General features: G+C 68.6%; 55 protein-coding genes (2 of these 55 cut by a window edge). 27 read left to right on the forward strand and 28 right to left on the reverse strand.

Going from position 1 to position 56233, the window contains the following annotated elements; translation table 11 throughout:
- Window positions 1-155 carry the 3' portion of an aminodeoxychorismate synthase component I gene (gene pabB / locus R4I43_RS20255; protein WP_324267231.1) on the forward strand. 1012 nt of this gene lie to the left of the window's left edge, so 155 of the gene's 1167 nt are visible here — the last part of the coding sequence; the start codon falls outside the window, past its left edge; its stop codon occupies window positions 153-155.
- A gap of 233 nt (window positions 156-388) precedes the next feature.
- Here pabB and R4I43_RS20260 read toward each other — a convergent pair whose 3' ends face one another.
- From R4I43_RS20260 to R4I43_RS20270, 3 genes are all read right to left on the reverse strand, one after another.
- Complete coding sequence (locus tag R4I43_RS20260; protein WP_324267232.1) at window positions 389-1777, reverse strand: MFS transporter; 1389 nt, start codon at window positions 1775-1777, stop codon at window positions 389-391.
- A 594-nt stretch (window positions 1778-2371) separates the two neighbouring features.
- Window positions 2372-3853 (reverse strand): GGDEF domain-containing protein, encoded by a 1482-nt coding sequence (locus R4I43_RS20265; protein ID WP_324267233.1) that lies wholly within the window; start codon window positions 3851-3853, stop codon window positions 2372-2374.
- 271 nt (window positions 3854-4124) lie between these two features.
- Window positions 4125-4964: a helix-turn-helix domain-containing GNAT family N-acetyltransferase gene (locus R4I43_RS20270; protein WP_324267234.1), complete on the reverse strand. Its 840-nt coding sequence runs from the start codon at window positions 4962-4964 to the stop codon at window positions 4125-4127.
- Between the two features lie 99 nt (window positions 4965-5063).
- Between R4I43_RS20270 and R4I43_RS20275 the strand changes: the two genes are divergently transcribed.
- Window positions 5064-6398 (forward strand): FAD-dependent oxidoreductase, encoded by a 1335-nt coding sequence (locus tag R4I43_RS20275; protein WP_324267235.1) that lies wholly within the window; start codon window positions 5064-5066, stop codon window positions 6396-6398.
- 4 nt (window positions 6399-6402) lie between these two features.
- The gene (locus R4I43_RS20280; protein WP_324267236.1) at window positions 6403-7623 is read left to right on the forward strand and encodes an MFS transporter; all 1221 of its coding nucleotides are present in this window, start codon (window positions 6403-6405) and stop codon (window positions 7621-7623) included.
- On the opposite strand, the gene R4I43_RS20285 is transcribed toward R4I43_RS20280, so the two are convergent.
- Window positions 7620-8699 (reverse strand): ArsO family NAD(P)H-dependent flavin-containing monooxygenase, encoded by a 1080-nt coding sequence (locus tag R4I43_RS20285; protein WP_324267237.1) that lies wholly within the window; start codon window positions 8697-8699, stop codon window positions 7620-7622. The two genes, R4I43_RS20280 and R4I43_RS20285, sit on opposite strands and share 4 nt — an antisense overlap.
- Window positions 8700-8812: 113 nt before the next feature.
- Here R4I43_RS20285 and R4I43_RS20290 point away from each other — a divergent pair, with 113 nt between their 5' ends.
- The 3 genes from R4I43_RS20290 to R4I43_RS20300 are packed head-to-tail and all read left to right on the forward strand — an operon-like array spanning window position 8813 to window position 10942.
- Entirely contained in the window at window positions 8813-9190 is a 378-nt protein-coding gene (locus R4I43_RS20290; protein WP_324267238.1) for an ArsR/SmtB family transcription factor, read from the forward strand.
- Window positions 9187-10284, forward strand: coding sequence for an ACR3 family arsenite efflux transporter (gene arsB / locus R4I43_RS20295; RefSeq protein ID WP_324267239.1), 1098 nt, complete (start codon window positions 9187-9189; stop codon window positions 10282-10284). Before R4I43_RS20290 ends, arsB begins: the two co-directional genes overlap by 4 nt.
- Complete coding sequence (locus R4I43_RS20300) at window positions 10265-10942, forward strand: arsenate reductase ArsC (RefSeq protein ID WP_324267240.1); 678 nt, start codon at window positions 10265-10267, stop codon at window positions 10940-10942. Before arsB ends, R4I43_RS20300 begins: the two co-directional genes overlap by 20 nt.
- 218 nt (window positions 10943-11160) lie before the next feature.
- On the opposite strand, the gene R4I43_RS20305 is transcribed toward R4I43_RS20300, so the two are convergent.
- The 3 genes from R4I43_RS20305 to R4I43_RS20315 are packed head-to-tail and all read right to left on the reverse strand — an operon-like array spanning window position 11161 to window position 13020.
- On the reverse strand, window positions 11161-11529 hold the full coding sequence (locus R4I43_RS20305; protein ID WP_324267241.1) for a hypothetical protein: 369 nt from the start codon (window positions 11527-11529) through the stop codon (window positions 11161-11163).
- A complete protein-coding gene (locus R4I43_RS20310) occupies window positions 11526-12305 on the reverse strand; it encodes an alpha/beta fold hydrolase (protein ID WP_324267242.1) in 780 nt (259 codons plus the stop codon). The genes R4I43_RS20305 and R4I43_RS20310 overlap by 4 nt, the downstream gene beginning before the upstream one ends.
- Window positions 12298-13020 (reverse strand): DUF998 domain-containing protein, encoded by a 723-nt coding sequence (locus tag R4I43_RS20315; RefSeq protein WP_324267243.1) that lies wholly within the window; start codon window positions 13018-13020, stop codon window positions 12298-12300. The genes R4I43_RS20310 and R4I43_RS20315 overlap by 8 nt, the downstream gene beginning before the upstream one ends.
- 25 nt (window positions 13021-13045) lie before the next feature.
- On the opposite strand from R4I43_RS20315, the gene lysX reads away from it, so the two are divergent.
- A complete protein-coding gene (gene lysX, locus R4I43_RS20320) occupies window positions 13046-16408 on the forward strand; it encodes a bifunctional lysylphosphatidylglycerol synthetase/lysine--tRNA ligase LysX (RefSeq protein WP_324267244.1) in 3363 nt (1120 codons plus the stop codon).
- Window positions 16409-16556: 148 nt separating this feature from the next.
- Here lysX and R4I43_RS20325 read toward each other — a convergent pair whose 3' ends face one another.
- Complete coding sequence (locus tag R4I43_RS20325; protein WP_324267245.1) at window positions 16557-17747, reverse strand: Cmx/CmrA family chloramphenicol efflux MFS transporter; 1191 nt, start codon at window positions 17745-17747, stop codon at window positions 16557-16559.
- A gap of 203 nt (window positions 17748-17950) precedes the next feature.
- On the opposite strand from R4I43_RS20325, the gene R4I43_RS20330 reads away from it, so the two are divergent.
- A complete protein-coding gene (locus R4I43_RS20330) occupies window positions 17951-18538 on the forward strand; it encodes a TetR/AcrR family transcriptional regulator (RefSeq protein WP_324267246.1) in 588 nt (195 codons plus the stop codon).
- Window positions 18539-18855: 317 nt separating this feature from the next.
- On the opposite strand, the gene R4I43_RS20335 is transcribed toward R4I43_RS20330, so the two are convergent.
- The 5 genes from R4I43_RS20335 to R4I43_RS20355 form a co-directional block, all read right to left on the reverse strand.
- Window positions 18856-20085, reverse strand: a complete 1230-nt coding sequence (locus R4I43_RS20335; RefSeq protein WP_324267247.1) for an MFS transporter — start codon at window positions 20083-20085, stop codon at window positions 18856-18858.
- A gap of 548 nt (window positions 20086-20633) precedes the next feature.
- On the reverse strand, window positions 20634-21380 hold the full coding sequence (locus R4I43_RS20340) for an NADPH-dependent F420 reductase (RefSeq protein ID WP_324267248.1): 747 nt from the start codon (window positions 21378-21380) through the stop codon (window positions 20634-20636).
- 559 nt (window positions 21381-21939) lie between these two features.
- On the reverse strand, window positions 21940-22524 hold the full coding sequence (locus tag R4I43_RS20345) for a TetR/AcrR family transcriptional regulator (protein WP_324267249.1): 585 nt from the start codon (window positions 22522-22524) through the stop codon (window positions 21940-21942).
- 342 nt (window positions 22525-22866) lie between these two features.
- On the reverse strand, window positions 22867-23697 hold the full coding sequence (locus tag R4I43_RS20350) for an aldo/keto reductase (RefSeq protein ID WP_324267250.1): 831 nt from the start codon (window positions 23695-23697) through the stop codon (window positions 22867-22869).
- A gap of 200 nt (window positions 23698-23897) precedes the next feature.
- A complete protein-coding gene (locus R4I43_RS20355; RefSeq protein ID WP_324267251.1) occupies window positions 23898-24260 on the reverse strand; it encodes a hypothetical protein in 363 nt (120 codons plus the stop codon).
- A gap of 971 nt (window positions 24261-25231) precedes the next feature.
- On the opposite strand from R4I43_RS20355, the gene R4I43_RS20360 reads away from it, so the two are divergent.
- Entirely contained in the window at window positions 25232-26590 is a 1359-nt protein-coding gene (locus R4I43_RS20360; protein ID WP_324267304.1) for an ATP-binding protein, read from the forward strand.
- A gap of 457 nt (window positions 26591-27047) precedes the next feature.
- On the opposite strand, the gene R4I43_RS20365 is transcribed toward R4I43_RS20360, so the two are convergent.
- Window positions 27048-27578: a P-loop NTPase family protein gene (locus R4I43_RS20365; RefSeq protein WP_324267252.1), complete on the reverse strand. Its 531-nt coding sequence runs from the start codon at window positions 27576-27578 to the stop codon at window positions 27048-27050.
- A 363-nt stretch (window positions 27579-27941) separates the two neighbouring features.
- Here R4I43_RS20365 and R4I43_RS20370 point away from each other — a divergent pair, with 363 nt between their 5' ends.
- Genes R4I43_RS20370 through R4I43_RS34350 form a run of 6 tightly spaced genes read left to right on the forward strand, consistent with a single transcriptional unit; the run spans window position 27942 to window position 32933 of the window.
- Window positions 27942-29357: a GntP family permease gene (locus R4I43_RS20370; RefSeq protein WP_324267253.1), complete on the forward strand. Its 1416-nt coding sequence runs from the start codon at window positions 27942-27944 to the stop codon at window positions 29355-29357.
- 17 nt (window positions 29358-29374) lie between these two features.
- A complete protein-coding gene (locus R4I43_RS20375; protein WP_324267254.1) occupies window positions 29375-30625 on the forward strand; it encodes a CaiB/BaiF CoA transferase family protein in 1251 nt (416 codons plus the stop codon).
- Complete coding sequence (locus tag R4I43_RS20380) at window positions 30618-31568, forward strand: beta/alpha barrel domain-containing protein (protein WP_324267255.1); 951 nt, start codon at window positions 30618-30620, stop codon at window positions 31566-31568. The genes R4I43_RS20375 and R4I43_RS20380 overlap by 8 nt, the downstream gene beginning before the upstream one ends.
- Window positions 31565-32542 (forward strand): 2-hydroxyacid dehydrogenase, encoded by a 978-nt coding sequence (locus tag R4I43_RS20385; RefSeq protein ID WP_324267256.1) that lies wholly within the window; start codon window positions 31565-31567, stop codon window positions 32540-32542. Before R4I43_RS20380 ends, R4I43_RS20385 begins: the two co-directional genes overlap by 4 nt.
- Before the next feature lie 30 nt (window positions 32543-32572).
- Window positions 32573-32800 carry a glycerate kinase gene (locus R4I43_RS34345; RefSeq protein WP_407691277.1) on the forward strand — a complete coding sequence of 76 codons (228 nt, stop codon included), beginning with the start codon at window positions 32573-32575 and terminating at the stop codon, window positions 32798-32800.
- Window positions 32691-32933: a glycerate kinase gene (locus tag R4I43_RS34350; protein WP_407691278.1), complete on the forward strand. Its 243-nt coding sequence runs from the start codon at window positions 32691-32693 to the stop codon at window positions 32931-32933. The genes R4I43_RS34345 and R4I43_RS34350 overlap by 110 nt, the downstream gene beginning before the upstream one ends.
- Here the strand turns inward: R4I43_RS34350 and R4I43_RS20395 are convergent.
- Window positions 32921-33799 carry an IclR family transcriptional regulator gene (locus R4I43_RS20395; RefSeq protein ID WP_324267258.1) on the reverse strand — a complete coding sequence of 293 codons (879 nt, stop codon included), beginning with the start codon at window positions 33797-33799 and terminating at the stop codon, window positions 32921-32923. The two genes, R4I43_RS34350 and R4I43_RS20395, sit on opposite strands and share 13 nt — an antisense overlap.
- Before the next feature lie 402 nt (window positions 33800-34201).
- Window positions 34202-34993, reverse strand: a complete 792-nt coding sequence (locus tag R4I43_RS20400; RefSeq protein ID WP_324267259.1) for an amidohydrolase family protein — start codon at window positions 34991-34993, stop codon at window positions 34202-34204.
- 69 nt (window positions 34994-35062) lie between these two features.
- Here R4I43_RS20400 and R4I43_RS20405 point away from each other — a divergent pair, with 69 nt between their 5' ends.
- From R4I43_RS20405 to R4I43_RS20420, 4 genes are all read left to right on the forward strand, one after another.
- Window positions 35063-35815: a GntR family transcriptional regulator gene (locus R4I43_RS20405; RefSeq protein ID WP_324267260.1), complete on the forward strand. Its 753-nt coding sequence runs from the start codon at window positions 35063-35065 to the stop codon at window positions 35813-35815.
- 36 nt (window positions 35816-35851) lie between these two features.
- Entirely contained in the window at window positions 35852-37144 is a 1293-nt protein-coding gene (locus R4I43_RS20410) for an SLC13 family permease (protein WP_324267261.1), read from the forward strand.
- A 592-nt stretch (window positions 37145-37736) separates the two neighbouring features.
- On the forward strand, window positions 37737-38312 hold the full coding sequence (locus R4I43_RS20415; RefSeq protein WP_324267262.1) for a hemerythrin domain-containing protein: 576 nt from the start codon (window positions 37737-37739) through the stop codon (window positions 38310-38312).
- 180 nt (window positions 38313-38492) lie between these two features.
- A complete protein-coding gene (locus tag R4I43_RS20420) occupies window positions 38493-38951 on the forward strand; it encodes a DUF2243 domain-containing protein (RefSeq protein ID WP_324267263.1) in 459 nt (152 codons plus the stop codon).
- 545 nt (window positions 38952-39496) lie between these two features.
- On the opposite strand, the gene R4I43_RS20425 is transcribed toward R4I43_RS20420, so the two are convergent.
- Window positions 39497-40318: an MBL fold metallo-hydrolase gene (locus R4I43_RS20425; RefSeq protein WP_324267264.1), complete on the reverse strand. Its 822-nt coding sequence runs from the start codon at window positions 40316-40318 to the stop codon at window positions 39497-39499.
- Window positions 40319-40328: 10 nt separating this feature from the next.
- A complete protein-coding gene (locus tag R4I43_RS20430; protein ID WP_324267265.1) occupies window positions 40329-40562 on the reverse strand; it encodes a hypothetical protein in 234 nt (77 codons plus the stop codon).
- Between the two features lie 181 nt (window positions 40563-40743).
- Between R4I43_RS20430 and R4I43_RS20435 the strand changes: the two genes are divergently transcribed.
- The 3 genes from R4I43_RS20435 to R4I43_RS20445 all read left to right on the forward strand — a co-directional run bounded on the left by R4I43_RS20435 (window position 40744) and on the right by R4I43_RS20445 (window position 43719).
- Window positions 40744-42237, forward strand: a complete 1494-nt coding sequence (locus tag R4I43_RS20435; RefSeq protein WP_324267266.1) for an ArnT family glycosyltransferase — start codon at window positions 40744-40746, stop codon at window positions 42235-42237.
- 11 nt (window positions 42238-42248) lie between these two features.
- Window positions 42249-43349 carry a glycoside hydrolase family 172 protein gene (locus R4I43_RS20440; protein ID WP_324267267.1) on the forward strand — a complete coding sequence of 367 codons (1101 nt, stop codon included), beginning with the start codon at window positions 42249-42251 and terminating at the stop codon, window positions 43347-43349.
- A 229-nt stretch (window positions 43350-43578) separates the two neighbouring features.
- Window positions 43579-43719 carry a hypothetical protein gene (locus tag R4I43_RS20445; RefSeq protein WP_324267268.1) on the forward strand — a complete coding sequence of 47 codons (141 nt, stop codon included), beginning with the start codon at window positions 43579-43581 and terminating at the stop codon, window positions 43717-43719.
- A 122-nt stretch (window positions 43720-43841) separates the two neighbouring features.
- Here R4I43_RS20445 and R4I43_RS20450 read toward each other — a convergent pair whose 3' ends face one another.
- Together R4I43_RS20450 and R4I43_RS20455 are read right to left on the reverse strand one after the other, a co-directional pair.
- Window positions 43842-44063 (reverse strand): hypothetical protein, encoded by a 222-nt coding sequence (locus tag R4I43_RS20450; protein ID WP_324267269.1) that lies wholly within the window; start codon window positions 44061-44063, stop codon window positions 43842-43844.
- A 184-nt stretch (window positions 44064-44247) separates the two neighbouring features.
- Window positions 44248-44460 (reverse strand): DUF2188 domain-containing protein, encoded by a 213-nt coding sequence (locus R4I43_RS20455; RefSeq protein WP_324267270.1) that lies wholly within the window; start codon window positions 44458-44460, stop codon window positions 44248-44250.
- A 174-nt stretch (window positions 44461-44634) separates the two neighbouring features.
- On the opposite strand from R4I43_RS20455, the gene R4I43_RS20460 reads away from it, so the two are divergent.
- A complete protein-coding gene (locus R4I43_RS20460; protein WP_324267271.1) occupies window positions 44635-45024 on the forward strand; it encodes an ectoine synthase in 390 nt (129 codons plus the stop codon).
- A gap of 17 nt (window positions 45025-45041) precedes the next feature.
- On the opposite strand, the gene R4I43_RS20465 is transcribed toward R4I43_RS20460, so the two are convergent.
- Entirely contained in the window at window positions 45042-45692 is a 651-nt protein-coding gene (locus R4I43_RS20465; protein ID WP_324267272.1) for a UdgX family uracil-DNA binding protein, read from the reverse strand.
- Between the two features lie 64 nt (window positions 45693-45756).
- Window positions 45757-45981 carry a hypothetical protein gene (locus R4I43_RS20470; protein ID WP_324267273.1) on the reverse strand — a complete coding sequence of 75 codons (225 nt, stop codon included), beginning with the start codon at window positions 45979-45981 and terminating at the stop codon, window positions 45757-45759.
- Between the two features lie 181 nt (window positions 45982-46162).
- Between R4I43_RS20470 and R4I43_RS20475 the strand changes: the two genes are divergently transcribed.
- Window positions 46163-47185, forward strand: a complete 1023-nt coding sequence (locus R4I43_RS20475) for an SDR family oxidoreductase (RefSeq protein ID WP_324267274.1) — start codon at window positions 46163-46165, stop codon at window positions 47183-47185.
- A gap of 126 nt (window positions 47186-47311) precedes the next feature.
- Here the strand turns inward: R4I43_RS20475 and R4I43_RS20480 are convergent, their stop codons facing one another.
- The 3 genes from R4I43_RS20480 to R4I43_RS20490 form a co-directional block, all read right to left on the reverse strand.
- Window positions 47312-47842: a hypothetical protein gene (locus R4I43_RS20480; RefSeq protein WP_324267275.1), complete on the reverse strand. Its 531-nt coding sequence runs from the start codon at window positions 47840-47842 to the stop codon at window positions 47312-47314.
- A 96-nt stretch (window positions 47843-47938) separates the two neighbouring features.
- Window positions 47939-48736, reverse strand: coding sequence for an SDR family NAD(P)-dependent oxidoreductase (locus R4I43_RS20485; protein ID WP_324267276.1), 798 nt, complete (start codon window positions 48734-48736; stop codon window positions 47939-47941).
- Between the two features lie 449 nt (window positions 48737-49185).
- Window positions 49186-50739 carry an AMP-binding protein gene (locus tag R4I43_RS20490; protein ID WP_324267277.1) on the reverse strand — a complete coding sequence of 518 codons (1554 nt, stop codon included), beginning with the start codon at window positions 50737-50739 and terminating at the stop codon, window positions 49186-49188.
- Window positions 50740-51302: 563 nt separating this feature from the next.
- Here R4I43_RS20490 and R4I43_RS20495 point away from each other — a divergent pair.
- Complete coding sequence (locus tag R4I43_RS20495; RefSeq protein ID WP_324267278.1) at window positions 51303-51944, forward strand: hypothetical protein; 642 nt, start codon at window positions 51303-51305, stop codon at window positions 51942-51944.
- Window positions 51945-52196: 252 nt separating this feature from the next.
- On the opposite strand, the gene R4I43_RS20500 is transcribed toward R4I43_RS20495, so the two are convergent.
- Together R4I43_RS20500 and R4I43_RS20505 are read right to left on the reverse strand one after the other, a co-directional pair.
- A complete protein-coding gene (locus R4I43_RS20500) occupies window positions 52197-52799 on the reverse strand; it encodes a GNAT family N-acetyltransferase (RefSeq protein ID WP_324267279.1) in 603 nt (200 codons plus the stop codon).
- A 535-nt stretch (window positions 52800-53334) separates the two neighbouring features.
- Window positions 53335-54039 (reverse strand): alpha/beta fold hydrolase, encoded by a 705-nt coding sequence (locus tag R4I43_RS20505; protein WP_324267280.1) that lies wholly within the window; start codon window positions 54037-54039, stop codon window positions 53335-53337.
- A 273-nt stretch (window positions 54040-54312) separates the two neighbouring features.
- On the opposite strand from R4I43_RS20505, the gene R4I43_RS20510 reads away from it, so the two are divergent.
- The gene (locus R4I43_RS20510) at window positions 54313-54927 is read left to right on the forward strand and encodes a dihydrofolate reductase family protein (protein WP_324267281.1); all 615 of its coding nucleotides are present in this window, start codon (window positions 54313-54315) and stop codon (window positions 54925-54927) included.
- Between the two features lie 284 nt (window positions 54928-55211).
- Window positions 55212-56144 carry a GNAT family N-acetyltransferase gene (locus tag R4I43_RS20515; protein WP_324267282.1) on the forward strand — a complete coding sequence of 311 codons (933 nt, stop codon included), beginning with the start codon at window positions 55212-55214 and terminating at the stop codon, window positions 56142-56144.
- Here R4I43_RS20515 and R4I43_RS20520 read toward each other — a convergent pair.
- Window positions 56120-56233, reverse strand: the 3' end of a protein-coding gene (locus R4I43_RS20520) for an SDR family NAD(P)-dependent oxidoreductase (protein WP_324267283.1). Its footprint extends 294 nt past the window's final position; 114 of the gene's 408 nt are visible here — the last part of the coding sequence; its start codon lies beyond the right edge, outside the window; it ends in the stop codon at window positions 56120-56122. The two genes, R4I43_RS20515 and R4I43_RS20520, sit on opposite strands and share 25 nt — an antisense overlap.

The following is a 56233-nucleotide window of genomic DNA, read 5'->3' on the forward strand; positions in this document are numbered from 1 at the left end:
TCAACGTCGCCATTCGCACGGCAGTTGTCGACCGGGAAACCGGCCGGGCCCAGTACGGCACCGGCGGTGGGATCACCTGGAGCTCGGATGCGGCTGCAGAGCACCGCGAGTTGCTCGTCAAAGCTGAGATCCTCCGCCGTTCCGCGGTGAAGTAGGGCATCGACCTCGTTGCACGTGAGAAGAGCTGACGATCGCGCAGCCTCCTTCTCCTGAGATCGTCGCGCGCGTGCCCTCTTTCGTGATCCCACTCCCGAAAGGTGCGCTGCGCGTGGCATGAGCGCCAGTCCGGCACCGCCGGACGTCGCCGTGTGCTGAAGCGCAGCAACCGACGAGGTGCCTCGTGCGGTACGAGGCACCTCGTCTGCGGCGGCGAAGGGGACGGGATCCGCTAGTACCTCCCAGATTCCTCAGCCGGCTCTTCGACCGCGGCGGGGGATCCGGGAAGTGGTTGGTTGGCGGACTCCTTGGTGAACCACATCGAGATCGCGCCGATGGCACCGGCTCCCATGAGGTACCAGGCGGGCCACATGACGTCGCCGGTGGTGGCGATCAGCGCGGTCATGACCGAGGCGACGGTGCCGCCGAACAGGGACACGGAGGTGTTGAAGGAAATGGACAGCGCTCCTTGACGGACACCGGTCGGGAACAGGGCCGGCAGGATCGACGGCATGGTCGCGCTGAAGACCACGAGCATGAGACCCATGATCAGCAGGCCGGTGAAGACGGTGCCGGTGGTGTTCTGCTGGATGAGCAGCACGGACGGAACCGAGAGCACCGCCAGGGCGATGCATCCGCCGAGGACCACGGGCTTGCGGCCGACGCGGTCCGAGAACCGCCCGATGAACGCGATGACGATCAGCATGATGCCCATGACGGCGATCTGCAGCAGGTAGGACTCGGTCTCGCCGATGCTCGGTGGCAGCACGTCGGAGAGGTAGGTGGGCATGTAGGAGGTCAGCATGTAGTTGGTGACGTTGAAGACCAGCACCAGCCCACCGCACTGCAGCATCGCCGGCCAGTGCTGCGCGAAGATCGTCCGGACCGCCTTCTTGGCGTGCTGCTCCTTCTGGTCGGCTTCTTCGACGAGTTTCGCGAATGCCGGGGTCTCCTCCAACTTCATGCGCAGGTACAGGCCCACGATTCCCAGCGGTCCGGAGATCAGGAACGGGATTCGCCATCCCCACGACAGCAGATCTGCTTCGGACAGCGTCGCGTTGAGGACCATGACGACGACCGCGCCCAGGATGTAGCCGACCAGAGTGCCGAACTCGAGCCAACTGCCCAGGAAACCGCGGCGTTTGTCCGGTGCGTATTCGGCGATGAACGTCATCGCTCCGCCGTACTCGCCACCGGTGGAGAAGCCCTGGACCAGCCGGGCGATCAGCAGCAGCATCGGCGCGGCGACGCCGATCGTGCTGTAGCTGGGGATGATCCCGATGCAGAAGGTGCCGACCGCCATCAGGATCATCGTCGTGGAGAGCACGCGGGTGCGTCCGATCCGATCACCCAGCAGCCCGAAGAACACGCCGCCCAGCGGTCGTACGAGGAAGGCCGCCGCGAAGGTGCCGAAGGTCGCCAGCAGCTGCGCGGTCGGGCTGGAGTCGGGGTAGAAGACCTTGCCGATGGTGGTCGCCATGTAGGCGAAGACCCCGAAGTCGAACCACTCGGTGACGTTGCCGACCGCTGCTGCGGTGACCGCGCGCTTGACCAGTGGGGGAGCGACGACTGTGGAAGAGGTGTGTGCTGTGCGTTTTTCCGTGGGAACTTCCGCTGACATGGTGTTCGGCACCTGGCGCGGTGCCGCCTCCTTTCAACGTCGGGTTCCTGAAAGGCCATGGGGGCCGGTCAGGCGGAACTGGCGTTGGTGACGGGAGAAGAGCTGCTCGAAGGGCTGATCTCGCGCGTTGCGCGCTCGGCTCGTATCCGGCCGCGGACCCTCCGCCTCGTCAGCACTGGCTGTGCTGCCGTGGCTCACGCCGAGATTTCCGTTTGTTGCGCAATGGGGAACATGGCTCGTTGAATGCAACAGCCTTGCCTCGCTCGGTGGCCTTGTCAAGGGTGCCAGCGGCCCGAAGCGCACTGTGATCACCGAAGATCAGCGTTCTGACCTGCGCAAATGGAGATCAATTGGGATCGCAGATTAATATATCAATCGTCGATCAGTCGTCCGGAAAGGGTGTTGCGGGCTTGACGTCGGCTCTGCGAATACCGGACGATGCGTGGCGACGGAGGCCGCGCTCGGGCTTCGGCGCAGGGACGAGCTTCCCCGGTGACTGGCCGCGCCGCGCAGAACGGTTGCCGCACCGGCGAGGTCACGCCGGGGGATCATGTCTGGCTGTCGTCAGAGCACGCGTGACTCATCAGCCCGCGCTCAAGGATCGATCCTCATCCCATCGCGTCCAGCGGCCTTCGCCTGGTACATGGCCTCATCGGCACGAGCGAGGGCCTCGTCAGGACTGTCATCCTCGCGCAAACCGACATAGCCCAGGCTCGCGCTGACCGCGCAGGAGGAGCCGTTCAGGTGGACGGGTTCGTCGAAGGCCTCCTGAACTCGCCTGCAGAACACGTGAGGATCCTCGGGTGCGGGGTCGAGGAGGATCACGAATTCATCGCCGCCCATTCGCGCGAGCGTGTCCGTCCGCCGAATGCAGTCGTGAACGCGAGCTACGGCCGTGCGCAACACGGTATCCCCCGCCTCGTGCCCCAGCGCGTCGTTGACTTCTTTGAAGTGGTCCAAGTCGGCGTACAGGAGGCCGAGGTGTCGAGGCTGCTGACCCTGCGAAAGAGCCCTGTCGAGGCGGAGCAGCAGAACGGTCCGCGTTGACGCCCCGGTGAGAGGGTCATGGTTGGCCTGGTAGCTCAGTTGCCGCCGGGCCACGTGCAGCTGGCGAAGAGTGATGAGCTGTCGCACGACCACCAGCGCTACAACGCCGAGGAGCGCGTACACCTCGCCGACGTGCGGATCACCGGTGGAGATCGTCGTGAAGAGCGTCCACCCGAACACGACGGCGAACGGTGCGTACGGAACGAACAAGAGGGGCGTCTGCGGAACTGCTCGTGGAAGTCGCCGATCGCGCGCCGGCGCAGCCAGCAGGAGCAGTGACGGCCCTACCATGTAGCCGACATCCGCCACGATCGGAGGCGTCGAGTACTTGGCGATGGCGTAGAGGTACGTCGCATCCGACGCGTCGATCGCGACAAGGCCGGCCACCAACCACACCAGGGGGAAGCGCAGGGTTCCGTACAGCGCGATCGCGAACAGAACTGCGATGGTGATCAGGACCAAATCGGCCAGGGTGTAGGAAGACACCACGAGAAGTCTGATCGCACGGACGGTGTCCGCTTGCCGAACCACGCTGAAAGCGATCTTCCAGCTCAGTGCCAGCACGCTCACCGCGATGATCAACCCGTCGAGCAGGACGACCACGCGCGACGGGGCTTGCTCTGCAACCGCCCCGTGATCCTCCTTCGTCAGGACGAACAGGGCCAAGAGCGAGAACAGCGGGAGTCCGAGATAGACCGCGTTCGCAGCATTCGGGAACGTCATCGGATCGATGCTGCGGTACCAGGTCCACAGCGCGTGCGCGGTGGCGAAGCAGGCGAGTGCCAAGACCATCAGCCATCGCCAGCGCCGCTCGTCACCTGACCGGCGCCACCCGATCCAGGCGAACGTCGCGGCTGCGGCGACGGCGGCGATCACACCGGTCAGGTCTGCGACGAGCTCGCTGACCGCAGTCCCCAGCACACCCGAGAGCACCAGCGCAACGGCAGCGACGTTGGCGACGGCGAGCGCAGCGAGGTGGACGCCGGTCGTGCTGACCGCCGCCAGGCACCTGGGGTGTCGTTCGGGCATGCTCGCACCGGACCTGGTGTTCCGGACGTGACGTCGTCGCGCCGGAACAGACGACTGGGCGAGCCATTCGGCCCCCAACCCTCACGATAGCGCCCCACCTGCGATCGGTCGCGGGCTCCGAGCACGTCGGCATCCCGTGCTCGCGGCTGGACCACCCAGGAGCTGCGCTTCGTACCAGGCTGCTCCTCCGCGCGAGGGTCAGCACGCTCGTCGAGATCGAAAACCCCGATGGTGCGGCAGGTGCAGGAGGTGAGGGATTCGTCAGGTCGGGTCAGTCGTCCTCGCAGGTGCGTCGGCGTTCGAGGAAGACGGTGTCGCGCCAGGCACCGTGGTGCTGGGCGATGCGTTCGCGCAGTCCGACGGTGCGGAAGCCCGCGGAGGAGTGCAGGGCGATGCTGGCCCGGTTCTCCGGGAAGATGGAGGTTTGCAGCGTCCACAGGCCGTCGGCGTCGGCGGCGGTGACTTGCTTGTGCAACAAGGATTTTCCGACGCCGCGACCTCGGAAGTCCTCGCCGACGTAGACCGACGTCTCAGCCACGCCCGAGTAGCAGTCCCGGTTGGACACCGGAGTCGCGGCGGCCCACCCGGCGACCTGCCCGTCGACCTCGGCGACCCACCGGTGGTCCGGCAGCCACTTGGCCTCCAGCGACTTGCGGGGCGGGACGTCGGTTTCGAAGGTGGCGTTCCCGGTGGCGATTCCTTCGGCGTAGATGCGACGCACGTCCGTCCAGTCGTCGGGTCGCAGCTGCCGGACGGTGACGTCCTCGGGGGGGTCGTCCGGGCAGCAGGGGCGGGCGACGACACCCATGACGGCGTCGGCGGCGTGCGGCAAGCCGGTGCAGCAGGCGGTGTTGACCGAGACGAAGGTGGTGGTGCGTTCCCTGTGCAGCAGCACGAACCCGACGTCGGCGAGCTTGCGCACGTGGTGCGAGCAGGTCGACTGGCTGATGCCCAGCTGTTCGGTCAAGGTGCCCACGCTGATCGTGCCGGCCGCCGCCACCGCGTGCAGCAGGCGGACGCGGGTGGGTTCGGCCAGGCACGCGAACCACTCGGCGTAGGTGGCCGCGTTCTCGGCCGGCAGCAGTCCGGTCTCAGGAGCCGTCGTCGTCATGCCCCGAGTATCGACCCGGATCGATGGTTGCGTCAATCGATGCGCGTCGATACAGTCGAGGTAACTTCATCGAAGCTGATCGATGCAAAGGGGTGCGCCGTGGACGAGTTTCCGGTTGTGGTGGTGGGCGCGGGCCCGGTGGGCCTGGCGGCGGCTGCGGAGGTTCTGGAGCGGGGTCTGCAGCCGTTGGTGCTGGAGGCGGGGCCGGAAGCCGGGTCTGCGGTGCGGGAGTGGTCGCACGTGCGGTTGTTCTCGCCGTGGTCGGAGTTGATCGACCCGGCCGCGGCGCGGTTGCTGGAGCGTCAGGGCTGGCAGGCGCCGGACCCGGCGGCGTACCCGTCGGGTGCGGAGTGGGTCGAGCGCTCTCTGCGGCCGCTCGCGGCGGCGTTGGGGGAGCGGGTGCGCTTCGGCGCCCGGGTGGTGGGCGTGGCTCGCCGTGGCAGGGACCGCGTCGTGGATGCCGGACGGGAGTCCGAGCCGCTGACGGTGCACGTCGAGACGGCGGGCGGCGAGGAGCGGATCACCGCGTGGGCGGTCATCGATGCCTCCGGGACGTGGCGCAGCCCGAACCCGCTGGGCGGTGACGGGCTCCCGGCGGTCGGAGAGCGCGCCGCGCGGGACCGGATCAGCTACCAGGTGCCCGACGTCTCCGATGCGCAGGTCCGGGCTCGGTTCGCCGGCAAGCGCATCGCCGTGGCCGGTAGCGGGCATTCGGCCCTGACCGCGTTGGTGGCCTTCGCCGGGCTGGCGGAGGAGGTGCCGGGCACGGAGATCGTGTGGGTGCTGCGCCGGGGCCGCTCGGGGGATGTGTTCGGTGGCGGCGAGGCCGACCAGTTGCCCGAGCGCGGGGCGCTGGGGCTGCGTGCCAAGCAGGCGGTCGAAGCCGGGCACGTTCGCGCGGTGCCGGGTTTTCGCACGGCAGCGGTCGAGGCCGATGGGGATGGCCGCGTGGTGCTGACCTCGTTCGAGGGGAACAAGAGCGAGCCCGTCGATGAGGTCGTGGTGCTGACCGGGTTCCGGCCGGAGCTGTCCTGGCTCTCGGAGATCAGGTTGGGTCTGGACCCGGTGCTGCAGGCGCCGACCGCGCTGGCGCCGTTGATCGATCCGAACGTGCACTCCTGCGGCACCGTGTACCCGCACGGGGCCAAGGAGCTGGCACATCCGGAGCCGGGCGTGTTCGTGGTCGGGATGAAGAGCTACGGCCGGGCGCCGACCTTCTTGGCGATGACCGGTTACGAGCAGGTCCGCAGCGTGGCCGCCGCGATCGCCGGCGACACCGAGTCCGCCGAGCGGGTGGAGCTCGTCCTGCCGGAGACGGGGGTGTGCGGTGGGGCCGGACTGTTCGACGAGCCCGAGGCCGAGCAGGGCGGCGGCTGCTGCGCCGCGCCTCAGCAGACCGTCGAGCTGGCGGCGCCCGGAGCCGCTGAGCGCTGACCGGATGCGCTCCGAGGAACGGACGACCGCCGCCGCACCGCCCGTCGAGGCCGTGCGGCGGCGTCGCGCGCTCATCGCCCTGTGCATCACCGAGATCACCAGCTGGGGCGTGCTGTACTACGCGTTCCCGGTGCTGGCCCCGGCGATCACGCGGGACACCGGCTGGTCGCTGCCCGCCGTGACGTGGGCGTTCTCGGCCAGCCAGATCGTGTCCGCCGTGACCGGGATCGCGGTCGGGCGGTGGCTGGATCGCCGTGGCCCGCGTGCGGTGATGACCGCGGGCTCGGTGCTGGCCGTGCCCGCCGTGCTCGGGATCGCGCACGCCCCGAGCTACGGGTGGTTCCTGCTGGCGTGGTCGGTCGCGGGGATGGCGATGGCGGCGACGTTCTACCCGCCCGCCTTCGCGGCGCTGACCCGCTGGTACGGGCCTGACCGCGTGCCTGCGCTGACCGCGTTGACGCTGGTGGCGGGCCTGGCCAGCACGGTGTTCGCGCCGCTGACCGCAGCGTTGAACGACCACCTCGACTGGCGCGGCACGTACGTGGTGCTGGCCGTCGTGGTCGGCGTCGTCACGATCCCGCTGCACGCCGGGTTGCGGTTGCCGTGGCCCCATCGCGCCCACGACGACTCCACGGCCACCGGGAAGGCGGCTGAGATCGCGCGCAGCCGCCCGTTCTCGGCGCTGCTGGCGACGATGGCCCTCGGCGGGTTCGGGGTGTACGCGGTGGTGATCAACCAGGTTCCGCTGCTGACCGAACGCGGCTTCGACTCCCACCTGGCGGCCTGGGCGCTCGGGCTCGGCGGCGTCGGGCAGGTCCTGGGCCGTCTCGGCTACGCGCCGCTGCAGCGACGCACCGGAGCTCGTGGCCGCACCGTCGTCATCCTGCTGGCCTGCGCGGCGACCACGCTGGTGTTGGCGGTGGTTCCGGGACCTGCCGGGCTGTTGATCCTCGCGGCGATGCTCGTGGGCATGGCCCGGGGCGTGTTCACCCTGCTGCAGGCCACCGCCGTCAGCGACCGGTGGGGCACCGCCGCCTACGGGAGGTTGAGCGGCCTGCTGTCGGCGCCGCTGATGATCGCCATCGCGCTCGCACCGTGGGGCGGCTCGGCGATCGCAGCCACCCTGGGCGGGTTCCCGGCCCTGTTCCTGGTGCTGGCCGCCATCACCGGGGTGAGCGCGCTGCTGGCGTTGGCCACCCGTCCCTCCGCTGGGATGAGCGGTTAGCCAGCGGCCTGTGCGAGGCGTTGCGCGATGTCGGCGACCGCTGGTTTCGCGGTCCGCGCGGCGCCCACCAGGGTGGCCGAGGCCCACCCGGTCCAGTCGCCGTAGCCCAGCAGGTGCAGCCGTGGTTCCTGGACGCTGCGCGTTGCTTCGGTCGGGACGATCCCGTTCTCGGTGCGCAGGCCCAGCGGCGCGAGGTGTCGCAGGGCGGGGCGGAAGCCGGTGCACCAGATGATCGCGTCGCAGTCGAGTGCCCGGCCGTCGTCCCAGGCGATGCCGCGCTCGGTGAGCCGGTCGAACATCGGCTCGGCGCGCAGCGCTCCACGCTGACGAGCCTCCAGCACGCTCGGGGCCATCACGATGTCGCCCAGCTGCCGCACCCCGCCGTCGTCGGGCAATCCCGCGCGGCGTGCGGCTTCGCGCTGGGTGGCCACGTCGAACAGGACCCGGCCATCGACGTCATCGGGCATGAACCGCGGTGGACGAGCGGTGACCCAGGTCGTGTCGGCCACAGCGGAGACCTCGGCGAGGATCTGGGCCGCTGAGTTGCCGCCTCCGACGATCACGACGTGCTGGTCGGCGAACTCCTTCGGGCACCGGTACGACTCGGTGTGCGACTGCCGCCCGGCGAAGACCTCGCTTCCCGGGCACGAGGGCAGGTGCGGTTCGCTCCAGGTTCCGGTCGCGCTGATGACGACGCGCGCCCGCCACGTCCCGCGGTCGGTGTCCACGGCCAGCCACGCACCGGCGTCGTGGACACCGTTCACGCGCACGGGTCGCTGCACTGGCAGCTGATAGCGCCGCTCGTAGTCGGCGAGATAGCTCACGACGTAGTCGGCGGTGGGGAACTCCTCCCCGGGCTGGCGAGGCATCCACCACCCGGGGAGCGGGCTGTGCTCGGCGGGCGAGAACAGCCGCAGCGAGTCCCAGTGGTGCCGCCACGCCCCACCGGGCTCGGGCTGGTCGTCGAGGATGACGAAATCCAGCTTCGCGCGACGGAGGAAGTACCCGGCCGCCAGACCTGCCTGCCCACCGCCGATCACCACGACATCCCGGGCCTCGGGCACCACGACCTCCATCCGCCTGAGTCGAACAGTTCGCGCACCCTGCGCGGCGAGGCGCCGATCACAGCGCGACGGGAAACCTGCCGTCGAGCTTGCGTCCCTATCTCGATGGATGTCAAGTTAGACGCATGCCGAAACACGACGTCCTGATCGTCTCACGGGACGAGGCCGAACCGTGCGCCTCCGCCGTGATGCGGGAGCCGCTTACCGTCGACCAGGCCGCTGACCTGGCCAAGGTGTTCAAGGCCATCGGCGAGCCGGTGCGCCTGCGCCTGCTGTCGCTGATCGCCTCCCACGCCGGCGGCGAGGCCTGCGTATGCGATCTGACCGACGCGTTCGAGCTGTCCGGGCCGACGATCTCGCACCACCTCAAGGTGCTGCGCGAGGCCGGGGTGATCGAGGGCGATCGGCGCGGGACGTGGATCTACTACCGCGTCAAGCCCGACACGTTGCGGCTGCTGTCGGAATCGCTGGCCCCGGCGCAGGACGTGGCGGTGACGGCATGACCCAGACGCAGGACAACGCGGTCGTGGCGAAACTGTCCACGCTGGACCGATTCCTCCCGGTGTGGATCGGCGCGGCGATGGTCCTCGGCCTGCTGGCCGGACGCTGGATCCCCGGACTCGGCCCCGCACTGGACACCGTGGCCATCGACGGTGTTTCGCTGCCGATCGCGCTGGGTCTGCTGGTGATGATGTACCCGGTGCTGGCCAAGGTCCGCTACGACCGGCTGGACACCGTCACCGGCGACAAGCGGCTGATGGCCTCCTCGCTGCTGCTGAACTGGGTGCTGGGCCCGGCGCTGATGTTCGCGCTGGCCTGGGTGTTCCTGCCGGACTTGCCGGAGTACCGGACGGGGCTGATCATCGTCGGTCTGGCGCGCTGTATCGCGATGGTCATCATCTGGAACGACCTGGCCTGCGGAGACCGCGAGGCGGCCGCGGTGCTGGTCGCGCTGAACTCGGTGTTCCAGGTGATCGCCTTCGCCGCGCTGGGCTGGTTCTACCTCTCCGTGCTGCCGGGCTGGCTGGGCCTGCCCCGAGTTGGCCTGGAGGTTTCGGCCTGGGAGATCGCCAAGAACGTGCTGATCTTCCTCGGCATTCCGCTGGTCGCCGGCTACCTCACGCGCAAACTGGGTGAGCGCGCCAAGGGCCGTGACTGGTACGAGTCCCGGTTCCTGCCCAAGATCGGTCCGGTCGCGCTGTACGGGCTGCTGTTCACCATCGTGATCCTCTTCGCCTTGCAGGGGGATGCGATCACGTCGAACCCGCTGGACGTCGCGCGGATCGCGCTGCCGCTGCTGGTGTACTTCGCGGTGATGTGGGCGGGATCGTTCGCGCTCGGCAAGGCCATCGGCCTGAACTACGAGCGTTCGGCGACGTTGTCGTTCACCGCTGCGGGCAACAACTTCGAGCTGGCCATCGCGGTGGCGATCGCGACCTTCGGCGTCACCAGCGGTCAGGCGCTGGCCGGTGTCGTGGGTCCGCTGATCGAGGTGCCGGTCCTGGTCGGTCTGGTCTACGTCTCGCTGGCGGCTCGACGCTGGTTCAACCGTCCCTCCACCACCACGGAGGCCGACCATGTCCACACCACCACCTAGCCACCACGACGCCGAGGAATTCCGGCCGAGCGATCAGCAGGTCGCCGCACTTCTCGACCACGCCGCCGCGGAACTCCGGCAGCAATTCCGCGGCGTGTTCGACGAGGAGACCATCCACCACGTGGTCTCCGAGACCTACCGGGAGCTGGCCGCCACCGCTCGCGTGCACACCCACTTGACCACCCTGGCCACCCGCTACGCCCGCGAGCGGCTGGTCGATATCGCCCAGCACCAAGGAGCCCCCGTGTCCTCCACCCCCGAGGTCCTGTTCGTCTGCGTCCACAACGCCGGACGCTCCCAGATGGCCGCCGCCCTGCTGCACCACCACGCCCGAGGCAAGGTCGCGGTCCGCTCGGCCGGCTCCGCACCGGCCGACGTGGTCAACCCGGCCGTGGTCGAGGTGATGAACGAACTCGGCCTGGACCTGTCCCAGGAGTTCCCGAAGAAGCTCACCACCGACGCCGTCGAAGCCGCCGACGTCGTCATCACGATGGGCTGCGGCGATGCCTGCCCGGTGTTTCCCGGCAAGCGCTACCTCGACTGGGAACTGGCCGATCCCGCCGGACGAGGTGTCGAGGCCGTCCGGCCGATCCGCGACGACATCGACCAGCGCGTCCGCGCCCTGCTGGCCGAGCTCGTGCCCGAGGCCGCGCAGTGAACGACGGCCCCCGGTGCGGTGCCTGACCCGCGCGAGACGGTGCGCGGGTCAGGTCCGTCTCCCCACCGCGGCCCAAACGACCGCGGCAAACGTTGCACAGCACGAGCTTCCTGAAACAGGTTGAATCAGAACGCTCTTCGTCGTCCCGCGTGTCCTGTCTCCAGTCCACCCGGGTGGGGCATTCCCGAGGTGTCCTTGAACCGGCTTTGACGCGGACATCACCGGCAGCCAGCGCCCAGGCAGTCGAAGTGCAGGAACATCCTGCCGTCGAGCCGGATGACGTAGTCCTCGCGTTGGGCCGGGGTGCCCGCCGCGGTGACCACGCCGTGCACGGTCACCGCGGCGTTGCCCGGTGTCGACGCCGTGCACTCGACGGTGAAGTCGGAGCCGAGGCGGGCGTTCTCGGCGCCGGTGCTGCGGCAGGTCGGGCGCTCTCGTAGCAGAACGCCGTGCTGCGCCATCTCCACCCGAGCGCCCAGGGACACGGCGTTGCGGTACCCGGCGGCCGAGATCGCCTTGGCCGGGTCTGCGCAGCCGGTGACCACCAGGGCGACCACTGCCAGTGCCAGCGCCAGTCCGGTCCTCATCTCCCACTTTCCGTCGCGGCCTCGATGGTCTCCACCACCACGTCCGGACATTCCCATGCCAACTGGTGCCGGCTGCCGGGCAGCAGGCGGTGGCAACCTCCCAAGAGCCGCGCCAGGCGGGCGTGGCACCTCGTCCACCGCACGGCCGAGTTCGCGCGCATCCCCCCGACGGCGGTGAGAACCCACACGGGTACTGGAGGGAACGTCGTGCGCTGTCGGAGCACGGCCAGGTCTCGCAGCATCGGCCCGAAGGCGAGGTATTCCTGCCATGCTGCGGTGATCGCGGTCGGGGAGCGGAAGCGGGCACGTCCGGCAGCTCGCACCGCCGGTGGCAGCGGTCGGGACGTTTGCGCACGCGCAGTGGCCGTCCAGATGGCTGGTCCGAACGGTGCGATGCAGGTGGCCGCACGGCGGCCCAGCGCTTCTGCGGCTAGCAGCGACCACTCCGGGTGCGGCGAAGCGCTGCCGCAACTCGGGTCCAGCAGCACGAGCGCGCGCAGCGAGCTCGGATGCCGTCGACCCATCGCCTCGGCGTGCAGCGCCGAGACCGAATGTGCGACCACCACCGCACCGCCGTGTCGGTCCGCGGCGGCGCTCAGTCGGTCGGCCTCGTCGTGCAGGATGGGCAGCCCTGGTCGAGGAGTGCACCCGTCGAGACCGGGGCGTTCCAGCCGATGCACGCGCTGCAGCGGCGACAAGGCGGTCAGGACCGGCTCCCAGTCGTAGGCAGCACCGGCCATTCCCGAGGTCAGCAGCACCGCGGGCGATTCAGGCATCGAAACCACCCGCGGATCGCGTTCGACGGGCGTGGTTGACGGCCAATGCGATCAGCCACGTCGCGACGAGGCCGAGCTGCACCCGTTGCGTCACCCCGGCGCCCGTGCCCATCCACAGCGCTCCCAGCGTCGCGACCGTTGCCAGCCCGGTCATCGAACACCACGCCCAGCCCCAGCGTGCGCGCGGCCCGATACCGGCCCTGGCCAGTCCGCCCATGGCCACGAGCATGCCCAGCGCCGCGACGGAGCTGGTCATCTCGTGCACCGTGTGGGTGGCGGGGAGGGCTCCCACGAGCTCTCGCACCGCGCATCCCGAGTCGACGTAGCTCGCGCACGTCATCGGGGTCAGCGCTCCGTCCAGCCCGGTGGCGACGCCGAAGACCAGCAGACCGCTCCACCCCACGACCCCGCCGCCGCTGCACCGGATCCCGGCCACGGCGGCTGCGGCGGCCAGCAACCCGGCGAGTCCGTCACCGATGCGGAAGAGCCGGCTTCCCGGCTGGTCACGGGCGGCGAATTCGCTGACGTAGCCGTTGAGCGCGTCCAGGTCCGGATTGATCCACGGTCCCAACAGCCACAGGCTGTAGAGGACAGCGGCGCACCCGCAGCATCCTGCGACTGCACGTGCCTCCCACCGGGCCGCGACCCGGGCATCGGAGTCGGCCAGCATGAACTGTCCTAGGGTCGTGAGGTCAGCGTCGATCGTCCACTGCATGCCAGCGTAGGTGGAGGAGGTACGGATGGGTCGGGCAGCATCGGTGGGCCGGTCGCCGAGCGAGTGGGTGCCTGCGACTGAGCCGGACTGGACGGCTCGAGTCCCACGGATCGCGGCCGGAACACTGGTGTGCATCGCGGCCCTGTGCGCCCTGGCTGCTGTCGGAGCGGCGTTCCGGAGCGGGATGCAGCCGGTGCGCGAGTTCATCGACCTCGTGCTGTTCCCCGCTCCTGCCAACCTCGGATATGCGGCCTTCCTGCTGGTGCTGGCAGGGGCGTTGGGGCGCCGCAAGCGCATCGCCTACTGGATCCTGCTGCTGGTGCTGGCTTTGCAACTCGTCCTGTCGGGACTGGTGCTGCTGATCATCCTGGCGGTCCCGTGGGAGCCGGGTTTCGTCGAGCAGGTGCTGCCGAGCAGCTTGTGGTGGTCGCTGGGTGCGAACGTGCTGCTCACCACGACCGCGATGGTGGTGCTGGGGTTGGCCTCGCGGCAGTTCTACGGACGGGTGCAGCGTGCCAGCGTGCCCAAGGCGCTGGTGATGTTCGCCGGACTCGCCGCGGTGTTCATCGCGCTGGGCTACGGACTGGTCACGGTGTTCCCAGGCTCGTTGCACGACCCGGCTGACCAGTTCAGCTGGACGGTCGAACGAGTCCTGGGAGGTGCGGTGACCCTGGACATCACCCGCGCCGGGGAAGCCCCGGGCTGGGTGAACCTCGTGCTCGGCACGTTCGGGATGGCCACGCTGATCGCCACGCTGGCCGTGCTCTTCCGATCCCAACGCACCGCCTCGGTACTGCCTGCTGCCGACGAGCGCCGAGTGAGGAGGTTGTTGGCCGATCACGGCGAGATCGACTCGTTGGGGTACTTCGCAACGCGGCGGGACAAAGCGGTGCTCTTCTCGGACAGCGGCAAGGGCGCCATCAGTTATCGCGTGGTCGCAGGCGTCTGCTTGGCCAGCGGTGATCCGCTCGGTGACCCCGAAGCGTGGGGGCCGGCGATCGAGCGATGGCTGGGGATGTGCCGGGATTACGCCTGGCGGCCGGCCGTGATCGGCGCCGGCGAGCGCGGGGCCCGCGCCTACGCGCGGGCCGGCTTGAAGATCCTTCGGTTGGGCGACGAAGCGGTTCTGGACTTGTCCACCTTCAACCTGGAGGGCCGCGAGATGCGGCCGGTGCGCCAGGCGGTGAACCGGTTGCACCGCGCCGGGTACCGGACGCGCATCCGCAGGCAGGAGGAGATCTCGGCGGAGGAGATGGCCGAGGTCGCCCGCCGTGCTGATCGGTGGCGGGGAGGCGACACCGAACGCGGCTTCTCGATGGCGTTGGGCCGGTGGGGCGACCCGGCCGATGGCGATTGCGTGCTGGTCGAAGCGGTGAACACCGACGGTGAAGTGTGCGCGATGCTGTCCTTCGTGCCGTGGGGACGCACCGGCCTGTCCTTGGAAGCCATGCGCCGAGCGCCCGAGAGCGACAACGGGCTGGTGGAGTTGATGATCAGCTCCCTGGCGCGTTCGGGAGGGCATGGGCGCGGTGCGACGCCCGCGGGCCTCCAGCGGCTCTCGCTGAACTTCGCGGTCTTCCGCGAGGTGTTCGAGGGGGGTGCCCGGTTGGGTGCGGGTCCGGTGCTGCGGTCCTGGCGCGGGATCCTGCTGTTCTTCTCGCGCTGGTGGCAGTTGGAATCGTTGTACCGCTCGAACGCCAAGTACCAGCCCGACTGGGTGCCTCGGTTCATCGGTTTCGGCGATCGGCGCGATCTGGCCCGAGTCGGGTTCGCCTCGGCGGTGGCCGAGGGGTTCGTACCCCTGCTCGGTTCGAGTGCCACCGCCATCCCTGCCGCGGCCGCACCAGGTGAGGACCGGATGCCGGTGACCGAGCCGCACGAGCAGGAGCCGCCTCGGCGATCGGTCCCCGAACAGATGCGGATTCGCCTGGACACGGTCGCCAAGATCCGGGGAGCCGGGGGCGATCCGTACCCGGCGCAGGTCCCGCGCACAGATTCCTGCGCGGAGATCGTCGAACGGCACGCCGGAACCGCACCGGACACCCGCACGGGCGAACGCACCGCGGTCACCGGCCGAGTCGTGCTGATGCGCGACCACGGGCGGTTGTGCTTCGCCACCTTGCGCGATTGGTCCGGGTACCTGCAGACCATGTTCACCACCTCCGACACGGGCACGACTCGGTGGCGAGCTTGGAAGAACGAGATCGACATCGGCGACCAGGTCTCGGTGCAGGGCGAGGTCATCACCACTCGTCACGGCGAGACCACGGTGTTGGCCGATGATTGGACCTTGGCCTCCAAATGCCTGCGTCCCCTGCCGGACAAGCACGCCGGTCTCACCGATCCGGAGACCCGATCCCGAGCGCGCTCGGTGGACCTCATCGTCGGCACCGAAGCCCGGGACATGTTGCGCGCCCGCTCGGCCGCCTTGCAGGCGTTGCGCTCGACGCTGACCGACCACCGGTTCCTGGAGGTCGAGACGCCGATCCTCCAACCCGTGCACGGTGGTGCCTCGGCGCAGCCGTTCCGGACTCACATCAACGCCTACGACATGCCGCTGTATTTGCGCATCGCCCCGGAGCTCTACCTGAAGCGGCTGTGCGTGGGCGGGGTGGAACGGGTCTTCGAACTCGGACGCACGTTCCGCAACGAGGGGGTTTCGGTCCGGCACAACCCGGAATTCACGATGCTGGAGGCCTATCAGGCCCACGCCGATTACACGGTGATGCGGCAGCTGTGCGAAGAGCTCGTGCAGGCTGCGGCCACTGCTGTGCACGGGGCGCCGGTAGCTCGGCGGCGGGGTACCGGCGATCATGCCGAGGAAATCGACCTGTCCGGAAGCTGGCCGGTGATCACCGTGCACGAGGCGTTGTCCTCGGCGTTGGGGGAGGAAATCACCCCGGAGACCCCGCCGGGACACTTGCGGTCGTTGTGCGAGCGGACGCAGGTCTCCTGCGATCCGGACTGGCCACGTGGCGCGTTCGTGATCGAGCTCTACGAGCGCTTGGTCGAACGCCACACGACGCGCCCGACCTTCTACACCGATTTTCCCGTCGATGTTTCTCCGCTGACCCGCCCGCACCGCCACGACCCGAGGCTGGCCGAACGTTGGGACCTGGTCGCCTTCGGCGTGGAGATCGGAACCGCCTACTCCGAACTCGTCGATCCGATCGAGCAGCGCCGCCGTTTGACCGAGCAGTCGTTGCAGGCGGCCGGTGGTGATCCGGAGGCGATGGAGCTGGACGAGGACTTCCTGCGCTCGTTGGAATTCGCCATGCCGCCCACCGGCGGACTCGGGCTGGGAGTGGACCGCCTGCTGATGTTGCTCACCGGTCGGCCGATTCGGGACACGTTGCCGTTTCCACTGACCCGTCCGCGTGGCACCTGACCGCTCGTGAACGACGTGTGGCCGCACGAAGCCGCGTTCCGCGACGATGCGGGAGTGCGGCCGTCGTTCCTCCGTCCTCGAGCGCTGCAATCGCAACTCGAGCGGTAGCCCATCCGACCGGGACGCCGGTCGGATGGGCTCTGGAACCTCACTCGACGAGAGCTGGTTCCCGCGTTCCCGCTGCGGTGCTGCTCGTCGCCGCGCGGCGGGCGCGGACTTCGACGACGAGCAGTACCAGGACCAGGGCGGCCAGCACGGCACCGATCCACGGGATGGCCGCGTAGCCGTATCCGGCGGTGAGTGCGAGGCCGCCGAGCCAGGGGCCGAGGGTGATGCCGACGTTGAACGCGGCGGTGCTTCCGGCTGCGGCGAGGGTCGGCGCGTCCGGGGCGATGCCGAAGACCCGGGAGTTCAGCGCCGGGTTCACCCCGAAGCCGGTGAAGCCGAGCAGCACGGCCAGGACCACGACCGGCACCATCTGTTGAGAGAACACGGCGATGAGGACCGAGACGAGCAGGAGTCCGGTGAATCCGGCCGCGAGGACGCCGATCGGGCGGGTGTCGGCGGCGCGTCCGCCGAGTGCCATCCCGACCAGCGCGCCGATTCCGTAGCCGAGGAGCACCAGCGGCACCCAGCGGGCGTCCATGCCTGTGTTCTCGACGAGCATCGCGGCGAGGTAGGTGAACGTCCCCAGCAGCGCGGCGGTGGACACCGACGTCATGGCGTACGACAGCCACAACCTCGGCACTGCGAGGCCGCGCAGCTCGTCGCGGACCCGAGGCGCGTTCTGCGGCGTGATGTCCGGGACCTTCGCCAGCACGCCGATCATCGCCACCGCGGACAACGCGGTGACGACCCAGAACGTGCCTCGCCAGCCGAGGTTCTGGCCGATCCACGTGCCCGCGGGCAACCCGATCACGGTCGCCACGGTCAGGCCACCGGCCACGACGCTCATCGCTCGCCCTCGCCGCTCCATCGGCACCAGCGCCATGGCTGTGCTCGCCGCCACTGCCCAGAACCCGGCGTAGACGAACGCGCCGATGAACCTCGACACCAGCAGCACGTGATATCCGGGCGCGAGAGCACCGGCGATGTGCGCGAGCACGAACAGCCCCAGGAAGAGCAGCAGTGCGCGGCGCCTGCGCCATCGCAAGGTCCCGACCGCGAGCACCGGCGCCCCGATCAGCATTCCGAGCGCGAAGCCCGAGACCAGGAGCCCGGCCTGCGAGATCGTGACGCCGAGATCCGATGCGATCTCGGGCAGCATCCCGGCGATCATCAACTCGCTGGTCCCCTGGGCGAAGATCGCGAAGCCGAGGACCGCGATGGCGATCGGCATCACAACGTCACCTCGCCAGTCGTGCCGACCGGTGCTCCCGTCCGGGCGGCTCGGCGATCGAGCCGCCGGGTGGTCGCCTGACCTGCGCCGAACCCCGACGCTGTCCTAGCAGCCAGCTTTCTCACAACACCCTCAATTCGCTAGCGGTCGCTACAGAAATAGGACCCTAGCACGATCTCTAGCGACCGCTCTAAAATGTGGGAATGGCGACGACACGCGGACGGCCGCGCTCCTTCGACCGGGACGCGGCGCTGGACAAGGCGGTCCAGCTGTTCTGGAGGCGAGGCTACGAAGGCACCTCGGTGCGCGACCTCGCCGAGGACTTGCACATCGGCATGCCGAGCCTCTACAACGCGTTCGGCGGCAAGCAGCAGCTGTTCGTCGAGGCGCTCGACGCCTACGACAAGAAGTACGGCGGGTTCCTCGACCGCGCCCTCGCCGAGGAACCCACCGCGGAGAAAGCGGTGGCCCGCGTGTTCCGCGAGGCCCCCGAGCGCTACACCCGGCGCAGCCTGCCGACCGGTTGCCTCGTCGTCAGCGGGGACAACGGCACCGATGACCCCACCGTCACGCGGGAACTGCGGCGGATGCGGGCCGAGAAGGCCGACGCCTTCGCGGCCAAGATCCGCGGCGATGTGGCCACCGGCATCCTCCCCTCGGACACCGACGCAGTGGCGCTCGCCCGCTACGTCATGGCGGTGCTCAGCGGGATCGCCCAGGCTGCCCGCGACGGCGTCAGCCGGGAGGAACTGCGCCGCACTGCCGAGGTCGCCACCCGAGCATGGCCCTGATGTGGAACTTCAGCCTTCGGCCACACGCGTGCGAGCGGAACGATCCCGAAGCGGCGCGTTTCCGGCCGTGACCGAACGCCGACGGAACTAGCGTTGCAGGGCCCTCGCAACAGCACGCCGTTGCACCACGGGAAGCATGTCAGCGTCGTCGAGCCCCGTTCTTGCGAGCAGCTCAGGCGGACGCGCCCTGCAGGACCAGCCTGATCCCGGGCTGAGAACCGTTCGCCGCAGCCCCGGGCTGCCGGGGCTGCGGCTTGGCGCGTTGAGACGCCGGTTCGGAGCAACCCGCGGGGTTGCTCCGAACCTGTCGCCGCGGCTCAGGCCGCGGCCGCGACCGGCTGCGGAGCCGCCGCCGGACGCCCGCCCTCGATGACCTCCAGCGCGGGAACCTCGCGCCGGGACTTGCGGTCCAGGCCGCTCGTCACCAGGGCCAGCGCCAGGCCCACCACGGACAGCAGGACGCCCACCAGGTTCGGCGACAGCAGCCCGAGCCCGTGGGCGATCACCAGACCGCCCGCGTAGGCACCGATCGAGTTCGCGACGTTGAAGGCGGACTGCAGCGCTGCGGACACCAGCGACGCCTGCCCACCGGCCTTTTCCATGACCAGAGCCTGCATGATCGGCGCGACCATGAAGCCGACGGCCCCGATGGCGAAGACGGTCACCGCGGCCGCCGCCTTGTTGCCGGAGGTGATGGTGAACAGGCCGAGCACGACGGCGACCCCGATCAGCGCGGCGTATACGCCGGGCATCAAGGCCTTGTCGGCGATCCAGCCGCCCAGGTAGTTGCCGACCGTCATGCCGAGCCCGGCCAGCGCCAGCAGCAGCGTCACCGCGGTCGGCGAGTACCCGGACACGTCGGTGAGGATCGGGGTCAGGTAGCTCAGGCAGGCGAAGGTTCCGCCGAGGCCGAACGTGACGATCGCCAACGCCAACCAGACCTGCGGCGACCGGAAAGCGGCGAGCTGGTCGAGCGCGGCGGACTGTCCCGGCTCGGGGCGACCCTGGTCCGGGACCAGGCGCACGATGGCGGCGACGGCCACCACACCGATCGCGGCGACCACGGCGAAGGTGGCCCGCCAGCCGAACTGCTGGCCGAGCAGCGTGCCCAACGGCACGCCGACGACGTTGGCCAGCGTCAGGCCCATGAACATCATCGAAACCGCCTTGGCCCGGCTACCGGTGCCGGCCAGGCTGGCGGCCACCACGGCACCGGCGCCGAAGAACGCGCCGTGCGGCAGTCCGGCCAGGAATCGGAGGGCCACGCCGACGCCGGCGCTCGGCGCCAGCGCGAACAGCGCGTTCCCGGCGGTGAACAGCCCCATCGTCATGATGAGCATGGTCTTGCGCGGCAACCGAGCGCCGAGGATGGTCAACGCCGGAGCGCCGACGACGACGCCGAGCGCGTACCCGGTGATCAGGTGCCCGGCGGTCGGGATGGACACGCCGAGCTCGCCGGCGGCCTGGGGGAGCACGCCCATCATGACGAACTCGGCGGTGCCAATACCGAAAGCGCCAACGGCGAGCGCGAGCAGCGCGAAGGGCACAGTTCTCCTCTCGGGGAAGCAGACTCTGCGAGCAGTGCGGGGAGGATTCAGATCACCGATCTCGGGGAACCGACGATCTGTATCGATACAGAACGAGGCCAAAAGCAAAGACAGTCGACCAAGCGGGACTCACGCTCTCGGCTGTCCTGATCCCAGTCTCGACACCGAACCACCCGATGTCCAACCAGAAGACCGTGAATCGAAACACTCCGTGCGCGAAGCCCCACCCCGCAGCCACCCATACGAGTGAAGAACAGTCGCCGCCGGTTCCCGCAGTAGCACCCCGTCACCACACAACACTGGTCTGCGGATGGGCCGGTGGATCTCGAGGATCTCGCCCTGCGCGACCTGCTGACCGGGCTGGCCAAGCGTGCCTCGCTGGAACTCGAGCAGATCGAAGCTGAACACGACGCCTCCGAGAACCGCGCCGCCGCCACCCATTCGCAGAGCTGGCCTAACCAAGACGAGGGGCGATTCGCCGGCGTGTGGAAAGCGCACCGGCAAATCGCCCCTCGGTCCGGAGCGGATCGAGGTGCCCGACCTGTGGTTCACATGTTCAGGGCGCGGTTGATGCGGACGAGGTGCTCGGAGTCCGGGTTCGCTCCACCGCCGCCGATGCGCTCGGTGATGGCGGCGACGGCGAGGTCGCGCCGCTTGGGTGCTCGCTCGGCGTCGGCGGTTGCCAGTGCGTTGGGCATCTCGTCGTGGGTGAGGTCGGTGCAGTAGCCGGGGGTTCCGGGCTGCTGGCGCCAGGATTCGGCGAGTGTTCCCGCGTCGAAGCCGTCGAATCCGGTGTCGTCGACGAGCCGCATTCCGATTTCGCGGTGGCGGGGGTCGTCGGCTGCGACGGGGATGGAGATGCGGCCGGGGGTTCCGGCAGGTGCGCCCTTCTCGGCGAACGAGGCCGCGCCGATCGCGTTCCACGCCTTGACGATGGGGCGGGCGAGTTGTTCGGCGACCCACAGGCTTTCGATCTGACCGGCCTCGATCGCCTCGATCTTGGCGTCGCGGGCCGGGTAGTAGTTCGACGTGTCGATGATGACCGCGTCGGATGGTGTCTCCGCGATCACCGGTGTCAGCTGCGGAATGCGGTTGAGCGGGGTCGAGAGGATCACGACGTCGACGTCGACCGCGGCCTGGGCTGCGGTAACAGCACGTGCTCCGGAGGAGAGCGCGTCCGCGTCTATCGTTTCGGGGCCACGTGAGTTGGCCACCTTGACCTCATGCCCGGCTGCGCTCAGCTTGCGGCTCAGGGTCTTGCCGATGTGGCCGACACCGATGATGCCGATCTTCAACTGTCCCTCCTTGGGAATCATGCCGACCCACCGGATGAATCGGCTGCTCGTCGGGTTTGCGGTATCCGTGTTCGACGAACTCACGGGGCTGCTCAGAGACTCAGCGTCGTCGGAGTGCGGCTGGCGCTCCTGTTCGCCACCGGTGGCATGCGCCCTCCCGAACCAGGTCTCTCAGCGGCACCGAACTCGAAGCGGACGCCACCTCCGGATACATCCCAAGAATAAAACGGAGGCAGCATCCGGTCGAAGCGAGGTCCTGTCCGCTCGCGCGTGGCGGTGCGTCGAGCTCGTAGTGGCCGAGCGCTCGGTAGAACGGCAGCTCCGCGATGTCGTGTCCACTGAGTTCGGCGTAGCGCTGGGCGAGCTCGCCCGCGGCGGGGAACCCGGGGTTCGCGCTCGGTGCGTGCCGGATCCCGAGCACGGGTTCGGGGACCGGGTGCCGGTAGGCCTGCAGCAGGGGCCGAGGCGGCAGCCGGAGTCGTTTCGTGTGAACACCATTCCCGTGTCAGCGGCTGAAAAACTCTGCTGTGGGCAGATGTGTGAGAACTCGTGCGGGCCGCTACTCGGTTGGTTCGCGGTACCCCGACTCGATGAGGGTGCGGAGACGGCCGAGCGATTCGGTGTCGAGGTCGGCCGCGCCCATGGTCCAGGCAACGGACACGGCAGCGAGGAACAAGTCGTACCCGGTCACCGCGTCACGCACGTGCCCATCTTGCTGGGCGGCGCGGACGTAGTCGTCGGTGGCTTTGACGAGGATGTCGCAGGGGATGGTGAGCGGGTTGTCCGCGTCCTGCGCTCTGGCTGCGGCCATGAGTGGTTCAGGCAGGCCGCTGAAGGAGCTGAAGTAGTCCTCCATGGCTCGTAGCCATTGCCGCAGTGCCTCGGCGGGGGCGTCGATGTGGTCGATGTCGGCGCGGCGTTGTTCCAGCTCGGCGGATCGCGTCTGCAGCACGGCAGCCAGCAGGGCTTCACGGGTGGGGAAGTGGCGGTAGAGGGTGCCGGGGCCGACACCGGCGTCCTTGGCCACCGCCTCGAGCGAGGCGCCGACGCCGTGGGCGAGGAAGTGCCGCTGCGCCGCGTCCAGCAGCGCGGCGCGGTTGCGCTGGACATCGGCTCGGGGCTTGCGCTCCTGCTTGTCCCCCATCTTGCTCTCCAGATCGGTTTGAACCGGATTTACCCTCCGGATATTATCAGGAGCAAAGCGGAGGCTACGTCCGAATAGTCTGCTCGGGTGTCGTCGACGACGGGCCTTGACTGGCCTGAGCCGGTGGGTTCAGGCCGACGATGACTTGTCGGTGATCAGTCGGCGTCTGGGTGGTGGAGGCTGCGGTTGAACTCGACGAGGTCGTCCAGCGTGGGTGTGGTCAACGGGTCCGCTTTGCGCGAACCGGGTGCGCAGCGGCGTCACGGGAGGAGCGGTCTCCGAGGCGGCCGGATCATCGCAGCGGACAGGCCGCTGAAAACGCCTGCCCGAGCTTCACAATGCTCAGAGGATTTCCAGCGGTGTTGCCCGGTTCGGCGCTGGGAAGTGCGCATCGAGCTCGGCGAGATCGTCCGCCGACAACTTGATCTCCAGCGCCGCGTGGTTCTGCTCGACGTGCTCGCGAGTCGCAGCTTTGGGAATCGCGCACAGGCCGTCGCCAGCCAGGACCCAGGCCACGGCGATCTGTGCGGGCGTGGCCCCGTGGCGCTCGGCGACCCGCTCCAGCACCGGATCTCCGAGTACGCGACCTTGTTCGATCGGTGAGTACGCCATCACCGGCAACTCCCGCTCCCGGCACCACGGCAGCAGGTCGAACTCGATCCCGCGCCGTGTGAGGTTGTAGAGCACCTGGTTGACCGCGCAGCCGCTGCCGCCTTGCGCCCACAGCTCCTGCATGTCGTCGGGGTCGAAGTTGCTGACCCCGAAATGCCTGATCTTGCCGCTGTCGCGCAATTCCTCGAACGCTTCGAGCGTCTCGGACAACGGTGTTCCGCCCCGCCAGTGCAGCAGGTAGAGGTCGAGGTGGTCGGTCCGCAACCGACGCAGGCTGCGCTCGCACGCCTCGATCGCGCCCCGCCGGTCGGCGTTGTGCGGAAACACCTTGCTGACCAGGAAAACCTCGTCCCGCCGACCGTCGATCGCCTCGCCTACCACTTCCTCGGCGCCACCACTGCCGTACATTTCCGCGGTGTCGATGAGACCGATGCCGAGGTCGAGTCCGTGTCGCAGCGCCGCGGTCTCGGCCGCGCGGTCCGAACCGCGCTCGCCCATGCCCCAGGTGCCCTGCCCCAACACGGGAAGGTCGCCGCCGGACGGCAGTCGCAGGTGTCGCATCGTTCGCACTCCGTTTCGCGTTGAACAGGCTGGGCCGGGCGCGAACATGAGTTTAGGCAACGTGCCGCCCGCCCACGCGGTAACCACAGGGACGGTGATCCGCAGCCGGGTGCGAGGAGTTGCCGTGACCGGCGCCCGCTTCCTGCATGGCGAGCACGGCGTTGACCACCAGCTTCACACCCCGGCTCGCCGCGGTTACCTCAGCCGTAGAGCACTTTCCCGAACGTGGCGACCTGAATGACCACGTCGGCCACCTCGGCATCTCGATTGGCCACGTCGGGCCCCTGGGATAGCAGTGCCTGGCACTCGCGTTGTACGACGTCCTCGACCTGGTGGGCGCCACCGCTAGCGATCTTCCGCACAGCCCGGAGCACGTCGTCGTGCGTGATCACGTGCTGGGAGATTTCGGTCTCTGCGCTTCCGAACGCGAATTCAGTGAAAGCCAGCGTCCAGGTGTCCGCATCGATGTTGTCGGCCGGGTGCTCATCGACGCGATACCACGGGAACCCCAGGGCGCCGGAACCGATGAATATGTCGAGGGTGTCTTGAGCGGAAATTGTCACTGGCTGGGTCCTTTCAACAGTTTCACCACGGTGATCTGGGCGGGTGGGGACTCAATGTTCACCGGTGCTCCAGTGCCGCCAAATACAATGACGCGTACCACGAGGCCGAACGCAACGCTGTGTGCATCCCCGCGATGTCGGCGACCGCATCTGTCCACGTTTCTCCCGCCCGGGTGCTCTCGATCAACGTGCGTTCGGACAGCTCCAGGGTCAATTCAGCGAGAGTCACCACTGTTTCGTTCACTCGGCGTGCAAGCGCGGCTAGGTCATCGAGCGACTCCGTTCGCAGACGTGGGTCGCCCGCGGCCGCCGCTAGCGAGTCACGAGCCAGACTCACGGCTTCTACGGGGTTGTCGGGGGGAGTCGGGGAACTCATCCCGTCGGGATACTCCGCCACGCGTGTACCCGGCGAGCGGGCGCGCCCCTACCTTCTGGAAATCGCCCACTCAGAGCAGCGGCCGTCTGCTGACGTGTCACCATTTGAAATCTTGGGGGTATCCGGTTTCGGGGCGGCTCTCTATGCTCTTCGTCGGGCGTGGCAGGCCCTGAGGGGGTGGGCCTCGTGCCCGGGTCCTGTCGTGCAAAATGCTCGCCCCCGATAGGTTTGATATCGGGGGCGAGCATCTTTTTCTGCGCCACGCGTACCGCCACGCTTGCACGATCCTGGGCGGCCTCCTGCAAGGCTTGCTGTTCGGTTTCGTCAACGAGCACGGCCCCACGAACGCAGATGTGATCAACAGCATCCCGATTGCCGCTGAAGAACGCAGTCGAAATCCGACATCGCGAAGCTCACTTGGTCGACGCGGTGCGTATTCAGCGGGGCGCGCAGCGGATCGGCGCTGAGTTCGAGGTTCGGTCTGTGCTGAACTGGCAGCACTCTTGTGCTGCGATGCCGATGTGGACGGGCTTCGCATCAGTTTCGGCAGTGTCCCCTCCGAGAGCTGTTGATCTGGTGCTCTTCGTTGCGCGCCGTGGTCGTGCCCATTAGCTTTCTCTGTGATTCGCGGCTCTCGCGAGCTGTTCCCCGTCATGGGGAAGAAAACCCTGGAGGTGCCATGCCGCTGTGGCGGGTGCGTGATTTTCACGACGACGATCTGGACCAGGCGATCCACATCTGGGACCAGAGCCGCGAAAGCGGTGAGCCGGTGTTCTCCGCAGCCGAGGTGGTGTCGATGGCGCGGGCCGGTCACCCGGCGATGGTGGCGGTCGTGGAGCACGACGTGGTCGGCATGGCGGCGGCGAAGGTGGAAGGGGAACGGGCGTGGCTGGCGTTGTTCGCCCTCGACCCCAGGTGGCGGAACCGTGGCATCGGAAGCGCGTTGCTGGATGAACTGGAGAAGAAGCTGCGAGGCCAGGGCGTGCACCGCATCTCCAGCCTCGTTCCAGAAGGTGCCGCCGGGTTCAAGGCAATGGTCAACTCCGGTTACCGGCCCCGCACCGACCTGACCTACTTCGAGAAGGTCGAGCACCTCGACCCGGTCGAGTTCGGGGTGCTCGAGGAGCTGGGCGGGCAGTTGCTGCCGCCCGGCCGGTGGGAAGCGCTGGCCGGGATGACGCAGGAGAAGGACATGATCGAGCGTCGCGTGGTTCTTCCGATTTCGCATCCCGTGCAGGCCGAGCGGCATGGTGTGCTGCCACCGAAGGCGATCGTGCTGTTCGGGCCGCCGGGCACCGGCAAGACCAGCTTTGCCAAGGCGATCGCTTCCCGGCTGAACTGGCCGTTCGTCGAGTTGTTTCCCTCGCGGCTGGCCGGGGCTTCCCCGGACGGGTTGGCGGCGTCGCTGCGCGCGGTGTTCGCCGAGCTCGAGGAGCTCGACGACCTGGTCCTGTTCATCGACGAGGTGGAGGAGATCGCGGGTACGCGCTCCACGCCCGCCGCGGGTCCTGCGCACGGCGTGACCAACGAGCTGCTCAAGTTGATCCCGGGCTTCCGCGAGCACGACCACCGGCTGTTGGTGTGCGCCACCAACTCGGTGAGTTCGCTGGACTCGGCGTTCTTGCGGCCGGGCCGGTTCGACTACATCATCCCGATCGGACCGCCGGACGAGCCCGCAAGGCGGGCGATCTGGTCGCGCTACCTCGGGCCGGCGCGCGAGAACGTCGACCTGGATGTGTTGGTCAAGCGCACGGATCTGTTCACACCGGCTGACATCGAGTTCGCCGCCCGCCAAGGCGCCCAGACCGCGTTCGAACGCGACGTGCTGCACGACGACAGCACCATGGCCACCACCGAGGACTACCTGCGGGCGGTCACCGACGCACGCCCCACGCTGACGGCCGAGGTCATCGCGGAGTTCGAGCAGGACATCGAAAACCACACCCGACTGTGACCGATGTGCTGGCGCAGGGTCTGCCTGTCGGAATGAAGTGCAGGCACATGCTCATTCCCACGCGGGACGGTCCTGCGGAGGACCGGAGGATGTTCGATTCCCGCGCAGCAGGGAATGACCCCTCGCCATTCCGGCCCAGCTGGGAGCGCGTTGGCCAGCATTAGGCGGAACCTGTCCGAATCGGCTCGAGCATCGCGGCCGATTCGGACGGGCTCTTGAGGTCGTGCTCAGCAAAGTTGCCAGCTGAGTGAGTGGCACACGCCGGGATGTGCCGCGCGCGGCAAGCAGCTCGGCGCCTTCATCCACCGACATCTGGGATCGCGGCTTGCGAGGCGATTCTGGGGCCAGATCAGGTGGTGAGGTCGGCGATCCCGGCACTCCTTGCTGTGGCCGTTCCCTGCCCATGATCGCATCGACCTCGTCGACTGTTCCAGAGCGCGCCGCAGCACCGGTGGCGTCACGCGAGGTCGGCGAGGTATTCCCGCACGTCACGACGCGTGCGCAGCATGACGACATGGATGTGCGCGGCATGCTCGTCGAGCGTGGCCAGCAAGCGCGGTCGATGGCGGTTGGGAAACGACCAGATGTAGCCGAGAAACCCCCAGGACCAGCGCTCCGGGCATCCCGGAGCCTGGATCGACTGGCCCCAGTGCCGCAGCACGCGCCGCAGGGCCTGCGCCAGGCATATCCGCCGAGGCAAGTCCAAGACGATGACGGTGTCGGCCCGGTGTAGGCGCACGTCGAGCGTGGACCAGTAGTTTCCGTCCGCGATCCATCCGGGGTGGGCATCGAGCAGCACTGCCTGCTCATGCCGCCATTGCTGGCGTGGCGGCCGTCGCCAGCCGGGCCTCCAGTAGTGCCGGTCGAGGGAGATCACCGGGATTTCCATTCGACGCCCCAGCTCACGCGCGAAGGTGCTCTTGCCCGCCCCGCTGCTCCCCACGACAGCGATCCGCTGCGGCTGCCCGGACGTGTTGTCCACCGTCACTGCCGCCAACCTGTCATACCGGGCGTCTCGGCAAGCCAGCCGTCCCGGCCACCCGAGCGTTGAGGCGCATGCCAGCTGGACGCATGGGAGTCATTCACCATGTCTCCTCCCTCTTCCGTCTCTCCTGCGTCGCCATCGCAGCTCCGCGCTGGTTGCTCACAGCGTGCGCCAGCGCACGACGCTAGTGCCTACGCATGATCTGGCATGAATGACTTGGACCTAGCGGCTCTTGTTCCTGGATTCTCCACTGAGGGGTCCTTCGGATGCCCTCTAAGGCCAGTCGACGCGATGAAGCGCCACGACGAGGACGGACCATGCGGTCAGCACGGCTATTGACCCACATCGTGAGGACATGCTCATAATGTGAGCCACACCGATCCGATGCAACGAAGCATGAATGGACGGACGACTGTCATGGCGGACTCAATGATCTTGATCAACACGGCGGTGGCGATCACCGCGATCGTCGTGTTGATCGTGCGATTCCGGCTCAGTCCGGTGATCGCCCTGGTACTAGGCGCTTGCTACCTGGGGCTTTCCACCGGGCTCGGGGTCGAGAAGACCGTGGACACCATTGCCGAGGGGTTCGGCGACGTCATGGCCGACATCGGCCTGCTGATCGCCTTCGGTGTGCTGCTCGGTGCCCTGCTGCGCGAGTTGCGCGCGATCGAGCGGCTGGTGGACGTGTTGTTGCGTGTCTTCGGGCCAAAGCGCGTGCCCTACGGATTCGCACTCACCATCTGCACCGTGCTCCAGTCGATCTTCCTCGATGTGCTGCTGGTGATCTCGGGTCCGCTGGCGCGGAGCATCGGAAGTCGGTTGGGCAGCCTGGGCAAGGCCCGCATGGCGACCGCGCTCGCGATCAGCCTCGAGTGCGGAATCGTGTTCACGGTGCCCGGCGCGGCAGCGCTCGCGCTTGCCTCACTGTTGGACGTCTCGCTGGGCAAGTACCTGCTCTTCGGTCTGCTGGTCGTGATCCCGACCGTCGTCCTGGCCATCGCAGTGATGAGCTTCTTTTTCGCCCGAGGTTGGTGGAACGCAGACGTCGACGAACTCCCCGAGACCGACCTGGATTCGACCGCTGCCGTCGGCGTTGGCGGGCCGGGAACCGCTGCCGCGACTGAACTTCGCAAGCCTCCCTCTCTGCTGCTCCTGTTCAGCCCGCTGTTCGGAGCTCTGCTGCTGATCGCAGCCGGTGCGTTCGCCGAAGTGCTGGAATGGAAGAACCCCGTCCTCGAACTGCTGGGCAGCCCGATCCTGGCGTTGCTGCTCGGCGTGGTCGGTACCTGCCTGGTGGCGCGCAAGGTCCTCGGACAGCCCACTGTCGAGAAGGCGCTCGGGGCGGGGCTTCGCGACAGCGGACAGATCCTCCTGCTCAACGGGGTTGGTGGATGTCTGGCCGCGGTGATCGCGGCCGCCGGGCTGGGTGACATTCTCGGGGGGTACTTCTCCGCGAACAGCTGGGCGCCGCTGCTGTTGGTCTGGTTGATGGCCGCGGTGCTGCACGTCGCGGTCGGTTCCGTGACGATCTCCGCGATCACCTCCGCGGGGTTGCTGGCCCCGGTCGCGCCCGTGCTCGGACTGGACCCGGTGCTCATCGCGCTGGCAGCAGGCGCCGGTTCGCTGTTCTTCGTGCACCTGACCAGCAACACCTTCTGGCTGTTGCAGTCGCTGTTGGGTCAAACCACCAGGGGGACGTTGAAGACCTGTTCGGTTGGCGTCTCGGTGGCCTCGGTCATCGCGATGGGACCGATCCTCGCGCTCAGCGCGTTTCTGTGACCGCGGAAAGGAAATCCATGCACATCGACGAGGATCGCCTGCCCTTGGCCGGCATTCGGGTTCTCGAGTTCGGCAACTACATCGCCGGTCCCACCGCAGGCCGCGTGTTGGCCGACTTCGGTGCCGAGGTGATCAAGGTGGAACGTCCCGAACGCGGCGACGAGCTGCGAACATGGCGGCTCTACCGGGGCAGGGTCTCGATGTTGTTCCACACGATCAACCGCAACAAGAAGTCGATCGTGCTCGACCTGCGCAGCCCCACCGGCCAGGAGATCGCTCTCGATCTCGTGCGCCAGTGCGAGGTCGTGATCGAGAACTTCCGCCCCGGGACCCTCGAAAAGTGGGGCCTGGGGCCCGAACAGCTCGAAGCGGCCAACCCCGATGTGGTCCTGGCCCGCATCTCCGCGTTCGGGCAGACGGGCCCGCTCGCGGATCGGCGGGGATTCGCCGCGGTCGCCGAGGCTTATGGCGGTCTGCGCCATCTCGTGGGCGAACCTGACCGGCCGCCATCGCGCGTAGGGGTGTCCATCGGTGACTCGATCGCTGGGCTCCACACCGCACTCGGGGTGGTGATGTCGCTGCTCCAGAAGGCGTCACGCGGGAACTCACCTCGACGTTCCCCGCTCGCCTCGCGGACTGTCGACGTCGCCCTCCACGAGGCCGTGTTCTCCATGATGGAATCCCTCGTCCCCGATTACCTGGCGTACGGAACGCACCGCGAACGCGTCGGTGGCCGCATGGAGGGCATCGCTCCCACCAACGCCTACCAGTGCGCCGATGGGCACAGCGTCGTCGTCGCCGGCAACGGTGACTCCATCTTCCGCCGCTACATGAGAGCCATCGGACGCCCCGAACTCGCCGACGACCCTGGCCTTCAGGACAACGCCAGTCGTTGGAACCGCCGAGACGAACTCGATGCGGCCATCGAGGAGTGGACCCGCACGCTGTCCCGTGACGAGGTGCTGCGCACTCTGGACGAGGCCGGCGTTCCAGCCGGCCCCATCAACACGGCGGCGGACATCTGCGCCGAGGAGCAGTACCGGGCCCGCGGGATGATCCAGCCGTTGAAGGTCGACACCGGGGCCGAACAGCCCTCGGAGATCGGGTTTCCCGGCGTCGTGCCCGTGCTCGGCGGGGAGTCCCTCCCGCTGCGCAACCCCGCTCCGGAGCTCGGCGCGCACACTCGCGAGGTGCTGGCCGACTTGCTGGGCAAGGACGACCGCGAGATTGACGAGGTTCTGGACGAGATGGAGCAGCGCGTTGCCTGAGCACGCACAACATTCCGCGATCGCGATTCGCGACGTGACCCTGCGGGACGGGCTGCAACTGACGGGCAAACCGCTGAGCACCGAACGCAAGCTCGAAGTGGTCCGGGAACTGCTCGAACTGGGAGTGGATTCCGTCGAGATCGGTTCGCTCGCCCGCCCAGACCTCGTTCCTCCCATGGCCAACACAGTCGAGGTCATCGAGAACCTCAGCGCCGAGGAACTGGCGCGCTGCTGGGTGTGGGTGGCCACCCCGCGCCACATTGAGCGGGCCGCCGCCGCGGGCGCGGTGAACTTCCAGTACTGCCTGTCGGCATCGGACAAGCACAACCAGGTCAACATCGGCCGCAGCACCGAAACGAGCCTGGAGGCCATGCCCGAGGCGGTCGACCGCACCAGGGCCGTCGGCGGGCGGATTCAGCTGTGCATCGCCACCGCTTTCACCTGCCCGTTCGACGGTGCCGTGCCGGAGCAACGGGTGCTCGACATCGCCCGCGATCCGCGCACCGCAGGCGCGGCCGACATCGTCCTCTGCGACACCCTCGGGCAAGCAGTGCCGGCCCAGGTCAGCGGTTTGGTGCACCAAGTCGCCGACACAACCCCGCCTCGCCGAATCGTCTACCACGGGCACGACACCTGGGGTCTGGGCGTGGCGAACTCGCTCGCCGCAGCTGCTGCGGGCGCCAGCGAGGTCGACGGGGCGCTCGGTGGCCTCGGCGGCTGCCCGTTCGCGCCCGGCGCCAGCGGCAACTCCGCTACCGAGGACTTGTTGTTCGCGCTGCGTCCCGGTTGGCTCGCTCCTTCGTCGTTCGCTCGTGTGGTGGAGCTGTCGACCGGGCTGCTCACCGAGCTCGGCGAACCGAACCGCTCTCGTGCCACGCAGGGCGCGCGGTCGAGCGCGACGGCGTTCCCGTGGGCCACGGGAGAGCAGGTGAGCTGCCGATGAGCCGGTTCCTGGTCACCGTGCGCCTCCCCGAGCCCGCGATGACGATGCTGAGCGAAGCCGGACACGTCGAGGTCCCGGCGCACCGACTCACCCGTGCCCAGCTCACCGATGCGTGCGCGTCCCGCGAGTACGACGTTGTCGTCCCGCAACTGACCGACACCTTCGACGACTCACTCCTGGCATCCGCCGCGATCCGGGGGATCTCCAACTACGCCGTCGGCTACGACAACATCGATGTTGCTGCCGCCACCCGGCACGGCATCTTGGTGGGCAACACGCCCGGCGTCCTCACCGACGCCACCGCCGACCTGGCGATGCTGCTGATGCTGGCCACCGCGCGCCGCTGCGTCGAAGCCGATGCCTTCCTCCGAACTGGACGCTTCACCGGCTGGGAACCGGAACTGCTGCTCGGCTCCGATGTCACCGGCGCGGAACTAGGCCTGGTCGGGTTCGGCCGGATCGCGCGGGCCACTGCTCAACGAGCGCTCGGGTTCGGCATGACCGTCCGCTATGCCAGCCGGCGGCCGGTCCCGGACAGCGAACTGGGCGCGCTCGCCGGGCGAGTGCAGCGCGCACCGCTCGACGAGCTGGTGCGCGACAGCGACATTCTGTCCGTGCACGTACCCCTCAACGAGGAAACTCACCACCTCGTCAACGCCACCACGTTCAAAGCGATGAAACCCAGCGCCATTCTGATCAACACCGCGCGCGGCCCGATCGTCGACGAGAGGGCGTTGGTGGATGCCCTCCGCGACGGCGAGATCGCCGGCGCCGGGCTCGACGTCTACGAGCGGGAACCCACTGTCGTCGATGGACTCGCAGATCTGCCCAACACCACCTTGCTCCCGCACCTCGGCAGTGCCACGCGCCCGGTCCGAACCACCATGGCACGGCTGTGCGCGGCGAACGCCATCGCGATGGCCCGTGGTGAACGACCCCCACACCTGGTCAATCCGGAGGCGTGGCGAGCATGAAGGTTGTCGTGGCCCCGGACAGCTTCAAGGATGTACAGCGCTGACGAGGTGGGTGCGGCGATCGGGCGTGGACTCGCCGACGGAGGCGCTCATCCCGTCCTCGTGCCGGTTGCCGACGGGGGAGAGGGCACCATCGAAGTGCTCACCGGTGGGCGAAGGCCGGCTCGACTCGCAGAGCACCGATGGGAAGATCATCGCAGCCCTGCTGGCCAGAGCGTCGCGCCTCCGTCGTTTCGCAGTCGTCGGCTCGGTCGGTGATGATCTCGCTGACATGGCCAGCGAGTTCGACCAGGTGCTCGTCGCCAGCGACGAATCCGCGAGGGTCGAGGCGGGGAGAGCCATCGCGTTGCGACTGCGCGCATCTGCTGCGAGGCGGGGTCAGCTGGGGTAGCGGCCGCCCATCGCACGGGTGATCCGCTCGGCGTGCTCCACCACGGGATCGACCAGGCCGAGGCATTTTTCGTAGGGCAGGCGCAGAGTCGGACCGTGCACCATGACCGCACCGACGAGCTCGCCCGTCGAACCGAACACCGGTGCCGACACCCCCGAGGCGCCGTCGACTCGTTCCCCGACCGTCACGGCGAAACCGTCCGAAGCGGTCCTGCTGACGAGTGCGCGAAGCTCTTCGGGGTCGGTCACGGTTTCGCTGGTCATCCGAGGCAGGTCCTCGAGGAGCACCTCGTCCAGCAGCCCCGGTGACCAGGCGAGCAGAACTCGCCCCGCCGAGCCGACCGTCAACGGAAGAACCGTGCCGACACTCATCGCACGACGCAGCGCATGCCGAGTTTCCGCCACGGCAACGCACACACGCTGGTGCCCCTCGACGCGGAACAAGCACGCTGTCTCGCCGGTGACCTCCCGCAGCTCCCGCAGCACATCGTTGACGATCGACAGCACATCGAGGTCCTTGCCCGCGGCCGCACCCCAGTACGCCATCCGCACGCCCACCCGCACCCGGTCATCAACCCGATCCAAGAAACCATGAGCGACCAGGTTGGACACCAACCGCTGCACCGTTGACTGCGGCATACCCGTTGCCTCCTGCAGCTCGCGCAGCGAAAGCTCCGGCTGACGCAGTGTGAACGCATCCAGGAGAGCGACGATCTTGCCCAGCACGAGCAACGGTCGCCCCCCGGCGTCACCGTGTTCCTTTGCTCCGGTTTGAGCGGACGAATCAGTGCTCATCAGCTCCACAATACCGGCGACATCCTCCCAACCGCGGCCCGATGCGCCCCTGGGCCGCTGCACCATCGACATGCTGATCTGCTGGCGGCAACCTCAAGCCGAAGGGCACTTGAGATGCGCATTCGCGTCGAAGTTGGTCACCTCGCCTGTCGACGAGCATCGGGAAGTCCCGAGAGGGCAGCAGTCGCCGTACCAACGACTTCAGCGAGCCACCGCGGCCGAGTTACTCGATGAGCGGGATCTCGAAGCGGTCATCTCCGGTGTCGGCACGCAGACCTGGACCAGGGTGCCTGCCAGGTCGTGTGACGAGGGCAGTTGATCACCGGTCGCGGCTGTGGGAGTTCGACGCTGGTTGGTCCTGTTGGTCACGAGCCGGTGGCACGCGGAGCGCACGGGGCTGGGGCGGCGTGCCGGCTGATTTTCCGGCCGCGACGCAGGGTCTATTCGTCTGGTCGGGCCTGCGGTGCGCTGCCCTCAGTGCCAGTCGAGTAGTCGGGCCGGGTTGTGGTTGCGGACGCGTTCGATGTCGGCTGGGGTGTCCAGCACGGTGGCGGGCTCGTGGAGGAGTTGGTCGTAGCGTCGGTCTCGCTCGTATCGGGTCCAGGGCCAGTCGCTTCCCCAGAGCAGTCGTTCGACGCCGGCGTTGTCCTTGATCTGGCGTGCGGCGGTGGTGGCCGCACCGGCGGGGCTGCGGTAGAAGCCGGAGAGCTTGATCCACACGTGGGGGAGTGTGGCGAGGTCGAGCACCCGCTTCCACTGCGGGTCTTCCTGGCCTTGGGGCAGGCCGACGTGGTCGATGACGACGGGGCTCGGCCAGCGGCGGAGGTGTGGTGCGAGGGTGTCCCACTGCTCGCCGCTGGCTTGGACTTCGAGGTGCCAGCCGAGGTCGGCCATCCGGTTGGCGAGGGTGTCCCAGCCGGGTCCGCTGGGTGCGGTGGTGGCCGTGCCGACGAGGTTGAGCCGGATGCCCCGCACTCCGGCGTCGTGCATGGCCGGCGCGGCTCCGGCGGCGGCCGTGGGGTGGCCGGTGTCGACCACGATGACCCCGCGGAACCGGTCAGGTCGCTCGCGCAGGGTCTCCAGCAGGTAGGTGTTGTCGGTTCCCAGGAAGCTGGGCTGCACCAGCAGCGCCTTGCCGACGCCGTGCGCATCGAGAACGTCCAGGTAGTCGTGCCACGTCGCGTCGTAGTCCGGGGTGTATCGCCGTCCGGGCGTGAGCGGGAGGCCGCGGTGGAAGACGTGCGCGTGGCTGTCGACGGTGGTCACGCACCGATCGTAGCTCCCGGCGGAACATAACTCTAGACATTTAAAGGTTTAGAGGTAATCATGCTCGTCATGACAACGCCGTCCCCTCTCGGCAGGCAGGCGCTCGAGCGCGCCGATGCCCGACTGCCCTTGCACGCCAGACTTCGCGAGGAGCTGGTGGGCCGCATTCGCTCCGCGGAGTGGACGCCCTTGGCTCCGATTCCGTCCGAGGCGGAGTTGGCGTCCTACTACGAGGTCTCGGTCGGCACCGTCCGGCGAGTGCTCCAGGAGCTGGTCGACGAGCGGATGCTGGAGCGGCGCCGAGGGGATGGCACCTACGTCCGCCGTGCGTCGATGGATCGCTCCCTGTTCCGGTTCTTCCGGCACGGGGGAGAGGACGAGTCGGTGCCCGGCAGCCGCATCCTGCTGCGCGAGGTGCGCCAGGCCGATGCCGAGGTGGCCGCAGCGTTGGCCGTCGAGGTCGGCTCGCAGGTGCTCCACCTCAGCCGACTCCGGACCCGGGCCGATGAGCCGCTGCTGGCCGAGGAGATCTGGTTGCCGCTGCCCCGTTTCAGCGCGATCGCCGACGCCGACCTCTCCGAGCTGGGAGATCTGCTCTATCCCGCCTACGAGCGGCTCGCGGGCCAGATCGTGGGCGGAGCGAGCGAGGAACTCACCGTGGAGCGGTGCGACTCCGCGACGGCCGAACTGCTCGAGCTCGACGCGGGCGAGCCCGTGGTCGCCATCGAACGACTGGCCCGTTCCCACGACACGACGCCGCTGGAGCTGCGCCTCAGCCGCGGCCGGGCCGACACCTTCCGCTACCGCGTCGAGCTGACCTGACCGGCACGCGCATCCCGAACCTCTGAAAGGTGAGCAATGTCCGCTGACCTCATTTCCGTGCTCGTGCTGGTCGCGATCTTCGCGGTCGGCACCTGGCGGCCCGTGAACATGGGTGCGGTCGCACTCGTCGCCGCGTTCTTACTGGGAACGGCCTACTTCGGGCTCGACACCGATGACATCGCGAGCGGGTTCCCGGCGTCGCTGTTCATCACGCTCGTCGGCGTGACGTTCCTGTTCGGACTCGCCCGCGCGAACGGGACCGTTGATTGGCTGGTCTCCGCATCGGTTTCGGCGGTGCGGGGCAGGGTCGTCCTGATCCCGTGGGTGATGTTCTTGCTCGCCGCGATCATCACCGGCATCGGTGCGATCAGCGCTGCGACGAACGCGATCCTGGTGCCGATCGGTCTCGCCTTCGCCCAGCGGTACCGGATCAATCCGATGCTGGTCGGCTTGTCGATCCTCAACGGCACCAATGCCGGCGGGTTCTCGCCGATCGCGGTGTACTACACGATCGTCGAAGGCGCGCTGGACAAGGGGGGCGTGCAGGTCACCCCCACGACGATCTTCCTCGCCACGTTCCTGTTCAACCTCGCGCTCAACCTGGTCGCCTTCACGATCTTCGGCGGCTGGAAGCTGTGGGGCCGCACCGAGCAGGCCCAGCCGGACGAGGACGGCAGCACCGACGACGCCGGTGCGGGCGGAGCGACGACGACCCTGGTGGGAACGCGGCAGCGGATCGGTGTCGATGCCCGGATCACGCTCGGCCTGCTCGTGGCGCTGGTGATCGGCGCTGTGGGCTTCGACCTCGACGTCGGCTTCCTCGCGTTGACCGCCGCTGTGCTGCTGATCGTCTTCTTCCCCGCGCACGCGAAGGAGGCCGCTTCCGGGATCGCGTGGAACGTGGTTCTGCTGATCGGCGGGATCGTGACCTACGTGTCGATGCTGCAGGAGGTCGGCGTCGTCGACAGCCTCGGCAACGCGGTCGCGGGCATCAACGCGCCGCTGCTGGCGAGCCTGCTGATCCTGCTCGTGGGTGGGCTGGTGTCCGCTTTCGCCTCCACCAACGCGATGTTCGGTGCGCTCGTGCCGCTGACCGTGCCGTTCGTGCTCGTGGGTGATCTGAGCGCGTTCGCGATCACGGCCGCGTTGTGCGTCGCGTCGTCCACCGTGGACTCCAGCCCCTTCTCGACCGGTGGTGCGCTCGTGGTCGCCAACACCGAGAAGAGCAAGCAGGACAAGGTGTTCCGGTCCCTCATGGTGTGGGGCATGTCGATGATCGGCATCGCCCCGATCGCCGCCTGGCTGATCTTCGTCCTCCCGGCTTCCTGAACGCTGGGATGACGACGCTGGCCGATCACAGGCCTCGCGTCGACGCGCCCTGCTTGACCGTTCAGTTGGTCAAGCAGGGCGGACGTTCTTGACCGGTGTGGAGTAGGCGTGCCTTGAAGCTAGGCGTTATGACCTGGTCTGCGGGCCAGCGAAACTCGTTCCTAGGTACGGGCGGTCGTGCGCATGCCGGGGAGTGGGTGATGTCGACCACGAGGCGAGCGATACATCCAGCTGACGTGGGCCGTGCTGCACGCGCTCGGCAAGGCCATCGCGCTGTCGGGACAAGGAGCCGCACGCGGACTCGCCGAGCACTGGGGAAGCGCTGAAGTCACGCACCCGACTTCGCACGTGTTGGCGACCGACTCGCTGATTCCTCCGAGCACGTTCATCAGCCCTGCGCGAAGGATTCAGCCGAGGAGTCGTTCCAGACGAGCAGTGACCACGCGATTGAGAAGGCCGGCCAGCGTCAAACCGGCAGGGACGCCGTGGGCGTCACGCGGATGACTTGGCCGTGTGCTGTTTATTGCCCTTCGGCCGGGGCTATGCCTGGGTGGCCAGTTCGACATACACCGGAGTTCCGGAGGGTAGTGCCGTGAGCAGTGCACAGGCCGAACGAGCGGAAGCCGCGAGGCTTCCCGAGGGTGATGTGGTTCGTATCTTGCTGGAGCAGCACGCCGAGATCCGCGACTTGTTCGCGGAGGTCAAGAGCGCGCAAGGTGAGCAGAGGAAGCAGCGGTTCGACGAGCTGCGGGCCCTGCTGGCGGTCCACGAGACCGCCGAGGAGGTGGTCGTGCGGCCCACGGCCAAGCAGACGGTCGGCGAGGTGGAGGCCGATGCCCGCAACCACGAGGAGGAGGAAGCCAACCACGTCCTCTCCGAGCTGGAGAAGATGGACGTCTCCGACCCGGACTTCGCCGCCAAGCTCGACTCCTTCGAGCGTTCCGTGATCGAGCACGCTGAGCACGAGGAGCAGGAGGAGTTCCCAGCCCTGCGGCGGGGCTGCGGAGAGGACCAGCTGCGCGGCATGGGAACCCGACTGCAGGCGGTCGAGAACATGGCGCCCACCCATCCGCACCCCAGTGCTGCGGGCTCCCCGGCCGCCCAGGCGCTGACGGGTCCGTTCGCGGCCATGGTCGACCGCGTCAAGGACGCACTCAGCTCCCGGTGATGACTTGACGCCCACCGTTGGACATGAAGCGTTCCCGCCGGGACCGCCGCTCTCGGCGAACACGTTCCCCTGCTGGCGGCGCTCCTGGGCGCTGCACCTCTTCGAGTGAGGGGCGCGTGCCGCGCTCCGCGCGGTGTCCAGCGTTCCTGGCAGCGGCGCGGTAGTGCGAGGAGGGTGCGAATGTGCCGCCAAACCCCGGTGATGTGGACGTGGGCGGGTTTGGTGCTGGGAGCGGGCCTGGGCGGGTTCGTGGACGGCATCGTTGCGCACCAGTTGTTGGAATGGCATCACATGCTTTCCGGATGGTATCCGGCCGCTTCTGCGATGCGGATCAACATGGTTGCCGACGGCCTCTTCCACCTGGCGTGCCTGCTGTCCGTTCTCGTCGGCATCGGCCTGCTGGCGAGCTCGGCCGTCGAGTCGTCGCCCGGTGCGGGACGCAAGCTCGTGGGCTGGATGCTTGCGGGGTGGGGGTGGTTCAACCTCGCCGAGGGCCTCGTGAACCACCAACTGCTCGGCATCCACCACGTGCGCCCGGGGCCGCATGAACTGGCCTACGACCTCGGATTCCTCGCACTGGGCATCTTGCTCATCGTGGGCGGTTCCTTGTTGGGCCGCGCGCGTGGCCTGGAGCGTTGAGCGCAGGGCCTTCCGATGTCGAACGATGTGCCCGCACGGAGGGCTAAGTACAAGGACGTGATCATGGGCGTCGAGATCGAGGAGATCAGTGAGCATTTTGATCATCGGGTCCAGCCACTGGCGTTGGCGCACCACCTCGGTCCGCGTGACCGCGGCGGTGTCGACGAGAGCGGCGTCCTCGATCGCCTGCGCGCGCTGACCCACCATTTCCCAGTACAGGTGACCTCGGTGGCGTGCACGTACGCGCGGCGCAGGTCGGCGACGAGCTTCACACTCTGCCGGAGCCGACGATCCGCCACGGCGGCAGCGAGTCGTGCGAGGCGGACCCGTGCCCTGGCCGTCAGCCCGGGGCTGCGGGTCAGGCGCAGCACGTGTCGCCGGGCATCGGAGCTCAGGTCGTGGAGGTGGCGGCGCGACCACCCATGGGAAATCCCTCCAGAAACGCGTCGATCGGCTCTCGACGAGAGGTTCCCGTCCACTGCGACGTGGAGACTCGCCACGCGTGGCGACCGGGAGCGCCACGAGCCTCCGAATTGAGATCGGCATCAAGCGGTCTCGCGCGCGGGCACGTCGAGCGTCATGCCCGGGACCACGCACTCCACGCCCGGAATTCCGCGGCGGGCGACTTCGACCTGGAACGCCGAGAGCGGCGAGGTGAACAACCCGTAATCATCGTGGTGGACCGGTAGCGCCTGAAGCGGGCGCAGCAGCTCCACGAGCTCGGCGCCTTCCTGACCGTCCATGCTGATCAAGTGGCCGAGGATCCGCGTTCCTCCGAGGTGCACGACGGCGAGGTCGATGTCCGGGCACCGACGTCGGATCTCGACGAGGTCGTCGTGCAGGACCGTGTCCCCGCTCAGGTACAACCGGAGGCGGTTCCCCGGCCGCTCGTAGTCCAGCAACGTCCCCATGACCGGTGGCGCGACGGCTCCCACCAGCCCGCGCGCGTGCCGGGCAGGCAGCGAGGTGACCGTGAGGCGGGCACCGTCCTTGGTCGTCGACCACTCGCTCCACCGCGGCATCGGCACCGACTCGGCGAAACCGCGCTTGTGCAGGCGACCCGCTGCGTGGGGCGTGGTGAAGATGGGCAACGCCCGGTCGAGCTCCCGCGTCGCAACGCGGTCGAAATGATCTCCGTGCAGGTGCGAGAGCACCACGGCGTCCAACTCGGGAAGTTCCTCGATCGTCATCGCCGGATCGGTGCGGCGCCGCGTGACGATCCCGTGCCCGATGTGGATCCACTGACCTCGCCGCACGAAGTTCGGGTCGGTGAGGAGCCTGAACGGCCCGAGCCGGAGCAGCGTGGTCGCCGTGCCCACGAACGTGACGGCGCATTCCGCGGTGCTTCCCGTAGTTCCGCCGGGCATCCGTGCCTCCTCACCTCACCCGCGAGGGCGTGCGGTCCTCCTCGGGGCCTTCGGGCGCATCCGGGAGCTCCGGGGCGTCCGGTTGCTCCGGGCCGGGTGCCCGCGGTCCGTCCGGGCTCTCCGGCTTGTTCGGGAACTCGGGCTTGCTCGGTGCCGTCGGCTTGTCCGGGCTGGTGGGCTTTTCCGGTTGTTCAGGTTCTCCCGGGTCTCCCCGCCAACGGCCGAGCAGCGGCGTGCTGGACATGGTTCCTCCACCTGGAATCTGGTCCTCACCGGTTACCCGCGCGCACCGGCCGGTCAATCCCGCTCGTGCGTGGTGGTTCCCCGGCCGCGGTCTCCGGCTCCGTCGAACGGCGCGCATCACCGCGCCACCCGCGGATGAGCAGCGCGCATGGGATCGGTGCGGCCGTGGGTAGGGCGTGGTGGTGGACTCGCTCCGACCGCAGCACCCCGCGCCGGCCCCGCGGCCGCCGGTGGCGTGGTCCCGGTTGGCCTCGATCGCGGGCTGCCTGGCCGTGCTGCTCGCATGGCTCAGCTGGTCCCGCGAGTGGTACGGCGACGAGCTGTACCTGCTCGCTGCCGGTCACCACCTGAGCTGGGGCTATGCCGACCAGCCGGTGCTGATGCCCCTGCTGGCGCGCATCGGGGAAGCCGCGCTCGGCGGTTCGCGCCTCGGTGTGCGGGCACCCGCGGTCCTCACCGCGGTCGCCGGCGTGCTGATCACCGGTCTCCTCGCGCGGGAGTTCGGGGGCGGCCGAGGGGCGCAGGGCCTGGCCGCGGCCACGTACGCCATCTCCCCGCAGACGCTGGACAGCGGCAGCATGCTGCAGACCCAGGCGGTGGATGCGCTCGCGTGGGCGGGCACGACGTGGCTGGTCGTGCGGTGGGTGCGGCTTCGCGACGGGCTGTCGCTGCTGCTGATCGGCGTCACCGGCGCCGTTGCCGTGCAGGCGAAGTACTTGATCGTGGTGCTGTGGGCCGCCTGCTTCCTCGCCGCGGTGCTGATCGGTCCGCGGGAGGTGTTCCGGCGGCCCGCGCTCTGGGCGGGCGCCGGGTTGTCGATTCTGGCGATGGTGCCGTACCTGAGCTGGCAGCACCGGCACGACTGGCCGCAGCTGCGGCTGGTGGGAGCGGTGCGCGAGGAGACGGCGGCCACCGCGAGCGGGCCGCTGGCGTTCGTGCCGTTGACCGTGCTGGTGGCCGGGGTGTTCGCCGGTGCGGTGCTCTTCGTCTACGGCCTGTGGCGGCTGCTGCGGTCGGCGGCTCTGGCCGAGTACCGGTTCCTGGGCTGGGCGTGCGCGGCGATCGTGGTGACGTTCCTGGTCAGCGGAGGCCGTTACTACTACTGCGCCGGGTTGTTCCCGCTGTGCTTCGCAGCCGGGTCGGTGGAACTCCTGCGCCGCACCGCCGCGACAGGGCGGCGTGCCGCGATGATCGGTGTGGTGTTGCCGGCCTCGGCGGTGCTGTCGGTGCTGCTGCTCGTCGTTCCCGGACTGCTGCCGGGCACGGGGGCGGTGGCCGCGCCGACGGTGCGCGGCAGCGCGGGATGGCCGGGACTGGCCGACGCGGTCTCCCGCGCGCACCAGCGCCTGCCGGTGCGGGGCGGTACGCCCGTGGTGACCGGCCACTACTGGCAGGCCAGCGCGTTGGACCGGTACGGCCGGGAACGCGGTTTGCCCCCGGCGCACAGCCCGCACCGCGGCTACTGGTTCTTCGGTCCGCCACCGGACGCGGACGCCGTGCTGTTCGTCGGTGCCGATCCCGGGCCGCTGCGGGCGAACTTCCGCAGCACGCGCGAGCTCACGACCTGGCAGGGCCGGCTCGGCTACCCGGGCATCAACACCCAGGTTCCGATCTGGTTCTGCGAAGGCCGGATTGCCCCGTGGGACCAGATCTGGCCATCGTTGTACAAGCCGTGACGGGAGGCGTGGTGGACGAGCTCTGGAAGCTGCCGAACATGCGCACGCGATCGGTCTCCCCGGAGAACCCGACCGGGGCGAAGGGCGGGGGAGCGCGGGCGGTCGAGGGCACCGGTGCCTCGGCGGCCCGCGAGCTGGGCGCCGGGTGGAAGGTCTCGCCCTCGATCGAGCTGGCCGCGGGTCGAACCGCGACGCTGGCCGACGTCGCCGGTCCCGGCGTGATCCAGCACATCTGGCTGACCACCGACGTGCCGAGCGTGCGGAAGCTGGTGCTGCGGATGTACTGGGACGGCGAAGGAGACCCGTCGGTCGAGGTGCCGCTCGGCGACTTCTTCTGCAACGGGTGGGCGGAACTCGCGCTGGTCGACTCCGAGGCCGTGGTGGTCGCTCCCGCGGGCGGGTTCACCAGCTACTGGCCGATGCCGTTCCGCACTCGCGCCACGATCACGCTGGAGAACACGACGCGCCGCAGCGTTCCCGTCTACTACCAGGTGACCTACCAGGAGACGGACCTGCCGGAGCGGGTCGGCTTCTTCCACGCGAGCTGGCGCCGCAGCAACCCGCTCGGCGATCCAGCGGTGCACACGATCCTCGACGGCGTCGGCGGCACCGGCCGGTACGTGGGGACCTACCTGGCCATCCGACCGGGTGCCCCGGGCTGGTGGGGCGAGGGCGAGGTCAAGTTCTTCCTCGACGGTGATCAGCAGCACCCGACGATCTGCGGGACCGGCACGGAGGACTACTTCGGCGGAGCCTGGAACTTCGACGTGGGCGGTCGCTACGGGACCTTCTCGACCGCGCAGCTGGGGTTGCACCAAGTGCTGCCGCCGAAGGAGATCTACCGGCCGCACCAGCGGTTCGGCATGTACCGCTGGCACTTGCGCGACCCGATCTGCTTCGAGCGCGATCTGCGGGTCACCGTCCAGGCGCTCGGGTGGAAGGCCGGCCGGCGCTACCTGCCGCTGGTGGACGCCGAGATCGCCACGACAGCGTTTTGGTACCAGATCGAACCGCACACCCCGTTCCCGCCGCTGCCCGCCCAGCAGCCCGCGCGACCCGGCCCCCGGCGGCTCACCGCTCGGATCCGGGAACTCCTGGGCCGCCGCGCATAGGCATCCCGCAGCGGCGAGGAAGCGAGGGCCGCTCTCCGCCGACCGGGGCGAACGCGGTGGTCTCAGAGCGCGTGTCCGAATCGGATTCGGCCTGGCGGGAATAGCGTTCCACGGCACGGGGAACTCGGAGAGCATGTGCACGTGGCGGGTGCGCCGACATCCAGAGGGGACCTGGCAGGTCCTGACGCCGGGCGGCACTCAGGCGTGTGCGCGAAGCACCAGCCAGGCCGTGGCGATCAGCAACGCTCGAGCGCTCATGGAGTACGAAGGCGCGCACCGCCTGCGGGTCGAGGGGAGTGCCTGCGTCGACGAGGGCGATCGCGGCTCGCCTCCCGGCGACGGGACCGCTCCGGGGCTGGTCTCGGCTTGATGCGCTCGCGAGTCCCTCCAGTGAGGACTTTTCAGGTCACCTGCGGACCGGGGTGGTGCTGATCCCGCCTGAACGCTCGCCGACGACTCCCGGTGCTGGTGCCGCGTGGTGAGGCGGCGCGATCACGTCGCGGATGTGCTGACGTGCGCGGCGTCGGCGGCGATCGCATCAGCGGAACGGGCGGACGGAGCCGTGGCGCTCAGGACGGCGCCGACCGCGAGGTGACCGTTCTCGGCCACCAGGAGGTCGAACCAGATCGCGGTCAGCACCGGGTCCGCGCCGGGGCGGCTGCCGTCGGCGTTGCAGACGTCGACCACGAGATCGTCCCAGAAGTCCTCAGCCATGGTGTCACCGTCCCGGCCCGGCGTTGTGGAGTGATATCGGCACATCGCCGCACGAGCTTGAGACCTGAACGCGGCACGACGGAGGTGTTCGCCTCGGGAACCTGAGGCCAGAGCCGGGGATCACGGCGCGCGGGGCTGCGGGACGAATCGCCCCGAAGCACCTGGCAGCGCCGCATTCCACTTCCTACACGGTTCGCCGGTCCTGGACCTGACCGGACAGGCCGTGGATGATCACCGCTCCACCGCCGTCGTGGCGGAGCTGCGAGCACGCCTCATCGATCGCATCGCATTGCCGCGGCACGTGGAACTCAGCACCATCGCCGGTGACCTTCCAGCCACCTCCGCGCTGGTCCGGAACCACGTGGCGCTCACCCGTTTCGCGTTGACCTGCAGGCACGTCTTCCGCTCCCCGACACCGCGTCAGCTTCCACCGCCGTGTTTCCCGGTCGCGGCGCGTCACAAACTCCCTCCGCCGCGGCACCGGTGAGCCGCTGCGGTTTCGGGACGGCGCGTTCGGGGTAACAACCGTGCTGCGCGGGAGGCAATCAAGACCGACGGCCTGGGAGGAAACGTGTTCGTACGCGACCTGGACGACGTCACCGGAACCGAGGACGACGTCGAAACGCCGAACTGGCGCAGCAAGCGCCTCCTGCTCGCCAAGCACGGCGCGGGTTTCTCGGTGCACGAGACCACGCTCCAGGCCAACACCGTCAACGACTTCTGGTACGCCCACCACGTGGAGGCCGTGTTCATCACCCACGGGGAGGGTGAGCTCACCGACCAGGAGACCGGCAAGACGTACCGGCTCCGGCCCGGAACCGTCTACCTGCTCGACGGGCACGAGCACCACCAGCTGCGCCCGACGACCGAGATGCGAGCGGTGTGCGTCTTCAACCCGCCGCTCACGGGCAGGGAGGTTCACGACGAGGACGGCGTGTACCCGCTGATCACCGACCGCTGAGCCCGGCGCGGCCGGCGTCAGTCGAGCGCTTCGGCCGCGGTGCGGAGATCGTTCCGGAAGTCCAGGTACGCGGCCTCGCGGTCGGTGGCACGCAGGACCGAGGAGGGGTGCACGGTCGCGAGGGCGGAATCGGGGCCGCGCTCACCGAGCTCGAAGCTCTCCGGGAAGTCGAGCAGCACCCCGCGGTGGTGGGTGACGCGGAAGGACTCGCCGAACAGCGCTTTGGCCGCGGTCGCACCCAGGCAGACGACGAGTTCGGGTTTCACCAGACGCAGTTCGGCGGTCAACCAGGGCGTGCACGCGCGCACCTCGCCCGCGCTCGGCTTCTTGTGGATGCGCCGCTTGCCCCTCTCGGCGGGTGCGAACTTGAAGTGCTTCACCACGTTGGTCAAGTACACGTCGTCACGCCGCAGGCCGGTTTCCCGGAAGGCGCGGTCGAGCGTGCCGCCCGCCGGGCCGACGAAGGGATGGCCCTCCACGTCCTCGGACGCACCTGGCTGCTCACCGACGAGCAGGACGCGAGCTCGGGCCGAGCCCTCGCCGAACACGGCCTGGGTGGCGTTCTCGTACAGGGCGCATCCACGGCAGGTCTGCACCGCGCTCGCCATCGCCGACAGTCCTCCTGTCGCGGGCACGAACTCCTCGGCGCCGGCTTCTCGTCGTGGCATGGTCCCTCCCGTCCGTCCCGGTCCGTCCACGCGCGGTCGGTCCCGTCCGCCGAACCGGCGGAGCTCACCGCTCCGGGATCTCGCCGGGCGGGATGTCCGCAGGCAGGTGGTGGGTCGCCCTGTCCCGGCCCTGCTCGGTGGTGGATCCTTCCTCCGCGTCCGGCCTGATCTGGTCGCCGGTGCCCTCGTCGTAGGACGTGTCGTCGTCGGTGCCGGCGGTGGGGTTCTGCGTTGTCGGTTCACCTTCTGCCGGCGTCTGCTCGTGCTCGCCACCCGTTCCGCGGTTCATGATCGCCTCCCAAGACGTCCTTCCCGAACGCCCGTCGAGCTACCCGGTGCGGAGATGGCGGCAAACCCCGCCCGAGATCGGCGCCACCGCGTTGCGGTGACGGCCCTCGTGGGTAGTCCCCGGTGGGAGCAGTCGATCAGCATGTTCGGGCTCCACGCTCGACTGCGGAAGGGAGGCGGGGGTGCGCAACGCAGCGCGGGCTCAGGTCGTCGTGATCACGGGCGCCACTGGCGGCGTGGGGCGGGCGGTGGCGCGCGAATACGCTCGGCGTGCCCGGGGCGTGGCCTTGCTGGCCCGCGGCAGCACCGGCTTGGAGGCCGCTGCCGCGGAGGTCCGTGCCGCCGGGTGCGACGCGCTGCCCCTGGAGGTCGATGTCGCCGATGAGGAGCAGGTCGGGCGCGCCGCCGACGAGGTCGAGGCACGTCTGGGGCCGATCGACGTCTGGGTGAACGCGGCGTTCACCTCGGTGTTCGCGCCGTTCTCGCAGATCGCTCCGGGGGAGTTCCGCCGTGTCGTGGAGGTGGACCTCCTCGGATTCGTCCACGGGACGAAGGCGGCGCTGGATCGGATGCGTCCGCGCGATCTGGGGACGATCGTGCAGGTGGGTTCGGCGTTGGCGTACCGGGGAGTGCCGTTGCAGTCGGCCTACTGCGCGTCCAAGCACGCTGTTCAGGGGTTCCACGAATCGCTGCGGTGCGAGCTGCTGCACGACCGCAGTGGTGTTCGGGTGACGATGGTGCAGCTTCCCGCCGTGAACACGCCGCAGTTCTCGTGGGTGCTGTCCCGGTTGCCGAAGCATCCGCAGCCGCTGCCGCCCATCTTCCAGCCGGAGGTGGCGGCCCGAGCGGTGGTGCACGCCGCCGATCATCCTCGTCGTCGCGAGTACTGGTGCGGGGGCAGCACCGTGGGCACCTTGATCGCCAACACGTTCGCGCCGGGCCTTGTGGACCGCTACCTCGCGCGCAACGGGTTTGCGGCCCAGCAGTCGGACGTGCTCGCCGATCCTGACCGGCCCGCGAACCTGTGGGCGCCCGCCGACGGCGCTTCGGGCCGGGACTACGGGGCACGAGGCGTGTTCGACGAGAGGTCGCGCAACCGCAGCATGCAGCTGTGGGCGTCGCACCGTCACGGTGCCCTGGCTGCGGCCGTGGTCGGTGCCGCCGCGTTGACGGCTGCCGCGATGTCGCGGCGACGCCGGCTCTGACGTTCCGTCCCGAAGTAGATGTCCTGAGGCCCGCCACACCGGGCGGGGGCGGGCGTTTCAGCGGCTCGCGGGCGTTCTCGCCCGGTTGCTGCGGAAGCGGAACCACGTCCGGATGTCGCAGCGGTGTCAGGCCGGCCGGTGTCCGCGCGCGCCGAACACCTGCGTGGCCACCTCGTGGTGCAGGTTCTCGAGCTCGGAGAGCTGCTGCTGGGCGCGATCGAGCAGCGTGCGCAGGTGTTGCGCGTCGAGGCCTGGTTCCCGCTCGGCAGCCGCGAGGAGGGTGCGCCAACCGCGAGCCTTGCCCTGCACTGCCACGTTGAGGGCTTCCACCTCGATCAACGCGCTCAGCGGGGAGCGACGGAACACGCCGGCGTTCAGCTTGAACCGGGCCGCCTTTTCACCCAGCCACGCCGCGAACACCTTGTGGTGCGTCGTTTTCACGCCGACCGATGCCATGATCTCCCGCAGGCTTCGACGATCTGCGCGGACTTCCTCGGTCAGCGCCCTGATGCGCGCCGAGATGTCGGGTGTTCCTCCCCGATTGGCACGCGCCGCACGAGCGGCCAGCTCCACGCCCCCGGTGGCACCGGCGAGGTGGTCGTTGAGGTAGATCGCCAGCAGCTTCTGGTGCGAGACGTTCGCCGGTGGTGCGTCCATGTCCTGCTCCTTTCCGGCAGCTGTGGGCTTGAACTCGAAGAACGTGCTCTTGCTGCCACGAGCTGATGCGCTCGGCGCGGGTCGTGGGCGATGCGGTCATGACTTGGCGGTGCCCGGGGCGCTCATCCGGCGGTGGACCGCGGCCATCAGCCGTTCGGGCATCACCCGCGAGATCGCGACCTGCACCCGGTTGCTGCGCGAGCCGGCGACCACGGAGTCGCGACCCTTGACCATGGCGGCGTAGCCCTGACGTGCGACGGTCACGGCGCTGTCCTTGGGGCCGGCTCCGATCCTGGTGTCCCGCATCCGGGCACGGTCGAAGAACTCGGTGGCGGTCGGCCCGGGTAGCAGCGAGGTGACGGTCACGCCCGTTCCGCGCAGCTCCTCGCGCAACGCCTGCGCGAAGGACTGCACGAACGCCTTCGAGGCGTTGTAGACGGAGAGGAACGGCCCCGGTGCGGTGGCCGCGATCGAGGAGGTGAACAGCACCCGGCCGCGGTGTTGTTCGACCATTCCGGGAACGAGCAACTTCGCCAGGTGCACCGTGGAGCGCACGTTGAGGTCGACCACTCGCAATTGGTCGTCGAGGGTGGTTCCGCCTGCGAAGGACCCGCCGGTGCCGACCCCGGCGTTGAGCACGAGCACGTCGATCGGTCGCCCGGTCGCCGCGGCCCGCCCGGCGAGTTCTTCGACGCCGCCGCGCTCGGTGAGGTCGACCTGCACGGTCTCCACGCTCGCTCCGATCCGCTCCATCTCGCGCGCCGTGTCGTGCACCTGGGCGTTCTCCGCGGTCAGCAGGAGGTCGTGGCCGTCCTGGGCGAGGCACCGCGCCAGCTCCCGGCCGATGCCGGTCGATGCGCCGGTCACCAGGGCGAGCGGTGTGCGGGTGTCCACGTCTGTCCTCCCAGGGCGTTCGGCGAACGGGGGCCGTACTCGGATTGCCGTAGCCGGTGGGCCTCAAACACCTCGGAGGCCGATCGAGCGGAGTTCGGCAACCGGCGTGAAGCGCGCCGAGTTCGATCACCTGGTGATCGGCGCCCTGGAGTCCGCTGCGGTCTCACCTCGAACTCGCGTACGCCCCCGCTTCGGCGGGGGCGTTTTGCTACGCGGGCGGCACCTTACGTCTTCGGCTGGTGGTACTGGCGGGTGTACTCGTGCGGGATCTTGCCCGCGTGGTACTGCTTGTGGTTGTAGTGGGTCTTGTACCCGCGTCACTCGGCCGCTGTCGGGCGCGCGAACTCAGTGCGGGCCGAATTGCGGACCGCCTCGAGTCTCGGCCGACGTCCCGGTGACAGGCTGGGAACGGGTTGCCGCCGGAACCGCGCCTGGCAATTGGGTCCGTCTTAGTTGACCTGCCGGGTGTGGCCCTCCCAGTAGGGCGCGCGCAGTTTGAACTTCTGCAGTTTGCCGGTGGCGGTGCGGGGGAGTTCGGTGCGGAACGCCACCGATGTGGGTGCTTTGTAGCCGGCGATCCGGTCCTTGCACCACTTGATCAGCTCGGCCTCGATCTCGGGAGTGCCCTCTGAGTCGGGAGTGAGCACCACGAGTGCCTTGATCGTCTCGCCCCACTTCTCGCTGGGAACGCCGATCACGCAGACTTCCGTGACCGCGGGGTGGGAGAACAGGGTGTCCTCGACCTCGATCGAGGAGACGTTCTCGCCGCCGGTGATGATGACGTCCTTCTTGCGGTCTGCGATCGTGAGGTAGCCGTCGTCGGTGAGGTGGCCGCCGTCGCCGGTGTGGAACCAGCCGCCGTCGAGTGCTTTCTCGGTCTCCTCCGGCTGCTGCCAGTAGCCTTCGAGCACCACGTTGGAGCGTGCCAGCACCTCACCGGCCCCCTCTTCGGACTGGTCGATGCTCAGTCGTACGCCGAGTGCCGGTGCGCCGGCTCGGGTGAGCTTCTGGGCACGCTCCTCGGGTTCGAGGTCGTCCCACTCGGAGCGGGTGCGGTTGACCGTCAGCAGCGGCGAGGTCTCGGTGAGGCCGTAGATCTGGATGAACTCCCAGCCCAGCTCCTCCTGCACCCGGACCACGGTCTTGGTCGGCGGGGGTGCCCCGGCCATGATGATCCGCACCCGGTCCCGGCCGGGGATCTCGCCCTCCCAGTCCTGGGCGGCGTCCAGGACCGCTGCCGCGACCGCTGGAGCTGCGCACATCACTGTGACGCCGTGGTCGCGGACCCGGCGCAGGATCTCGGCTCCGTCGATCTTGCGCAGGATGATGTGCTGCCCGCCGACTCCGGTCATGGCGAAGGGCATGCCCCAGCCGTTGGCGTGGAACTGCGGGAGCGTGTGGAGGTAGACATCGCGGTCGCTGATCTGGGTGTGCAGCCCGAAGGTGAGCGCGTTGACCCAGATGTTTCGGTGCGTGATCTGCACGCCCTTGGGGCGCGCCGTGGTGCCGGAGGTGTAGTTGATCGTGGCGGTCGCCTGCTCGTCCGGTTCCCAGGCCTGGGGTTCGGATCCCGGTGGCGCGTAGAGCGCGTCGTCGTCGCCGAGCACGAACTTGTGCTCGCAGCTGACACCCGCCAGCGCCTCATCGAGCTCCGGGTCGACGTAGAGCACCCGTGCGCCGGAGTGCTCGACGATGTACTGCACCTCGTCGGGCCGCAGCCGGAAGTTGACCGGGACGAGCACCCGTCCCCATCCGCTGACCCCGAAGAACGACGTGAGCAGCCGCGCACTGTTGTGGCTGACGATCGCCACCCGGTCGCCGACGCCGATGCCGAGCTGGTCGAGTTTCGCTGCCTGGCGACGCGCCAGTTCCCCCACCTGCGCGTAGGTCAGCTCGCCCTGGCTCACCGCCGGCTGCATCGGCTCGTCGATGACGCCTACTCGGTCGCCGTACACCTGGACCGCACGGTCGATGAAGTCGCTGACGCTGAACGGGACGAACATGGCGGGATCATCTCCTCGGGGACGTGGCCTCGGCGCCGGAAGAAGCGCCGAGCCCGGTATCGCCGGTGTTGCGCAGCAGCTAGCGGAGTGGGTTGGCGCTCAAGCTCTCGGTCACGAGGAGAACTACCACGGCGTGCGGATCGATGCCTAGAGCGAGGCGACGGTTCTGAGCGGCGATGGTGACCTCGTCGGTCCCTAACATGACGGACCCTGCGACCCGGGACGCCTGCTCCTCTATCTCGATCGGATGTGACCTCGAAGCATGAGCCGCCCTTACCACCGCCGTTGCCGGTCGTACCGTCCCGCCTTGTCCGGTAGCCGCGAGCTCCAGCCGCAAACGGAAGATCGACCCCCAGTTCTGGCGGTCACGTCCTCAGCGTAGTCATCGCCCAGGGCTGAGAGTCGACCAGTCAGGCTGGATCAGTTCGCCATAGTGTGGTCCGTTTAGTCCGAAGTGGTGGCCATGCTCGGAGCGAGGCTTCGGCGCGCCCTCATCGGGGAATCCTCTGGTCGTAACAGGGTTCTGCACAGGTGTGCGCACGATGAGGACTAGGGGAGACGCGGTGGATCTGGTGCGGGAGACACAGCGGTCGTTGTATGCAACGGTTGGCGCGACAGCGTGGGTGGTGGACGCCCTGCGTGGTGCACCCGGCTGGGTCGGGCATGCGTGGCGAGAACGGAATCAGGTGATGCAGCGGCTCGGCAGTGCGTTCGACGATCTGTCGGAGCGCGGCCAGGCCATTGTGGGCGGGGCACAGCAGGAGCTCGAAGACGGGGTAGACGAGGCGGACCAGGCCGTGCGCCGCGCGGGCCGTGAGGTGGACCAGGCCGCCCGCCGCATCCCCGGAGCTGCCGAGGCAGAAGGGGCGGTCGTGGGGGCGTTCATCGGCGAAGAGGACCTGCCGATTTCGCACTACGACAAGCTCACGGCGGACGAGATCGTGCACAAGTTGCACAGTTTGTCGCAGTTCGAACTGCGCAAGGTCCGCGGCTACGAAACGCGGCACCACGCGCGTGCGACGGTCATCGGGCGCATCGACAAGCTGTGCGAGGACCAGCCCTGGCCGGGCTACGACGAGATGAACTTGGACGAGATCCTTCCGAAGGTGCGGGAGTTGCCCGCTGAGGAGCAGACGAAGCTGGTCAGCTACGAGCGTCGGCACAAGAATCGCCGAACGATCGTCGACGCCTTCAGCCACACCTGACACGTTCTGAGCTCCGCTCGACCGACGCCAACGGTGCGCGCTGTTGAGGACGGCCGCGACCGCCTCCGCGAGTCGTCGCTCAGCGCGTTGCGGGGTGCAGGTAGAACTCGAATCGCGATGTCGATCAGTTCCGTCCGGCGCCTGACGTCCTCACCGCAGTCCGGGTCGGCGCCATCATCCGCGACCGCCGAGGCCGCGTCTGGTCTACGACGACCAAGCATGCCTGGAGTCCATCGCGGGCCCGAGGTCGTCCTAGCGGGGGTCCTTGCGCATGCACCACGTGTGGGGTCCGTTGCCGGGGAGCAGGACCTCGGCCGTGACCTCGAAGCCAAGACGCTCGTAGAACTTGACGTTCCGCTCGCTGGAAGTCTCCAGGTATGCCGGGTACCCGGCGTGAGCGGCCGCCTCAATGCCAGGCAGGAGCACCGCGCTGCCCAGACCCTGGCCTTGGGCCTCAGGGGTGACTCCTACCGTGTCGAGGAACCAAGCTGGCTCCTGCGGCCGGTACGGAGCGACAGCCTGCTCCGCGGACTCGTAGGCAACGGCCCGGTCACCGGCGAGGTCGCCGAGCAGCGGGCCAACCTCAGCAAAGGCGGGCGACGGGTCCTGTTCAGGGGTGGTCCAGACGGCGACAGCGCGGCCCGCGTCGGCGACCCACACGCGGCCGTACACCATTCCGATGCGGGTCAGGCAGAGTTGCTGGAAACGCCGAATCCGCTCCTCGTGGTCGTCTTCGGCGACCACGTGCCGGGTGTAGGGGTAGTCGGCGAAAGCCCGGGCAAGGGTCTCCACGGCGGTGGGGATGTCGGCGTCGGTGATGGGGCGTACCGCAGAGGTGTCTTGGTGGTGCGTCACGCCTGTTGAACGATCTCGCCGAGAGGCGAGTTCCCAGTCTGCGACCCCGTCCGTCAGTAGTTCCGGCTGTGATCGTGGGCTTGTCGGGGCGGGGCTTCGTCGATGGCGTTGGACTGACAGGCCTTGGGAAACCATCCTCGCGGTTGAACCCTCCTGCCCCGGGCAAGTCCCGGGGTGCTGTGCGTGACTGGTGTGCCCGCAGTGCCGGGCCTCGCGCCGCATGCAAGCCTGGAGCAGGCCTGATTGCGCCACGCGGTGGGTGAGCATTGCGCATCATCCGCGGCGAGATGACCTTGGCCCGCGTCCGCGAGGGCCTCACCAACCGACACTGTTGGCTACCGGCCTAAGCGAGCCTTTCCCGGGAACCCGGGGTCTTCGGGAACGGTGATGCGGATCCGTTTTCACGGGTCTTTCGCGTCGGTCGAAGGCTTGCACCTTGCTGAAGGTCACTGTCAACGACGCCGGTCGGCACGCCCGGTTCCGTGTGAGGTTGTGCCCACCGCGAGATCGCCCAGGAGATCTCCAGTGTCGCCGGTCACGACAGGCTCGCGATGATGTCGGCGACGGTCTGCGGCTGCGACACGAACGGGTGGTGGCCCGCCTTCACCTCGATGACGTTGTCCGCGCGGCGGGAGAATTCGCGTTGCGCCGCCGCCGGGGTGCTCAGGTCCTCGGTGCACACCACGTAGGTCGTGGGCAGGTCGTGCCACGCCGCCGCCCGTACGGGCTGGTGGGTTACGGCCAGCGTCTGCCGGGCCAGGAGGGAGGCTGCGTCGCGGGCGATGTCCGGGGGGCAGTCCTGGACGAACGTCTCGGCGAACAGCTCGGGCCTGGCGCGGAACGTGCCGCCGTCGCCGTCAGGGTCGAAGTCCAGGAACGGTGGCGGCGCGTCGGCGCCGAACGTCGACAGCGCCTCGCAGGGCTCGGGCAGGTAGCTCGACACGAACACCAGGTGACGCACCGCCTCGACGCCCACGGCCGCCTCGGTGGCGACAATGCCGCCGTAGCTGTGCGCCACGACCACGATTGGCTCGTCCCCCTCGGTCAGGGCAGCGCGCACTGCGGCGACGTCCTCGGGCAGTCCGGGACCCTGCGGTGCGGCCGGCCGGTCGCCCTCGCCGCAGCTCGGCAGCGCCGGGGCAACGCTGCTGATGCCGCGCTCCTGCAGGGCCGCGGAGGCCTGGTGCCACCACCAAGACCCGTCACGGACGCACGCCCCGTGCACAAACACAACACGCATCTCCTCCTCCTTGATCTGGGTGTCCCGAGCGCCTCGACAGCCCGCCTGTTCACCGAGGTAGGGAGCCCCAATCTGCTTGTCAACGGACCAAGTGGGTTGTTGGCTGGAACGGTCCGCGGGGGTCACGACGAGTGGCGCCTGAACGCGAGCCCGCCACACCTCCAACGGCTTGGCGATGTCGCGATGAGTTCGGTCGCCTTTGCCAGTCTGTACGTGTGTCATGCGATCCCATGATCGCAACGAGACCCACAACTACTACTTTCGGAGAAGCTGTTGTCCGACACCACCTGCCACATGTCGATCTCGCTCGACGGCTTCGTCGCCGGACCCGAGCAGAGCCGGGACGATCCGCTGGGCAAGCGCGGCCACGAGCTGCACGGCTGGCACATCGGCGACCCGCGCGCGACCGAAGCCGACAAGACGGCCAACAGTTGGCTCATGCGCCCGCGTGGCGCCTACGTCATGGGCCGAAACATGTTCGGGCCGATCCGAGGTGAGTGGAACGAGACCTGGAACGGCTGGTGGGGTTCCGAACCTCCCTACCACGCCCCGGTCTTCGTGCTCACTCACTTCGCCCACGAACCGATCGAGATGGAGGGCGGGACCACCTTCCACTTCGTCACCGAGGGCTTCGACGCCGCTTACGCGCAGGCGCTCGACACCGCCGACGGCAAGGGTGTGGACATCGCCGGTGGCGCTTCGACCGTTCGACAGGCACTCAACGCCGACGTGATCGACGAACTCACCCTCGACATCGCACCCGTCCTGCTCGGCAGCGGCGAGCGCATGTTCGACGGTGTCGAGAACTTCGGTTTCGAGCCCGTCGAGGTGCTCCACTCCCCGCTGACCACTCACATCCGCTACCGCAAACGCGACGAGGCCGGCTGAGCGGCAACTGACGGCGAAGGTGGTACGACCCGCCTGCCTGCAACGCTGCGCTGCGTCCCAACTCGGTGCTGGGGAGGATGATCGAGGACAACTTCGCACTGCTGGGACTTCCGTCTGCATGTCGTTGAAGTCCATGGCCGGCGCGAGTTCGATGTGGGCTCCGACGGCTTCGAAGAATTGCCGCCCGGTCGACGGTGAGCGACCATGGTTTCTGAAGGGGAGCGTCGGCTTCTGGAGGGTGGACGGTGCCTATCACTGAATCTCCTGCGTCTGCTGGAGCCGGTGTGTCGGTCCGTCCGCTCCAGGAGGGTGACCTCGACGCTGCCGATTTCGTCATGCGCACCGCGTTTGGCACATTCCTCGGCGTTCCAGAACCGGTCACGGTGTTCGGTGACGTGGAGTATGTCCAGCCTCGTTTCACCGCCGCTCCGGACTGGGCGTTCGCGGCGGAACGCGACGGGGAGATCGTCGGTTCCAACTTCGTCACCCGTTGGGGGAGCTTCGGGTTCTTCGGTCCCATCACGGTCCGACCGGACTTGTGGGGGCAGGGGATCGCCAGTCTCCTCATGCGGCCTGTCATGGACCTCTTCGAGAGGTGGCAGGTACGCCAAGCTGGCCTGTTCACCTTTCCGCAGAGCCCGCAGCACATCGGCCTCTACCAGAAGTTCGGGTTCTGGCCGCAGTACCTGACGCCGCTGATGGACAAACCGGTTTCGCCCGTCATCGAGTCCCACGGATACACGACGTACTCCGAGACCCCGGAAGCCGAGCGCGATGGCGTTGTGCGCGGATGCTTCGAGGTGACCGACGCCATTTTCGACGGTCTCGACGTGGCGCACGAGATCAGGTCCACGCACGCCCAGGGGCTCGGCGATACCGTGCTCGTGCACGGAGACGGGGAACTTCTCGGGTTCGCGGTGTGCCACTGCGGCGCGGGTGAAGCTGGTAGCGGGGCGTGCTTCATCAAGTTCGGGGCAGTGCGGCCGGGAGCGGACGCACCGGAGGTCTTCGAGCGGCTGCTTGACGCCTGCGAGGACCTGGCGGGTAAGCGCGGACTCGAACGAATGGTCGCCGGTGCCAACGCGGCTCGTCACGACGCCTGCCGACGATTGCTCGCGCGTGGTTACCGCACGTGGCTCGAGGGCGTGATCATGCAGAAACCGGACGAACCAGGGTACTGCAGGCCCGACACCTATGTCATCGACGACCTTCGCTGACGAGCCCCCGTGGCCCGTTTCCAGCGGAATCGGGAACCGGACGCGCAATCGAAACCGGTACGGCGGGCGCCGCCCGAACCCGACGTCCC

Origin of the sequence: Saccharopolyspora mangrovi, assembly GCF_035320975.1 — a bacterium.
GTDB classification, from domain to species: domain Bacteria; phylum Actinomycetota; class Actinomycetes; order Mycobacteriales; family Pseudonocardiaceae; genus Saccharopolyspora; species Saccharopolyspora mangrovi.

What these genes read in the sequence shown, in the direction of transcription:
- R4I43_RS20260 (WP_324267232.1), bottom strand. Translation starts at nt 1,777, where the DNA reads ATGTCAGCGGAAGTTCCCACGGAAAAACGCACAGCACACACCTCTTCC.
- R4I43_RS20265 (WP_324267233.1), bottom strand. Translation starts at nt 3,853, where the DNA reads ATGCCCGAACGACACCCCAGGTGCCTGGCGGCGGTCAGCACGACCGGC.
- R4I43_RS20270 (WP_324267234.1), bottom strand. Translation starts at nt 4,964, where the DNA reads ATGACGACGACGGCTCCTGAGACCGGACTGCTGCCGGCCGAGAACGCG.
- R4I43_RS20280 (WP_324267236.1), top strand. Translation starts at nt 6,403, where the DNA reads ATGCGCTCCGAGGAACGGACGACCGCCGCCGCACCGCCCGTCGAGGCC.
- R4I43_RS20285 (WP_324267237.1), bottom strand. Translation starts at nt 8,699, where the DNA reads ATGGAGGTCGTGGTGCCCGAGGCCCGGGATGTCGTGGTGATCGGCGGT.
- R4I43_RS20290 (WP_324267238.1), top strand. Translation starts at nt 8,813, where the DNA reads ATGCCGAAACACGACGTCCTGATCGTCTCACGGGACGAGGCCGAACCG.
- arsB (WP_324267239.1), top strand. Translation starts at nt 9,187, where the DNA reads ATGACCCAGACGCAGGACAACGCGGTCGTGGCGAAACTGTCCACGCTG.
- R4I43_RS20300 (WP_324267240.1), top strand. Translation starts at nt 10,265, where the DNA reads ATGTCCACACCACCACCTAGCCACCACGACGCCGAGGAATTCCGGCCG.
- R4I43_RS20305 (WP_324267241.1), bottom strand. Translation starts at nt 11,529, where the DNA reads ATGAGGACCGGACTGGCGCTGGCACTGGCAGTGGTCGCCCTGGTGGTC.
- R4I43_RS20310 (WP_324267242.1), bottom strand. Translation starts at nt 12,305, where the DNA reads ATGCCTGAATCGCCCGCGGTGCTGCTGACCTCGGGAATGGCCGGTGCT.
- R4I43_RS20315 (WP_324267243.1), bottom strand. Translation starts at nt 13,020, where the DNA reads ATGCAGTGGACGATCGACGCTGACCTCACGACCCTAGGACAGTTCATG.
- lysX (WP_324267244.1), top strand. Translation starts at nt 13,046, where the DNA reads ATGGGTCGGGCAGCATCGGTGGGCCGGTCGCCGAGCGAGTGGGTGCCT.
- R4I43_RS20325 (WP_324267245.1), bottom strand. Translation starts at nt 17,747, where the DNA reads ATGCCGATCGCCATCGCGGTCCTCGGCTTCGCGATCTTCGCCCAGGGG.
- R4I43_RS20330 (WP_324267246.1), top strand. Translation starts at nt 17,951, where the DNA reads ATGGCGACGACACGCGGACGGCCGCGCTCCTTCGACCGGGACGCGGCG.
- R4I43_RS20345 (WP_324267249.1), bottom strand. Translation starts at nt 22,524, where the DNA reads ATGGGGGACAAGCAGGAGCGCAAGCCCCGAGCCGATGTCCAGCGCAAC.
- R4I43_RS20350 (WP_324267250.1), bottom strand. Translation starts at nt 23,697, where the DNA reads ATGCGACACCTGCGACTGCCGTCCGGCGGCGACCTTCCCGTGTTGGGG.
- R4I43_RS20375 (WP_324267254.1), top strand. Translation starts at nt 29,375, where the DNA reads ATGCACATCGACGAGGATCGCCTGCCCTTGGCCGGCATTCGGGTTCTC.
- R4I43_RS20385 (WP_324267256.1), top strand. Translation starts at nt 31,565, where the DNA reads ATGAGCCGGTTCCTGGTCACCGTGCGCCTCCCCGAGCCCGCGATGACG.
- R4I43_RS34345 (WP_407691277.1), top strand. Translation starts at nt 32,573, where the DNA reads ATGTACAGCGCTGACGAGGTGGGTGCGGCGATCGGGCGTGGACTCGCC.
- R4I43_RS20395 (WP_324267258.1), bottom strand. Translation starts at nt 33,799, where the DNA reads ATGTCGATGGTGCAGCGGCCCAGGGGCGCATCGGGCCGCGGTTGGGAG.
- R4I43_RS20405 (WP_324267260.1), top strand. Translation starts at nt 35,063, where the DNA reads ATGACAACGCCGTCCCCTCTCGGCAGGCAGGCGCTCGAGCGCGCCGAT.
- R4I43_RS20410 (WP_324267261.1), top strand. Translation starts at nt 35,852, where the DNA reads ATGTCCGCTGACCTCATTTCCGTGCTCGTGCTGGTCGCGATCTTCGCG.
- R4I43_RS20420 (WP_324267263.1), top strand. Translation starts at nt 38,493, where the DNA reads ATGTGCCGCCAAACCCCGGTGATGTGGACGTGGGCGGGTTTGGTGCTG.
- R4I43_RS20425 (WP_324267264.1), bottom strand. Translation starts at nt 40,318, where the DNA reads ATGCCCGGCGGAACTACGGGAAGCACCGCGGAATGCGCCGTCACGTTC.
- R4I43_RS20430 (WP_324267265.1), bottom strand. Translation starts at nt 40,562, where the DNA reads ATGTCCAGCACGCCGCTGCTCGGCCGTTGGCGGGGAGACCCGGGAGAA.
- R4I43_RS20450 (WP_324267269.1), bottom strand. Translation starts at nt 44,063, where the DNA reads ATGGCTGAGGACTTCTGGGACGATCTCGTGGTCGACGTCTGCAACGCC.
- R4I43_RS20465 (WP_324267272.1), bottom strand. Translation starts at nt 45,692, where the DNA reads ATGCCACGACGAGAAGCCGGCGCCGAGGAGTTCGTGCCCGCGACAGGA.
- R4I43_RS20470 (WP_324267273.1), bottom strand. Translation starts at nt 45,981, where the DNA reads ATGAACCGCGGAACGGGTGGCGAGCACGAGCAGACGCCGGCAGAAGGT.
- R4I43_RS20480 (WP_324267275.1), bottom strand. Translation starts at nt 47,842, where the DNA reads ATGGACGCACCACCGGCGAACGTCTCGCACCAGAAGCTGCTGGCGATC.
- R4I43_RS20490 (WP_324267277.1), bottom strand. Translation starts at nt 50,739, where the DNA reads ATGTTCGTCCCGTTCAGCGTCAGCGACTTCATCGACCGTGCGGTCCAG.
- R4I43_RS20505 (WP_324267280.1), bottom strand. Translation starts at nt 54,039, where the DNA reads ATGCGTGTTGTGTTTGTGCACGGGGCGTGCGTCCGTGACGGGTCTTGG.